We start from the raw sequence: 47,011 nt of genomic DNA on the forward strand, positions 1-47,011 counted from the left end.
TTATGGGGCTTTTTTTATGGGTGTCTCTTTGTGTCCTTTGTAATGGAAAACCTGGTATCGCCCAGCTGCGGACGATTTATTTTGTTTGAAGCAGGGCGTGAAAGGAACCTATGGTATTGGGTCACTTTAAAGCGGGAAATGATATGATATCATTTTGCCCCTGAATAGGTCTTCCAATCCTTTTCCTTGTAAATGTCATCGCCAAAATAGCGGGCAATGTTCAGGAAGGGTTCTGGTTTTTGATATCCCGGTACCGGGGACAGCATGTTCATCTCCTCGTCCAGAAAGATGGTGGTGGGGTAGCTGAGCCTGTTCTGCATCAGTGCAGCGGCCAGTTCGTGATAGCCCTTTCTTCCAGAGGGGACAAATTTAAAGGTCTGTCCTTTGAATTCAATGGGTTCCTTGCCTTCGCCATCCAACTTCACCATATAAAACTTTTCCTGCATGTATTGGGCCACCTCGGCGTTTTGAAAGGTGTCCTTGTCCATCTTCTTGCACCATCCGCACCAATCGGTATAGACATCAATAAAGACCTTTTTGGGATTCTCTTCCGTATCTGCCAGTGCCACGGCCTCTTCAAAGGAAAGCCACTGCACCTCTTGCGCGGGCAAGACTGCAACCATGAACAGCATGGTCACGGCGGCGCAAAGGGTCTTGAGGTAATTGGGATGTGTGTTCATAAGATGTCTTTCCTAAAGGGGGTACAAAGTCTGTTCCAAAGCTAACGATTTTTTTGTGCGTTTATTTTACGGTGGCGGTTTCGGCCTGCCCAAAGAGCTCCGGCACGTCCACTTGGTGCTTTATGAGATCTTCAAAAGTCTCCCTTTCCCGTATTAAAACGGCCTTGCCCTCATGCCACAGCACCTCGGCCGGCCTAAACCTGGAATTGTAGTTGCTGGCCATGGTAAAGCAGTAGGCCCCTGCGTTCTTAAAGCACAGGATGTCTCCTTCCGTGATTTCGGAGATGCGCCTGTTACTCGCAAAGGTGTCCGTTTCGCAAATGTAGCCCACCACGGAATAGTAGCGTTCGCGGCCCTTGGGGTTGGAGATGTTCACGATCTCGTGGTTGGAACCGTAGAGCATGGGGCGTATAAGGTGGTTAAACCCGGAATCTACGCTGGCAAACACCGTGGAGGTGGTCTGCTTTACCACGTTAACGCGCGCCAGGAAGAACCCGGCCTCGCTCACCAAGAATTTTCCCGGCTCAAAGGCCAGGGTAAGGTCCCTGCCGTACTCCGCACAGAATGCGTTGAACCGGCTGCCCAGTTTTTTGCCCAGTTCCTCCACATTGGTCTCTATGTCCCCTTCTTTGTAGGGCACTTTAAAGCCACTGCCAAAATCAATGAATTCCAGATGGGGGAAGTTCTTTGCGGTCTCAAAGAGGATTTCCGAAGCATATAGAAAGACATCTATGTCCAAAATATCGCTTCCGGTGTGCATGTGAATACCGTTGATGTTCATTTGAGTGAGTTCCACGATGCGCAAAAGGTGGGGGATCTGGTGGATGCTGATGCCAAATTTGGAGTCAATGTGCCCCACCGATATGTTGGAGTTTCCGCCCGCCATCACATGCGGATTGATCCGTATGCACACCGGCGTGTCCGGATGCTTGCTGCCAAACTGTTCCAATATGGACAGGTTGTCTATGTTGATGCGCACGCCCAAGGCCGCCGCCTCCTCTATTTCCTCTAAGGACACCCCGTTGGGGGTAAAGATGATGGACTCCGGGTCAAAACCGGCCATAAGTCCCAATTGCACCTCCTGGATGGACACCGTGTCCAAACCACTGCCCAAACTGTTCATGAGCCGCAATATGCTTAGGTTGGACAAGGCCTTGGCCGCATAGTTCAACTTCAATTGCTTTACCGAACCAAAGGCCTTGGTGAGGCGTTTGTACTGCGCGCTTATTTTCGCGGAATCATAAACATAAACGGGATCCCCATAGGTGGCCGCTATTTGCAAGAGGTCGGACGATTTCATAAAAACGTGATTTTCAAACAAAATTAACTTTCACGGCTGGCATGGGCAAGAAAAAGCGGCACAAAACAAATAATGAAACAAAAAGTTACAAATAAAACATTTTGTTTGCTCAACAAAGGTTGTTTCATTTTCCCGTACATTGTATTTTAGGGCCATGAAGATACCCTTGTTTCCATTGGCCAGCATTTTTTTTCCCGGCGAGACCGTGCCGCTGCACATTTTTGAGCCCCGTTACAAAGACCTGATTCGGGACTGCCGTGAAGAGGCCATCACCTTTGGCATTCCGGTGGTGATCCGGGGCACCATGGAATACGGCACCGAAGTGCAGTTGGTGGAAGTGGTGAACACCTATGAAGGTGGGGAAATGGACGTGGTCTGTGTGGCACGCCAAGTCTTTAGGTTGCGGAGTTTTGAGAACCAGATGGACGATAAGGCCTACGGTGGCGGGCTTGTGCAATTTTTGGAATACGATTTTGTGGCGGACGAAGGCCTAAAGAACGAGGTCATCCAAAGCATTGGTTCCCTGTACCGCATGATGGAGGTGCCCTTTACGGACATTGATGCGGAAGTCTTCACCAGTTTTACTTTGGCCCATAAAATGGGCCTGTCCTTTGAGCAGGAATACGAGCTGTTGCAGATGTCCAAAGAGCAGAACCGGCTGCTGTACCTTAAAAAACACCTACAGACCACCATTGCCGTACTGGCCGAAGTGGAGCGGACCAAAAAGGCCATAGAGCTCAACGGGCACTTCAAGAATTTTGATCCCTTGGATTTTAAGGATCTTTCCTTTTAGCGCGGGCACGGTCTTTTGGTTTGCCCTGGCACCGTTTTTGGCCCGCGGAGCGGCTTTCTTTGCATATACATCAGATATTTGCCCCTACTTTGTTATTTTTGCAGCACTAAAAACAAATCAGCATAACATATGAACCTTCACGAATATCAAGGAAAAGAAATATTGGCCAGCTTTGGCGTTAGGATTCAGCGCGGCATTGTGGCCCAGAATGCGGATGAGGCCGTTGCTGCGGCCAAGAAACTTACCGAAGAGACGGGCACGGGCTGGCACGTGATCAAGGCCCAAGTGCACGCCGGAGGCCGCGGAAAGGGCGGTGGCGTAAAATTGGCCAAGAACTTGAAGGAAGTGGAGGCCCTTGCCGGGCAGATCATTGGGATGGACCTGATCACCCCACAGACCTCTGCCGAGGGTAAAAGGGTACACCAGGTATTGGTGGCAGAAGACGTGTACTACCCGGGAGACAGTGAGACCAGTGAGTTTTACATGTCCGTGCTCCTGAACCGTGCCACGGGCCGCAACATGATCATGTACTCCACCGAAGGGGGCATGGACATTGAGGAAGTGGCAGAGCACACACCACATCTTATCTTTACCGAAGAAATAGACCCTGCCGTGGGCCTCATGCCCTTCCAGGCGAGAAAGGTGGCCTTTAATCTGGGCCTTTCCGGCAAGGCGTTCAAAGAAATGACCAAATTTGTCTCTGCCCTTTACAAGGCCTATGTGGAGAGCGACAGCAGCATGTTCGAGATCAATCCCGTGCTAAAGACCTCAGATGACTTGATCATGGCCGTGGATGCCAAGGTCACCATAGACGACAATGCCCTTTACCGCAGAAAACAATATGCCGAAATGCGCGACCTGCGCGAGGAGAACCCCATTGAGGTGGAAGCCCGTGAAGTGGGCCTCAACTATGTGGACCTGGATGGCAACGTGGGCTGTATGGTAAACGGCGCCGGATTGGCCATGGCCACCATGGACCTCATTAAGATGGCCGGTGGAGAGCCTGCCAACTTCTTGGACGTGGGCGGTACAGCCGATGCCAAAAGGGTGGAGGAAGCCTTCCGCATCATTCTCAAGGACGATGCCGTAAAGGCCATACTCATCAATATCTTTGGGGGTATCGTGCGCTGCGACCGTGTGGCCCAGGGTGTGGTGGATGCCTACAAGAACATGGGCGATGCCATTAAGGTGCCCATCATTGTGCGCTTGCAGGGCACCAATGCCGAACTGGCCAAGGAAATCATTGACAACTCCGGTCTGGCCGTGCATTCTGCCGTACAGTTCCAGGAAGCTGCCGATAAGGTAAAGGAGGTGCTGGCATAAGCACTTCCCATCATATGTAAGGAAAAGGGGCGTTGCAGTGGCAGCGCCCCTTTTTTTTGTATCCGTTGCCAAGCAGGTGGCCACCGGTGGGGACAACGGTCTTGAGCCCATTTTCCGTTCACTTTGGCCCTTAGTGTGTGCCTCCCTTGTTTTTGGTGAATGGGCCGTTGGGCCCCCGCCTTTCCACAAGGGCCCGTTTCCCAGGATTTTAGGGACATAATACCATTTCCCAATTGAAAATAAGCCGATAAATGGCTCCTTTTTACGCCCTACTTCAAAATAAAAATAAGCCGTAGCTCGGCTATGCCTGATTTTCCTTTTTCGCAGGCCAAAAAAATAATTCCATTTCTATGGCTGCATTTCAAACGAGAACTGGCATAAATGTTAAAATTCCACAGATTGTGTAACACTTTGCCCGGTCTGGCGTCTTTTAAGTGAATCATCATCAATCAATCATTAATCAGGTTTCGCAAAACAATGGACCATCATCCATCGAAACCACAAAACGAACATCTCATGAAAAAAATGCGTGTACTGGCCCTTGGGCTAATGTTGTTGTTCAGTGCCGGCAGCTTTGCCAATGCCAACTTTCCCTCGCCCGATGGCACCCTCTCGGAGCAAATTGCGAAACTGTTGTCCCAGAATCCCTTTTCCGAATTAAAGAAGGAGGTAACCGCCCAGGTGCGCTTTACCTTGAACAGGGAAGGTGAGATCGTGGTGCTGTCCGTGACCAGCGACCAAGAGGATATGGCTGCCTTTGTCAAGAGCCGCCTAAACTATCAGAAGGTGGTCATTGCCCAGGTGGAAGAGGGAAAACTGTACACCGTGCCGGTGCGCATTGCCCCGTAGGTATTTTTTTTGAATTGGCTGGGAAATCCTGGGCGCTAAGGTGCTCAGGATTTTTTTTTGTTCTTGTAGTTCACTTTGGGCAGTGCCGGATCAACGTTTTTCCGTTGTTGCGACCTAAAGGAGGGCTTGGCCTTGGGCTGTATGGGTTGGTGTAGGCCCAAGAGCACCTCGCCCGGGTTTTTGGGCCTTTCCTTGCTGCCCCTGAGGAAGATCACCAGCCCGTTCAGGAAATTGCGGAGCACTTGATCGCCGCATTCCATGTAATTGGGGTGGTCCTCATTTCTAAAAAAGGCGCCGAGCTCACTTTTGGACATATTGAAGTCCACCAATTTTAGGATGTCCACAATATGGTCATCCCTGAGTTTTAGGGCAACACGTAGCTTTTTAAGGATATCGTTGTTGGTCATGGGCCTTATTTTGGTGCAAGGTATCATTATTTCATAAAAACTAAGGCCTTCCCGCATACTATCAACGCCATTTTTCAGTTATCTACCCAGTCCCTCTTCTTCAAATCTTAAGTAAGGTATGAGCTCCCACAAGGAAAAACTGAGTATTCTGTCCGAAATGATCGCCTTTGCCAAGGTGGACAATACGGTGAAGCAGAGCGAGTACGACTTTCTGTTCAACGTGGCGCAGCAGCTGAAGGTGACCAAAAAGGAATTCGACGCCCTTTTCAAAGAAGCGGCAGAACATGTGGTTCCCCCATCACAAGGCGCCCGTCTGGTGCAATTTCATAGGCTGATCCTGTTGATGAACGTGGACCGTATCCAAACCCTTACGGAGATCAGGAGATTGCACGATATTGGGCTGGGAATGGGGCTGCCCCCTTCCGCCATTGGCCAAGTACTCTCCATAATGCACGAATACCCCAACAACATGGTGCCTCCGGGCGTGATCATCAATATCTTCAAGGCCCATTACAATTAGGGCCAAGCGTCACCAAGCCCAAGGCCTCCCTACACACTGACGCCTTGAACGCGCTGGGCGGCCGTGACCGGCGACCATCGCCTACAGGGATGGCGCCCAACCCAGTGCCCTGGCCCCTCGTTGGCTTGGCCTGGAATGCCCTTCCCAAGACCCATACTGGTAAAACGCAGTAGAATGAATTCCCCGAGCCTGAAGGCCTTTCCTTCAGGGTTCATGGCCTGGAGACGTCCGGCAGGACACGAATAAGCACAAATAAACGACAAAATGACAGGTATCTTGGTCAAAATAGCGTCAAAATGACATATTTATGGAAAGGGTACGGGAATTGCCTATTATGGTTTGAAACAAAGTATAACAATAAAAACATCATATTATGAACTTGATAAAAAGAAACGATTTGCTCTTCCCACAGTTGATGAACGAAATGTTTGCCCCTGATTGGTTTGGCGGCAAAGACCATTTTAATGCGCTGCCTCCCGTTAACATCAAGGAGGACGACCACGGCTTTTCCCTTTCCCTCTCCGTACCGGGCAGGGTCAAGGACGATTTTAACATAGAGGTGGACGATCATGTGCTCACCATTTCCACCGAGGTGAAAGAGGAGCATACCGAGACTGAAGGGAAATTTACCCGAAGGGAGTTTGGGGTAACCGCCTTCAAAAGGAGCTTTACGTTGCCCGAAACCGTGAACGAGGAAGGCATTGAAGCAACTTATGAAAATGGGATCTTGCACTTTAGTTTGCCCAAGAAGGAAGAGGCCCTTCCCAAGCCCAAAAGAATGATTGAACTTTCGTAAGTGAATTTAGGTTGATTGGTTGGTTTGATGCCCCGGAAAAGTCCGGGGCATTTTTTTGTGGCCATACTTTTTGGACCGCGCTCTTTTTTGGGTTGGGGTGGGTTTTTGCCCAGCATTTTTTTTTATGATTTGGGGCGATGGCCCAACAAGCTCCATCCACTCCTTTTTCAGGTGGCCATATTTTTTGTGGTGTTGGTTTTTGTGTCCGATCGGGGGAGGTGATGTTCGAACGTTTTGATGGGCATTGGATGGGCAACAATTTTGGATTTGAGATGGTTTCCAGTAAAGGTGGTCCGCCATTTTTTCACGGGGCTCTTTTTTCTTTGGTAGGGTAGGTGGGTGCACTTGGGATCCGCGCCGATCCCTTGGTCAATGCATCCAAAAAAAGTGATTGCACCTTCAGAAAAAAAGAGTAGCTTGCCCTTGCAAAACGGATGACTTTTTATCTTCCTTGCGCGTTTTTCAAGAAGGTTTGCAAAGATGACCTGGGGCGGGCGCCCTTTATGGGAGGCAGGGTTCCAAAAGTATGTTTTAGATTCTTTTTTCTTGAATAAGCATCTTTTAGACTAGTCTAAAAAAATAAAATTAAATTTTGATTTCCAGTATTTTATACTTTTTTATGTTAAAAAATGGTTTAAGTGAAGTCCGTTTGGGGGCGCTCAGGTGGTTCAGCGCGGTTTTAGCCCTCAATCCTGTTCTTGCAACCGTTTAATCTCATCCCTTAGTTGGGCTGCCTGCATAAAGTCCAGTTCCTTGGCCGCCTTTTCCATGGCCTTTCTTTTTTCTCGGATCAGCTTCTCTATCTCACCTTTGGTCATGTACTCCAATTCCGGTTCTGCCGCCCTCATTTCTTCCTTTTCAAAGTGGTAGGTAGATACTGAGTTTTTGGCCAGGGCGCTGTCCAGACTCTTGTTCAGGGCCTGGGGGACAATGTTGTTTTTGGTGTTGTACTCGATCTGTTTTTCCCTACGGTAATTGGTTTCGTCAATGGTCTTTTGCATGCTCTCCGTGACGGTGTCCGCATACATGATGGCCTTCCCGTTCAGGTGTCTTGCGGCACGGCCAACGGTCTGGGTCAGCGATCGGTTGCTGCGCAAAAAACCTTCTTTGTCTGCATCCAGAATGGCCACCAGGGACACCTCCGGCAAGTCCAATCCTTCTCGCAGTAGGTTTACCCCAATGAGCACATCAAAGATGCCCTTTCTAAGGTCTTGCATGATCTCCACCCGTTCCAACGTATCCACATCGCTATGGATGTAACGGCACCTTATGTTTATCCGATCTAGGTACTTTGCCAGTTCCTCTGCCATACGCTTGGTCAGGGTGGTCACCAAGGTGCGTTCATCCTTTTCCACCCGCTGTTGCATCTCTTCCACCAGGTCGTCTATTTGGTTCAGGCTGGGGCGCACCTCAATGATGGGGTCCAACAGCCCTGTAGGGCGTATCACTTGCTCCACGTACACGCCTTGGCTCAGTTGCAGTTCATAATCCGCCGGGGTGGCGCTCACGTAGAGCACTTGGTTCTGCAGGGCTTCAAACTCCTCAAATTTCAGGGGGCGGTTGTCCATCGCCGCGGGGAGTCTAAAGCCATATTCCACCAGGTTCTCCTTACGGGAGCGATCCCCGCCGTACATGGCGTGCACTTGGGGTACGGTCACATGGCTCTCATCGATCACCATCAAATAATCGTCCGGAAAATAATCCAACAAACAAAAGGGTCTGGTTCCCGGCTCGCGGCCATCCAGGTACCTGGAGTAGTTTTCTATACCGGAGCAATAGCCCAGTTCACGGATCATCTCCAGGTCAAAATTGGTACGTTCCTCCAAGCGCTTCGCCTCCAAGGGCTTTCCTATTTCCTTGAAATAGTCAACCTGCTTTACCAAGTCGTCCTGGATGTTGTGTATGGCGTTCTGCAAGACGTCCTGGGAGGTCACGAACATATTGGCCGGGTAAATGTTCAGGTTTTCATAGACCTCAAGGACGTTGTTGTTAAAGGGATCAAAAGCTTCTATCTCTTCTATTTCATCCCCAAAAAAATGAATGCGGAAGGCGTGATCGGCATAACTGGGAAACACATCCACCACATCTCCCTTTACCCTGAAGTTTCCGTTTCTAAAATCGGCCGTGGTGCGGGAGTAAAGGCTCTGTACCAACTGGTGCAGCAGTTTGGTCCTGGCAATGACCTGGTCCTTGTGTATGGAGATAACGTTCTTTTGGAACTCCACCGGGTTGCCAATACCGTAGAGGCAAGAAACGGAGGCCACCACCAGCACGTCCCGTCTGCCCGATAACAGGGAAGAAGTGGCGCTGAGGCGCAGTTTCTCAATGTCCTCGTTAATGGAGAGGTCCTTCTCTATGTACACCCCACTGGTGGGAATGTAGGCCTCGGGTTGGTAATAATCGTAGTAGGACACAAAATACTCCACGGCATTCTCCGGGAAGAACTGCTTAAACTCGGAATAGAGCTGTGCCGCCAAGGTCTTGTTGTGTGCCAGTACCAAGGTGGGCCGCTGCACCGTTTCAATGACATTGGCCACGGTAAAGGTCTTGCCGGAACCGGTTACCCCGAGGAGGGTCTGGTACTTTTCCTTTTGGGCAATGCCCTGGCTCAATTCCTTGATGGCATTGGGCTGGTCCCCGGTGGGCTTAAACTCGGATACTACTTTGAACTTCATACCACAAAAATAGCAAACCGGGGCCGTGTTTGGCAATGGTATGGCATCTTTGGTGGGCCCTATGGGCCAATGGGGCCAGATTTCCATATCCCCTGGCCAAAATGCGCCCCATAACAAAGGCCCTTGGTTTGTTGCCAAGGCCCTTGGTTTAACCACGGAGGAGGTTGTTCATAAAAGGGCAACAACTGGAAAAAGCGATGATTCTGATGAAATCGTGGGGTGATGCTGAGCTGTACTGCCTTGGTCGATGAGATCTCAATTTTCCAGCGGCTTCTCCAGAACTGATATAGGGTCATTTTTCGGCATCTTGCTCCTGGGCCCATTTTTTCGCCCTTTCGGTGCGTTTTGCAGAACCGGGGTGGGAAGCCGTGATGGAGCCCTTGCCGCCGTCTCCGCTGAGATCTGCCAATTTTTGGAAGGCAGTGGCCATAGCGTGGTAATCATGTCCTTTGGCCACCATGAACTTAAATCCGTATTCATCAGATTCCGTTTCGTGGGTTTGGGAGAACTGGGCGTTGGCCACCGTTTCCATAAATCCACCAATTTCGTCATCGGCGAGCACTTTTCCGGCATTGGTATTGGTCACGGCAATGTCCTTGGCGGCAGAAACGGCGTAGGCCGATCGGTACCTTTTTTTGGAGTGCCCCAGTTTTACGTGTCCTATTTCATGACCGATCACGCTGAGCAGCTCATCGTCCGTCATCAGGTCCATAAGACCAGCCATGACCCTTATGCTGCCGTCCGGCGTGGCAAATGCGTTCACGTCCACTACCTTGTACACTTTGAAGTTCAGGGTTAAACCGTCTTCGTTCTCAAGGCCGGCAACCAATTTTGCCAGGCGATCGGCGTAGGGATCACCAGGTTCGGCAATGGGGTTGTTGGCATCCATCCACTGCACGGACTGCAAGGAGAGCGCGGCCATATCGGCATCGGAAAGGGTAGCTGCCTTGCCCAATTTTTTAGCGGCATCCACATTTCCCTTTTTCAGGAGTTTGCCCAACTGGGCCTGTGTGCCAAAGCTTACGGATACCAGCAAACAAAGCAAGAGTGATTTTTTCATTTTTTTCGAATAAACGGTTTTTTTTCGTGGTCAAAAATAAGGAAACCAAAAATTGGCTCCCTCCCTGATAACCGTGAAATCATTACGCCAATTTTTTTTGGCAGCTGAAGTATCTGCACTAAAGGTCCCGCTTTTTTAGCAGGGCATGGGAGAGGTAAACGAAAATGGCCGTCCAGCCCAGGACAATGAGCAGTTCGTACCATTGTACCGCGTAATCAAGTTCAATTTTCTGGCCCACCTGATCGGCAACGGTCTGTACGGCCTCTAACCTGCTAAAGGGTTCCTTGATCAGGTTGAACATGGCCTGTAGGGGAAAGAAGGCCATCACGGCTTCGGTGGTGTCCGCATCAAACAATTTCCAGCGCATCATTCCCCTTGCCATAGCTTCAACTATTTGCCAAATGATCAGGAAGCCCAAAGCAAAGGCGCTACGTTTCACCAACATCCCCAGGAACAGGCAGAATGAAAAGAAGCCCATCAGCTTCACAAAAAAGGCAAGCAGAAATTCAAGGTCACTGAAAATAATGGCCGGTTCATTGAAATCGGAATAGACCAGGCCCAAGAGCAGGGACACCACAAACACAAAAAGGGTGGAGACAAGGGCAAAGACCACCACGGTCAGGAATTTAGAGAGCACAAACTCCCTCTTGGACAGCCCGTCTATAAGATTCTGTTTTATGGTCTTGTTGCTGTATTCATTGGCCATCATGGACACAATGACAATGGCCAGGAAGAGCTTAAAAAAGGCCGTGATAAAGGTGTTGAAGTGCCAGATGTAGGGAAAATTGAAAATGCCCATTTCCGCCAGGTGGAACTTTACCGGGCCAAGGTCGAATTTTATGGCGGCCACCAGGGCTATGCTGGTAAGGAGCAGAAAGTAGGAGACTATGAGTACCCTGCTGGCGCGGTTGCTGCCCAGTTTTATCAGTTCCAATTGGAGTAATCGCATCATTTCTTTCAGCTTTGTTTAGGGGTGTTTTGGGTGAGGGCCAAAAATTGTTCTTCCAAGCTTTCCTTGCGTTTCACCAGGTGCGAGAGCACAATGCCCTTTTCCAAGAGCGAGCGGTTCACGTCCTCGGCATTGACCTTGGCGTTCAAGAAGGCTGTGATGAGGCCGTTGTTGTTCTTTATTTTCCCGAACCATTGGTGTTCCTTTAAATATCGAAGCAGGGCGTCTTCTTGGGAAGACCGGAGCTCCAGGAAGCCGTGGGTGGCCAGAATGTCCTGAACGCGGCCCGCATACAGTTTTTTGCCCTTTTGCAGAATGACCACGTGGGAGCAGACCTTCTCCACTTCGTCCAGTAAATGGGAGGCCAACAAAATGGTGGTGCCCTGGGCCGCAATCTTTTTGATGATTTCCCTGATTTGGTGGATGCCCTGGGGGTCCAGCCCATTGGTGGGTTCGTCCAAAATCAATATTTCCGGGTCGTTGAGCAGGGCAGAGGCAATGGCCAAACGCTGTTTCATTCCCAGGGAGTAGGTCCTAAACTTGCTGTGCTTTCTCTCCAAAAGCCCCACCAATTCCAATTTTTCCTCAATTTTGGCCTCCGGAACCTCCTTGATCTTACAGACCAGTTTTAGGTTTTTTACGGCCGTCATGTACGGGTAGAAGTTGGGCCTTTCAATGATCGCCCCCACCTTTTTAAGGGCTTGGTGGGTGGTGGTGCCGCCATTGAACCATTGGAATGATCCGCTTGTCTTGTTTACCACGTTAAGGACAATGCCCAAGGTGGTGGACTTGCCGCTGCCGTTGGGCCCCAATATGCCATAAACGTCCCCCTTTTTTATGGTAAAAGAAAGGTTGTTCACGGCTACCAAAGGACCAAATTTTTTGGTGAGCCCGGTCACGGTCAAGATAGGTTCCAAAATGGGATTGTTTAAAGGGGTTCACCTATGGGACGATCGGGCTCCCATTTTGTTACACCCCCGGGAAGAACATCTTGTGGTCCGGGTCTTTTTGGAATGGTACAGGACCTAGTTTTTGTTCACCCTAATGGTAATGCGGCGGTTGGTGATCACGGTGGCCGGCCCCACGGAAAGTATGATTTCATTGGTGATCACTTGTCCGCACACGTAGCTGTCATTGTCCAGTACGGCACGGTAGCGGTGGCCGTTCTTGTCCAGGTCGGGAGACAGGATGGTAAGGGCATCGGTCTGTGTCCCGGAGTATTCACTGCCATCCGCAATGGCGGTAAAGGTGGTTCCCCCGTCCGTGCTCACCTCCCATTGGTAGGTATCGGTATCGCTGGCCGTGAGGCTCACCGCAGCGTTATTGTCCAAAAAGATACGCTGATCCGTAGGAGCCACGGAAATGGCGGGTCCCGTGCCCAATTCTTGATAATCTGCAATTGCATTGCCATCATTGTCCAATGGGGCCGTGTAGGAGGCCGCGGTCACCGTTCCGTTCCAATTGGTTGCCGGAGGGGTTCCCGTACCATAATGTCCCCCGTCGCCACCGTCCGCATTGGCGCTACCATAGGCTTCATTGGCATCGGAACAACCGTCGTTGTCGGCGTCCAGTTCGTAGCTGTCGGGGATGGTATCGGAATCACTGTCCACCGCTCGGCAGGCCGAAATGGTAAAGCTAAGATCATCGAACATACTAAAGGCCGCACTGTCATCATCTACCTGGCCATATACATAAACTCTTAGGGTATAGGTGGTATTGGAACTCAGGGGAAGGGAAGGGGCAGAAAGCATATCAAAATTTTGATAGCTGGTGCCATCATTTGTAATGTTCAAGTCTTCAATAGTAACGATTGATGAGGCAAAACCGTCTGCGGATAGTGCTGCGCTGATCGTGTAGGAATCTCCACCGGAGGGTTGGTACCACCCCCAGCTTACATTGTTCAAAACAGGATTGACAAGATTGGCCGCAGTCGTGAAGGATACTTGTATGTAATCGTCATTTTCCAATGCCTCCTCAAAAGAGTTGGAATTTACGTTTGTCAGGGATATGGCGCTAAAAGGACTAGCCCCGGTGATGCCGCTGAATGAATAGTTACTGGTAGCGGATAGGAACCAGTTGCTTATGGCACTCTCTGAGACCACGTCCATTGTCTGATTTCCCGATGGTGAGTTCAAGGTCCAACTAAACGTACCGTAATTGATGGAGCCGTCCGATTCAGTGCAGTCCAATATACCATCATTATCATCATCCACATCGTTTACATCCACAATGCCATCCCCATCAAAATCATTGTTTATGACCACCGCTGCCGTGGGCCGATCCGTTTTTATATTGTTGTCCGTCTGATCCTGGGAATTGGAGACGGTGTTTACGGCGTACGTGCTTTGAACGGGCGCACTGTTGTTATCTGCAGTGGCCACCACCGTCAGGGTTTCCAATTGGCCGCTGTTCAAGGTGCCAATGTTCCAATTGGGACTGCTCCAACTGCCCGCACTAGGCGTCGCGGACACCAATGACAGGCCCGTGGGCAGTGCCTCCGTGACCACGAGGTTGGTGGCGGGATCTACCCCAAAGTTCTGCGCGGTAATGGTAAAGGTGACATTGCTTCCTTCATCGACTTGTTCGGTGTCCGATGTTTTTATGATTTGGATATCCGGATTGCAATAATACGCTTGCAGGTTGTTGGAATCATAGGTACAAGGTCCTTTAGTTACTCGAACAAAATAATCCCCTGCTACCGTTGGGTTGTAGGTGGTACCCGTAGCGCCCGCAATGGGGTTACCGTCAAAAAACCATTGATAGGCATCAAAGGCCTCACCCACCACGACCAAATTTGAACCGGGCAGGCACTGTGTTCCGGTAATCTGTAAATCTACATTGGGAGCTACATCAAAACCGGAAAAATAACCGGCGATGCCCCGATTCCCGTTTCCACCAAAAAATCCTACGGCCACGGGACCGGTAGATTGTACGTCCACATTGCCAGTAAGATTGGGAATGTAGAATGTTTTCCAGTCCGTATTTCCTGCTACTGGCTGAGATGCGGGTTTTGTGACTACTCCGCTGCCATCGGTAACAATGATATTGACATCTGGGGTGGTGGTAGCGGCAATAATGGTAATACCCCCTGTTAAGGTGGTTCCGGCTGCGTCCGTAATGTTTGGTATGTTGTTTACTGTATCAGGTATCAAACAATTTAAAGGAGCCACAAAATTGAGCCCCACGGTTTGCCTACCTGTGGTTCCAGCCAAATTTTGGTAGGCGTATACATCCTTAGAAGTTCTAACATACATGTTTGCTCCTGGTAAACCATTAGAATAGTTGGTTCCAGGAACGATAAAGTAATCCCCATTATTAATGGTTGCAATAGGTGTAGCAGAGCCATTTACATAGATTTCTGTGTTGTTTTGGGTAGCTATGATAATAGGAAATTCGGTTTCAGTCCTTCCACCACCTCTAACAAAAATATAATCTTTTCCTAGGTTGCTTTCGGGCACCGGTTGGTCAATACCGGCATCCCTGGAGCCACCGGAACCGTTTACTACGGCATAGTTCAGCCCACCGTTACTAATGGCGACAGGTTTATCGGAAACAACCGATGCGCCTAACCACCCTTCTACGTTGGCCGTACTTTCTGCAATATGAGCTTCCAGCACAAAACTTTCACCAGCATCCAAAACGACTTGAATTGTATTTGAGGTAATACCATCCCTATCGTTTCCTAGTCTAAATTCACAGTTGGGGTCGTATCCAAAAATATCTACCGTAGTATTATTTTCGGAAGCCATGATACCTAAAGATGTTCCTTGTTCATTTGTGGTACCATAGTTAGGTGCCCCGCCCCACTTAAAGGCGGTTCCCAAGGCTTGTCTCCCTTTGGCCGTAAGTGATGTCGACTGGGCATTACTACTTCCCCGGTAGTTCACATAAAATTTTTGGCCGCCCGGGGCTTCAAATCGCAAGCCTGCCGTACTAATGATAACACCGGTATCTTGATTCCTGACCATCGTAATGCCATTATCCCGATCTCCCGGATCGTAAGTAGCAGGACTGGTATTCGAAATTATAAAAGGGATGGCCGTAGTACTAGTACCTACGTAGGCATTTACGGTAAAAGGAGTAGTTTCCGGTGTAGATAGATAAATGCGCTGTTCTCTAACTGAACCCCCGTTAGTTCCTTGTTTTAAGGGTGGTAAATAATGCAGATCGCTCAATTGGGAATACCCTTGAGCGCTTGCCACAAAAAATAAGATAACATAAAGCCAAAATTGTTTCCCCACAACATAATGCTTTTATGTAAAGAAACCGCACATTTTATATACGGGCAATTTATTGTTGTGAAATGGGCCACAACGGTGGTTATCCCGAAAAAGCGATGCTTTTTAATGGCTAAGAAGGAAAGGGGGCATATCGGTTCTATCAAGTGATTTTAGGGCAAAGGGGGCGTTTAGTTTTTGTTCACCCTAATGGTAATGCGGCGGTTGGTGATCACGGTGGCCGGCCCCACGGAAAGTATGATTTCATTGGTGATCACTTGTCCGCACACGTAGCTGTCATTGTCCAGTACGGCACGGTAGCGGTGGCCGTTCTTGTCCAGGTCGGGAGACAGGATGGTAAGGGCATCGGTCTGTGTCCCGGAGTATTCACTGCCATCCGCAATGGCGGTAAAGGTGGTTCCCCCGTCCGTGCTCACCTCCCATTGGTAGGTATCGGTATCGCTGGCCGTGAGGCCCACCGCACCGTTGTTGCCCAAAAAGACGCGCTGGTCCGTAGGAGCCACGGAAATGGTGGGTCCCGTGCCCAATTCTTGATAATCTGCAATTGCATTGCCATCGTTGTCCAATGGGGCCGTGTAGGAAGCCGTGGCCACCGTTCCGTTGGGATTTATGGGGGCCGGGGATCCCGTGCCGTACTGCCCTCCGTCGCCACCGTCTGCATTGGAGTCACCATAAGCCTCGTTGGCGTCTGAGCAGCCATCATTATCGGAATCCAGTTCATAGCTGTCCGGAATGGTGTCCGCATCAGAATCGTCGCATGGAGATGTCGTTGTCCGTGCCCAAATTTTGTGAATAGTTGATCTTGAGGCATTATTGGGATAATCATCCACTTCCCACCGGTTTCCGTTCCCTCTTATGCCCCAATGGAAAGAGGCACCTCGGTAATATGGAAAATTTGTCAATGCAAAATCCCCTTGGTTGGAATAAAGACCGTTTATAACGTCGGGTGCGTTTGCCGTATGTCCGGTAAGCTTGGTGTTAGAGGAGTTGATACCTGAAAAATTGCCGGTACCGGTTTCGGCATAGTTTAAACCAATGTCCGATCTAAAGTGAATTACTCTGTTATGGCCACTTGTTTCACCATACCATCTCAACTCCTCGGCATCTAGATCCGCGAACCCTGAATTCCCTAAATGGCCCCAGTTGGTCGTAGATGCTGATTCATCGTTCCCTAATGTTCCTGTGCTCAAGGTTGGGAGGTTGGCGCCTGCCGGCAGCACATTTAGACTGGGATTGGTTCCCCCGGCATGCACATATTGCAATATTAGCACCCAGCCACCTCCGTTGGAAGTGTCTATATCTGCTTGAAAAACTCCTGACCCAAGGTTAAAATAGTACCTTCCGGAAGTTGGTGCTAAATTGGCTCCGTTTAGATTTGTGAACGGGTCCGAAACTGTACCTGTTCCAATGCTGCTTCCACATTCCACGGTATCTAAAATACCATCGTTGTCATCGTCCAAGTCGGTGATATCCATAACTCCGTCCCGGTCAAAATCGTTCAAAATCGTGACAAAAGCGTAGGGGGTGTCTTTAGTGAAATTGTTATCCGTTTGGTCTTGGGTATTGGTTACAGTATTTGTTACTGCCTGTATGGGTGCGGTCATATCATTTGCACTCGCCACTGCCACCACGGTCAGGGTTTCCAATTGGCCGCTGTTCAAGGTGCCAATGTTCCAATTGGGACTGCTCCAACTGCCCGCACTAGGCGTCGCGGACACCAATGACAGGCCCGTGGGCAGTGCCTCCGTGACCACGAGGTTGGTGGCCGGATCTACCCCGAAATTCTGGGCCGTTATAGTGAACGTGACCGTATCGCCTTCGTTCACCTCGGAATTGTCCACGGTCTTTATCAATTGTATGTCCGGATTACAGTAATACGCCTGTAGATTGTTGGAATCATAGGTACAGGGTCCCTTGGTGACTCTTACGAAGTAATCCCCTGCTACCGTTGGGTTGTAGGTGGTACCCGTAGCGCCCGCAATGGGGTTACCGTCAAAAAACCATTGATAGGCATCAAAGGCCTCACCCACCACGACCAAATTTGAACCGGGCAGGCACTGTGTTCCGGTAATCTGTAAATCTACATTGGGAGCTACATCAAAACCGGAAAAATAACCGGCGATGCCCCGATTCCCGTTTGCGCCAAAAAAGCCAACGGCCACTGGGCCAGTGGACTGTACGTCCACATTGCCGATGAGGTTGGGAATGTAGAAGGTTTTCCAATCGGTATTGCCCGCCACGGCCAATGAAGCTGGTTTTGTGACCACCCCCGAGCCATCCGTGACCACAATGTTCGCATCGGGGGTGGTGGTGGAGGCAATGATGGTGATGCCCCCGTTCAAAACGGTGCCCGCGGCATCCGTAATGTTGGGAATGTTGTCCACGGTATCTGGAATCAAACAGTTCAGGGGGGCAACAAAATTCAACCCTACCGTTTGCACGGCAGTGCTCCCAGCGAGATTTTGATAGGCGTAGGCATCCTTGGAGGTTCTCACATACATGTTGGCCCCTGCCGAGGTTCCGGAATAATTGGTGCCCGGCACAATGAAATAATCTCCCTCGTTAATGGTTGCAATGGGTAAAGTGGCCCCGTTTACAAATATCTGTGTGTTGTTCTGTGTTCCAATGATAATGGGAAATTCTGTACTGTCTTGGCCACCACCACGAACAAAAATATAGTCCTTGCCCAAATTGTCTTCGGGTACCGGCTGGTCAATACCGGCGTCCCTACAACCTATACAACTGGTTGCCACACCATAGTTCAATCCGCCATTGCTGATCACAATGGGTCTGTCCGCATCAACCGAGGCACCTAGCCAACCTTCTCTGTTGGCGGCGGTTTGGTTTGCGTACGCCTCCAGGACAAAGCTCTGCCCACGGTTTAGGGTAACTTGTATGGTATTGCTCGTAATACCGCCTGCATTGCCTTGAAGCCGAAACTCACAATTGGGGTCATAACCCGTGATGTCCACCGTGGTGTTATCCTCCGTAGCCATAATTCCCAAAGCGGTGGAAATGTCACTTGTGTTGGCTATGTTGGGGGCGCCTCCCCATTTGAAACGCGTTCCCATGGCTTGCCGTCCTTTGGTGGTCAACGAAGTGGACTGCGCTCCGGAACTACCACGATAGTTAACGTAGAACGGTTCTCCTCCCGGGGATTCAAAGCGCAGGCCCCCCGTGGAGATGACCACGCCCGTATCATTGTCCGATACCATGGTGATCCCATTGTTCCCATTGCCAAGGGTATAGGTTGCCGGTGAGGCCTTGGAAATGGAAAATGTGGCCAAAGGGGTTGTACTGGTGCCCCGGTAAGCATTTACGGTAAAGGCGGTAGTTTCCGGCGTGGACAGATAGATGGCCTGTTCCCTTACCCCACTGTTGTTTGTTCCTTGTCTAAGGGGCGGTAAATAGTGCAGGTCGCTCAATTGCGCCTGTACCACGTTCGCCAAGGTGAACAGCAAAAGAAGTAAGAGTTGTTTCATTGTTCTGTTAGCCATAAGCCATTGAACATCAAAATAACCTTGAATTGCCAAGGGAGTCAACTCTTTGTTGTGAACTGCCCACCCGGCGTTGTATTTGGTCGATTATTGTAGTTCTGGCGGGCCCTGGCCCAAAAAAAAGCCCGGCCTTTTATGGCCGGGCTCAACATCTGTTTGGTCAAAGGTTTATCTATATAGGGTAAAGTTGCCCACGAACTCGCGTTGGTCCTGTTCCCCGTTCAGTTTAATGATGTACCAATAATCTCCGGTGGGAAGGGTGTTTTCTTCGTAGAAGCCGTCCCAGCCTTCATCATTGTCCTGTATGGTATAGACATGGCGGCCATAGCGGTCAAATATTTTGATGAAGATATCGGGGAACTGTTGAATGTTCCTGGGTATCCAGACATCATTTTGGCCATCGCCGTCCGGGGTGAAGAAATTGGGGATCTCTATGTCAATGAACTCCATAAAGATGGTAGCGGTGCTTTCACAGCCATTGGCGTCCACCACGCGTACCGTGTAGGTATCCGTCCTATCTATATGGAATACCTGGTCGCTGCCCCGTTCCTGATCGTTAAGGAAGAAGGTATAGTCTTCACTGCCTCCCGTGGCCACTGCCGTGATCTCATTGAGGTTGCGCTGCTCCAGCACCAGTTCCAATGGCTCAAAAGCTTCCACCTGGAAGGGGAAGGTTCTTATACAGCCATTTTCGTGGGCCAGGGTAAGCGTATGTTCACCTGGGGACAAATTGCCAAAGTTGGGCTCCAGTTCCAGATCGTTGGGATCCGTACTGTCCAGGGCGTACATTAAGAAAACACTCTGGGTCCTATCTTCCAAGATCACGTTAAGGCCGTTGGCCACCGTTCCGCTGCCGCATTCGTAAACCACTTCTACGGTTGCGTTGATGTTCACTCCGGCGTCCACGGTCACGATTTCCACAATTTCACAGCCATTGACGTCCCTTAGGAAGACAATGTGGTCCCCGCTGGGAAGATCGGTGAAGCTCAAGCGTCCCTCCACAAAATCGCTATCACCATTGGCGTTGAGGCTGGTGCTGAAGGGTGCGGTGCCACCGGTGGGGACAATGGTTATGCTTCCGTCCTCATCCCCGGCACAATACTCGGGGGTAACGTTCACGTCCATCGTCAGAAGCTCCGGTGCCTGGATGCTGAATTCAATGAGCTCAAAACATCCCCTTCCGTCCTGTACAATGACACTGTAGTCGCCGGCGGCCAAATCCTCAAAGGTGTTTTGGTCATCGAACAGGTTCAAGTTGGGCGATATGGCGTATTGGTAGGGTGCCGTGCCCCCTTGGACAGCAATGTCAATGCTGCCATTTTCATCTCCAGAACAAAGAATGTCCGTAATGTTGGTGGTGACCTGCAAGGGTTCCGGTTCGGCTATTGTTATGGCTTGGGAGGTCACCGAACAATCCTCGCTCAGCACGCCCACGTAGTAGGTGCCCACCCCTAGGTCGTCAAAAAATTCAGAGGTTTGGTAGGGCCTGATTTCATTGGTGAGGCCCGCATCCGAAAAGAGTCCGTACCGGTAGTTTCCGAGTCCACCATCCGCAACGGCACGTATGGATGCGGTGTTGTCCCCGTTGCAGTTAATGTTGGCTGCGGTAGTGTCAACCGACACGGTGAGCGGGGCTATGGTATTGATCAAGACCTCATTGGAAACAGTGGAGGTACAATTAAAATCGTCCCTTACAAAATACTGGTAGGTACCGGCGGCCACATTTTGGAAGGTATGGCTATTGGCACCATTGCCTCCGTTCATCGGGGAAAAGGTGACGCCGTCAGTGCTCCACATATAGGGTGCGGTTCCTCCCGTTGCCGTGAGCACCAAGTGCGCGCCCTCTTGGCAGCCCGCTGCTTGGCTGGTGGTCAATTGGGCCACCACGGCCGCGGGGTCCACGATCTCCCTAATGGGCGATTCAAAGGCACAGCCCAGATCGTCCAGCACTTCTATGCTGTAGAAGCCCGCTCCCAAATTGGAGAAGGTATCTGTGGTCTGGCTGGCAGAACTTTGCAAAAGCGCTGTTCCGGAACCGTCCATATAGGTGTTGAGGACATAGCGGTAGTTGGCAGACACGTTCCTTGGGTCCAGGGACAGGGAAAGCCCTGCCTCCGTATCTCCCTCGCACAACAAGCTGGAATCGCTCAAGACACCTGTGATGGGGTCTGGCAAGAGCAGTTCAAAGGCGTTGGCAAAGGTCTCTGTACAGCCCAGGGCGTCTGTGACCAATACGGTATATTGGCCTGCGGACAAGCCCTGGAAGTTATGGGCGTTGACCCCATTGCTATTGGCCACGTTACCGGTGCCCAAGTTTCTAAGTTCAATGTTGTAGGGGCCTTCGCCACCAAGCGGACTGATCACGGCGGTACCCTGATCGTTGGCACAACCCGCTTCCGTCAACGCAATAGTGTCAAGGGACAACGGGGCGCTAGGGGTGTTGATGTTGAAGGAACGCAGTTGCGCGCAGTTGGGCAATCCGTCTTGGGTCACTTCCACAAGGTAGTTCCCCGCCGGAACCGCAATGGGGGCCGAGGGCCCAAAGCCCGTGACCGTTCCGGTGGCCACGGCCACACCATCGTCCGTACGGTCGTTGGGCGTGCCGTTGGTATTGAAGATGCTCCAGTTGAAATCGCCTGTATAGGTGGCATCGCTCATGGTCAATCGAATACTTCCATCGTCCCCGAAACAAACAACATCTGCCAGTTTTTCAACTTGTACATCAAAGGTGTTGGGCGCTTCCACGTTGTGGTCAATGGTTGAGACACAACCTGTGGCCAAATTTCTTACCTCAAAGGTATAGCGGTTGGGCTGTAGACCCGTAAACAACGGTGATGTCTGGGCCGTGCCGGAAGGTAGCATCCTAAATTCGTAATTTGCCGGATCGGCGGTGGAATTGGATACAAGGCCCACCACGTCCAAACGGATGTCCTCGCCCAAATTGGTGCAGCTAATGGCCTCGTCCCTGTTCACCGTGATGCTGTCAATGGCATCATAGGGCAGGATGGTGGCCGTGGTACTGCCCACACATCCGTTGTCATCGTAAACATTTATGGTATATACGCCCCCCGCAAAATCAGTTTCAATATAGGTGGCATCACTGCCCGACTGTACCGTTAGGGCAGGTTCTACCGCGGCAGTGTTGGGGTCGTCCAACTTGATGAACTCATAGCGCACGTAGGTGCCGCTGCCGCCCTGTACAAATGGGGCCAGGTCGTTCACGGTGATGGACGCGTTGTTGGGCGTATTCCCAGCGGCACATTCAAACTCCACAACGGTGGCCGCCGGAACGCTAATGGCAGCGGGTTCATTGATGGGGATGGCCACACTGTTCACGGGGCACGCATTGGTGGCGGCATCACCGGTAACGGTCACCACATACCCAGCTCCGGCGGTTGGCGCCAGACCTGTGAATTCGGCCGTATTGCCAGACGTGCTGGTGGGCAGGATGCTGGTGGGCACCCCGTCCATTGCCGTGATTTCAAAAGAATATGGGGCCGCCGCGCCATTGGTGGTCCTTATGGTAATGCTGCCATCGTTGGCCCCGATACAGCTCACGTCTGTGGTGGCCATTGCGGGATCGATAATGGGTGCTACCCGTGCAGGCACCTCTATGGTAAAGGTTCTGTCACAACCAGGGTTGCTTGGGGTATTGGTGTCATAAAGGGTCACGGTGTACTCACCGGGCAAGGGGGCCAGATAATCAAAATTGGCACTTGGAACCCCGGTTTGCGTTACCGCTGGGGCACCGGCCGTATTGGTAATGCTGTATTCATAGCTGCCAGAACCATGAGTTATGTCAATATTGATGATGGCTTCCGGGGAGGTCGTGCAATCCAACAATTTGGTCAAGGAGGCCGTGGCGGAAAGCACGGGATGCACCTCCACATTGTTTTCTACGGCCGTACAGCCGTTACCATCGATCACGTAAACGTCATAGGCACCGGGAGCAAGGTTGGTGAACATCCCTGAATTGTCCGCAAATGCAGTGGGCATTGGGTTTCCGTGGGGCACCATGGCGTACCGCAGGTTACCCGCGGCCGAAGTCCCTACCGCGGTCACCGTTAGCGGGGCGGCACAATTGTCCGTGTCCACGGTAAGGGTTGGGTTGGGTGCAAGGCCCAGGTTCACCGGATTCAGCGTTACGGAACAACCGTATTGGTCGTGCAAGGTCACGGTGTAGCTTCCGGCGGGCGAGTTCACGGGGATTTCCACGGGATTGTCCGTGGTGCCGCTCAGGGCCACAAACCCGGCCGGTCCCGTAACGTCATAGGCGTAGGGTTGGCCGCCCCCGCCCGTTATTCCGGTTATGGAAATAAGCCCGGGCAGGTTACAGGAAATATCGCGCGTGGCCGTTGCCACCGCACTCAAGGGTGCCAATTCGGGAACATAGGCATTTTCTCCCGCTCCGCGACACGCATCCGCACCAAGGTTGTCCACTTGGATCACGTCTATGTAATACTCGCCTTCCGCCAGTGGCACCGTTGTGGAAATATCGGTCTGGTACGTTACGTTTGCCGCGGTGGCACCGCCACCACTCACTTCAATGGGCGTGGGGTTGCCCAATTCATAGATTTCCCATCGCATCTCCGGATGAGCAGCGGTTGGGTTTAGGTTGAAGGTAATGGCCCCATTGGCTGCACCATCGCAACTCGGTGTAATATCGGTTGTGATCTCCATTGGCAATCCAATGCCAGGGATCTCATTGACGTTAACATTGCTTTGTCTGATACAACCAGCGCCATCCCGGACATAGAATACATAGGTTCTTCCGGGTATTAGAAGCGGTACTTCTGGATACTGGGGTGTTGTGGGATCAAAATTGGCAAAGGTATGTGCCGTTCCGGCAGGTACATTCTCGATCCAAACGTTGGGATCGGCAATAAAGGTGCTGAAATTGGCCGGATCGTCCGTATAGGTATAGTCATAGCCACTGGTGCCGTCCCCTTCACTGCCTTCCACCGTTACCTGTAAATCATTACAACCAATGACAATGGCAGATAGGGTGATGTCCAGATCATCCAAGGGGAAGGGAATGATGTATCGGTCAAAATCCCGCTGGCAGAACACTCCGGGGGCCACTTCCACCCTAATGGACGGGAACACTTCCGTACCGGAGAAGGTGGGGTGGGCCGCAGAACCTCTCAGTTGCGGAGTGGTTTGCCAGGTGGCTCCGCCGTCATTGCTGTATTCCACTGTCCCGGTGGGAGCAATGACATTGTCAAATTCAAAACCAAAATCACTTTCCACCGTACTTGCACATGCTGCGGGTAAAATGGGAGTGATATCCGCGGTGATTTCCACCGCATTGTTTATGGTGCTCGTAGTGGATGTAATGGTACATCCGTTGGCGTCCGTAATGGTGACTTCGTAATCTCCCACGCCAATTCCGGCGTAATCCAGGGTGCTTGCGGAGATGGCCGCACTGCTTCTGCTGTAGTCAATGCCATCTGCCGGGGAAAGGTCCGTCAAGGTATAGCTATAGGGTGCCGTTCCTCCGGAAACCAAAATGCCCATACTGCCCAAACCATCAAAACACAGGGGATCGGTTGGGGTGGCCGTGACCGACAAGGGAGCAACCGGGTTCAATATGATGTCTTCCTGCAAGAAGTTGCATATTGCAGGGCTACCGTTGTTGTCCTCCACATACACATCAAAACCAGCAGGGTTTGCCGTGGCCAAGGCCTCGGTAACCGTGAGCGTATTGGCGGTGCTGAACACTCCCATGGGGCTACTGTTGGCCGGTACAATGGCATATAATAAGGTGCCGTTGCCACCAACTGCGTTCACGGTAATGGTGCCATCATTGCAAGAGCTAAGCTCCGTTACCACAACATCTACCACCAATTGCGGACTAATGACCACGGTTTGTGTGTTTGCCGCGGTAGGGCAACCTTGTTGGTCCCGAACCTCAATATCGTAACTTCCTTCGGAAAGGCCGTTGAAGGTATAGGTGGTGGCCGTGGCCGGGCTAGGGGCGATCCATGGTCCGGAATTGATACGGAACTCATAATTGCCGTTGCCAGCGCTCACATCCACTTGTATGGAACCATTGCTACTGCCGGCATAGCATGCCGTTGGTGTGGTGCTGAATGCCACGGCCTGTGGGGCGGTAACGGTAACCGCATCGGCCACGGGCTGGAGCACGTCGCAATTGTTGCTGTCCATGACCCGGACCACGTAGGTGCCATCGGGCACATTGGGGAATACAGGGTTGGCCTGGAACGGTGCAATGACGCTCCCAACGGTATCTTCCAATTGATATTGGTACGCGGTACTGCCGCCTGTGGCCGCAGCTTGCAAGGTGGCCCCGGTGTTGAGGCAAGTGAAGGGATCGCGCTGCGTCAGGGAGGGCACTATGGCGGTAGGTTCCGCAATGGTGGCCGTAACATTGGCGATGCAAGCATTGTCCGCTGCCCTCCTGATCTGTACGGTGTGGGTGCCGGCCGGTAAATTGGCCGCTGTGGTCACGGGAGAGGCCGTGGCCGTGGCCCAGTTGGTGCCGTCCGTGGAATATTCAAAACCGGTTGCGGCATCAAAGTTGTTCACGGCAAAGCGTATGGAGCCATCCGCGGCGCCTTGGCAAGAGGCATCATTGGTGCCCAACAAGGTGGCGCTGAATGCCTGGTCGGCTTCCACAACAACGGTCAGGTCCGTGGTGGCATCACAGGTTTGGGGAACTTGTGTGGCCTGGATATCATCCAAGATCAGTTCATTCCCGTCGTCGCTGGCCTGGTTGCTGCGCAACACCACGGAGACCGTGGTATTGGCTCCTGGATCAAAGGTCACGCTTCTTTCGTGCCAGTCGTCCGCATTGTTGTTTTTAGGTATTTCTGCGGTCACCGCACTGTTGATCACATTGCCACTGCCATCCAAAAGGACCACCTCAATGATGGGATTGTTGCCCGCAAATCCCGTTTGCCTCAGGTTGTATGCTTGGAAGGTAATGGTCATGTCCCTATTGGGCAATACGCTGAGGTTTTCCCTGGACCAGAGCACGCTGTTGCTGCCCACCAGGTTGTTACTGGGATTTATGGCGAGGAAACGGCCATCGGTAAGGCCGGAATGATCGTTGGGGTTTCGGTAGGCAGGTATGGGGTTGGTGACAAAGTTGGTGACTACATATTCGGCATCCACCAGGATGCCCGCCGGACCCAGATTGCAGGGTGTTGCCATGCCACTTTGGGGCTCATAACAGTACCCTGGCCCAATTTCACCCAATTGGGTGTTGGGGCCCGCACCAAAGTCTTCAAAGAACACGGTGCTCTGCTCCGGGGCCAAGGTGCTGGCGTAGGCCACGGTTACGGTATAGGTGCCAGGGAGTTGCCCGCCAAAGGCATTGGTGGTAGTGGGGATACCACCGTTAAGGCTGTAGGTGTAATTGAAATCGGTGGTGTTGGATGGGGTAATCCCAATATTGCCCAAACCGGCACAGTCATAGGTCACGGCAGTGCCAAAGGTGGGCGCGTTCACCGGGCTGGGAACGGTGAGTTCCGTGTTAAACGTGCAGCCAAGGGCATCCCGTACCATAAATTGGTAATTGCCCGGAAGCAAACGCTGCTCATCCACACCGGAGAAGCTGCTGCCCCCATCAAAACTAAAGGCATAGGGTGCCTGCCCTCCACTGGGGTTCAATATCTTGACCAGGGCCCCGTTGGGGTCGCAGGAAGCATCCTCAATGATGCTCGCAGATGCGGTAAGGGAAAAAGGTTGCGTTATTTCATGGGTAATGGTTTCCGTGCACTTGTCCGCATCATTGGGGCTGCTGGCATCGCGAACGGTGATCTCATAGATGCCTGCGGCCATATTGAAGAAGGTATTGTTGGTCTGGAAGGTGGTGCCCCCGTCCAAACTGTACTCGTAGGGGGCCGTACCTCCCGTAACGTTCACGGTCATGGTGGCCGTGCTGGAACCTGCACAGCCTATATCGGTGTTGGTTGCGGAGATTTGCAAGCTTCCCAAGTCTTCCATCCTGACACTGTTGGACAAGGCAAAACAACCACTGCCGTCCCGGAGGATGAACACATAGTCTCCCCCTTCATTGGGGAAATAGGTGGCCGGACTGCCCCTGTAACCAAATAAGAAGCTGAGATCCGTGGTATAATCCGTATCGGGTACGGAGGCCTGGTCTGCATGCAATGCCACGCCATCCTTGCTCCAAATGGCCATTTCATAGGTAGCACCGGTAACACCGCCCGTAGGCTCCAAATTGATGATACCTGCATTACAGGAAATATTTTGTGAGGTCACCGCCCTAAGGCCCAGTGCATCAATTTCGCCCACGGTAACAGACTGCGTATTCGTACAGCCATCTTGGGTAGTGGTGATCACATTATAGTTGCCGGGATTCACATTGTTAAACACAAAAGTGTCATTTGGGGTGCTGGGCTCAGCGGCCACGAGGCTTCCCAGGCCGCCGTTGCTTCCATCGTCCAAACGAAGTTCATAGCCATAGTTTGGAAGGGCATTCAAGGCCTGTACAGAAATGGAGCCCAAGACGTTGCAGTCTGCGGGCGTAGTATCCAGGCTTACCTGAAAATCCCGTTCCCTTATCCCAATGTCCGCCGTTTCAAAGATACAGCTGTTTGGAATGGGCGTTCCGGTAGTGGGATTCAATTGTGTTATCTGTACCTTGTACGTACCGCTGTTGGCAATGTTAAAAATCCGTCCGTTGTTTGCGGAAAAGGGAACAAGGATCGCATCATTGTTATTGGCATCCACCAACTGGTACCCGTAGCCGGATCCCAGATCGGTTAAGCGAATGGATCCATCGGTAGCACAAATGATGTCGCGCACGACCGGCTCATCAATGACCAGGTCATTCCTAAACACATTAAAATAGAAGGTACTGGGGCACCCTCCTTGGTATCTGAGCACCACCCTGTATTGGCCACTTTGGGATACGGTAAAATTATTATTGGTGGCCACTTCCTCCCAGCCGCAGCTCAGGTTTTTGGAGGCACAATCATCACTGGGCGTAAAATTCGGGTCAGAACAGCTACCTTCCAAAAGTCTTTCCCAAGTAATGCTCTGCGCATCCGTGATGCCCAGTTGAATGGTGGCCTGATCGCTGGTGCCACAGAGGAATATCTGGGGCAATAGATCTCCGTCTATGGAGCAGGTGACCACCTCGCCCTGAATGTCATTATCCGGATTGGGATCACTGTTCACTTGGTTGAAGAAGTTTGCAATGGGGTTGGTCTGTGTGGCCCCAAAGCGTTCCACGGCAATGCGCTCCACCAGATTGGGACAACTACCGTTGGCTGATTTCTCCACGATGTAATTCCCTATCTGTGTCACCAAAAGGGTACTGGGGTCATTGTCCGGATCGCCATCATTGAGCACGGTTTCCCCGGTGTCCACCTGTCCGTTTCCGTTGGCGTCCAGCACCCAATTATAGGTGGTAAAGCCGGTACCGGCGGCCAAGGTGACATTGTCGCCACAAAGTTGCACGGTCCGTGCTTGGTTGCAGTTGGTAAGGTCGTTTAGAATTGAGTTGCTTGCCACTTGCGGGGCAGTGGGGCAGGCCGATATGGAATTGGAACCGCCTTCATCGGTAAAGGTATTGGTGTTTAAGACGCCCTGATAGGTAGAGAACGCGAGATTCTCCAGGGTAGAGGAGCATGCTGCCACAAAATTGGAGCAATCCAGGGCAATGGTCACCGTGATCCTAATGGTGTATTGGGGATCACCAGCTTCCACCAAGTTATCCGGAATTTCAAAGGTAAGGGTGTTGTTGGCAAGATCATGGGTGTAACTTGCCCCAGGGGCGTCACTGAAGTCCACGGCATCCAGGGATACATTGCTGGGCAGTACATTTCTAATGGAGTAGTTTGCCGCATTGTCATCTCCTGTGTTTTGGAAACGAAGCACATAGTTCAGCGTTTGTCCCAAGCCCACGTTCTGGCCGTTTATGTCCGTGCCCCCAAGGTCCTCGGAGGTGTTCTGAAGCAAAATCTCAGGAGCAAAAACACGGTTGTAGGAGGCGGCGGTCACCGTACCGTCCGTGCTGTCCACGGCCGGGTTGCCGGCACCAAAAACTCCGTCGTCCCCGCCATCTGCATTTTCATCCTTGTAAAATTCGTTGGCATCACTACAGCCGTCCCCATCGCTGTCCAAATCCAATTGATCGGGAATGCCATCGGCATCGGTATCACAACCGGCCGTGAGCAACATGCCCCGCATGTTGGTGGGGCCCACCACACTCTGGTTAATGGCAATGGTATTGTTGCCTGTGCCGTTCCAAGACAGTACATTGGGTGCGGTGGTCAATTGCATGGGCTCCAAGGGGCCATTGGAGCTTTTTGCCCCGTACATTTTAAACTGACCGTTTTGGTCAATGACCACCCTGAGCAAGGGCGTGCTGGCCGATCCAGAGAGCAACCAAATATTGGGAATACCGTTGTTGCCGTAACCCTCACCATTAACAAACGTGGCTACATTGCCACCGGTTGGCTGGTGCAGTTGAATTTCGCCGGCAACGTCCGTTCCGTTAATGTTCAGGTTAAAGGAATTGTCCAGTCTGTAGATATCCAGCACCAAGTAGTTGTCCACAGTGATCAAGGAACTCACGTGCGGCGTTCCGCTGGCAATGTTAAACGCCAGCCCGGCACATTCCTCATCGTCATAGATGCCATCGTTATCGTCATCCAAATCCGTAATGTCCCTGATGCCGTCATTATCGTTGTCATTGTGCACCGTGAGGTGGGCAGAAGGGCTGTCTGGCGTTAGGTTGGCATCCACTTCGTTTTGTGAGTTGGTAGCAGTGTTGACCAGGCTAAGCAACGGCAGGGTGTCTATCTCATCTGCCCTCACGGTAAGCTGCAGTTCCGCTTGGTCTCCACCGTTCAGGGTGCCAATGTTCCAGGTGTTGCCGCTCCAGTTCCCCGTTAGGGTGTAGGCATTCTCTAGGGTCAATCCTGCCGGAAGGTTGTCGGTTATCTGTAGGTTGGTCACGGGACCCACGCCCAGATTGCGCACGTTTATGGTAAAGACCGCGGTCTCGCCCTCATTTATTTCGGGGACATCCACGGTTTTGTTCAGCACAATGTCAGGGTCGCAGTAGAGCGCGGTAATGGGCTGGGAATCATAGGTACAGGGTCCCTTGGTTCCCCTTACAAAATAGTCTCCCGCCCTGGTGGCGGCGTAACTGGGGCCATTGGCGCCGGGTATGGCCACCCCATCCTCAAACCATTGGTAGGCGTCAAAATTGCCGGTGGCCTCAAAAATTTCCGAGCCCACAAAACAGCCGGTGCCGCCCCTTACATCAAGGTTCACTTCTGGAACGGTGTCAAAACCGGAAAAGTACCCGGCCACACCACGAGCTCCGTTAAAGCCAAAAAACCCGACAGCCATGGGGCCGGTGGACTGGACGCTTACATCCCCGTTCAAATTGGGGACATAGAAGGTTTTCCAATCGCTGGATCCTGCCACGGGCCTTGATGCGGGCAAGGAAACGGGGCCATTGCCGTCCGTTACCTGTATGTTGGCGTCTGGGGTGTTCACTGCCGCAATAATGGTCATACCTCCCGTTACGGTCTGTCCGGCCATGTTCCTAATGTCCGGGATGTTGTCCATGACATCTGGCAAAAGGCAGTTCACGGGGGCCACAAAATTGAGTCCTTGCGTAAACACTTCGGTGGCACCCGCCAAACACTGATAGGCATAGGCATCTTTGGAGGTCTGTACAAACATATTGGCCCCCACGGTGCTGGAGGAATAGAAACTGCTGGGCACCTCGAAAAATTCGCCATTGTCAATGGTGGCAATGGGCGTGGTGCCGCCGTTCACAAAAATTTGGGTATTGTCCGCTGTGGCAATGATCAGGGGGAATTCTGTACGACCCGCAGCTTCACCGTTTCCACGAACAAAAACGTAATCCTTGCCCAGACGGTTTTCTGGCACAGGTTGATCGATACCGGCATCCCTATTGCTTTGACCAACTTGCCGTCCGAAGTTAATGGAACCGTTGCTGATCACAATGTCTTTGTCCGATTCTATGGAAGCACCCAGCCAACCCTGTTGTTGGGCCAGGGATGGCGGATTCACATTTCCAACATAGTTCTCAAAAACAAAAGATTCGTTGGCGTCCAGGGTTATGGTGTAGGTATCCGCGGTAATGCCGTTGGCATTGCCCCCCAAACGAAACGTACAATCGGGGTCATAGCCGAACAATCTAACGGTGGTATTGTCTTCCGTGGCCATGATGCCCAGGGTGTTGGATTTGGACGGATGCCGTCCTCCCAAATTGGGCACACCACCCCATTTGAAGCGCTGTCCCATTGCCACGCGCCCCTTGGAGGTCAACGAGGCCGCCTGCGCTGCCGAGTTGCCGCGGTAGTTTACATAAAACCTGTTGCCGCTCGGGGCCTCGAACCTTAGGCCACTGTTGCGAAGCACAATGCCGGTATTGGCATTGTTCACCAAGGTAATGTTGTTGTCTCCCCTGCCCAAGGTATAGACTGCCGGATTAACATTGGAGATGCTAAAATTGGCAATGGGGGTGGGATTGGTGCCCTGGTACACGTTTACCGTGAACGCCACAGGTTCTGGCGTGGAAAGATAAACGGCCTGTTGGTCTATTCCCTGTCTGTTCTGTCCCTGCTTCAAGGGGGGTAGGTAGTGCAAATCGCTCAATTGGGAAAAGGCTGAAAAACTGAGCATCAGCGCGAGTAGGAATATTAGTGCTTTTTGGTTCATTATAGGTATCTTTCGTGTAAACTCAGGATATGAATCAACCTCAAAAAAACTACAGTACGCGTCCTCGGGCAATAATTTGTTGTAAAACTGGCCCAAGCTGTGGGTAACTGCCCAAAAGGCGCTAAAAATCCTGCGGGCACCCCCCTCACGGGGGAATTTGGCGCTACCCCGAACTGTTTTTTTGGCAAGAAAAAACTGTAATAAATTATAGGGGGTAAATGGTGGTTTTCAAGTGTTTTTAAGCTATATTCACTCTATGGCAGAAGAACGATTGATGTCCAAGAAGAAGCCGGCCTACCCCGTGAGCAAAAGGTTGGACGAGTACCTTTCCCATTACAGCCGAAAAATAGAGATTCCCATCTTCTATGAGGACCTGTTGCGCTTTTCGGGCTCGGTGGTGGTCTATGACGCCAATGACCAGGACACGCTCTGGATCAGGGTCTATTATTCGGAATTTGACCGTAAGGAGATCGATGACAGCCTTAAAAAGGTTTATTCCATTCTGCACTCGGACGGCAGTAACAACATACACCAGTATTTGAACGTGGATGCGGTGGACTTCTGCACTTTTGGCAATTCCAAGCCGTTCCGCATCAAGATCCGTAACATCCTCAACGACAACTTTACCTATTTCTACATTAAAAAGACCGATGCCTCCCGCATTTACGGGTTGGAACTGGAGCACATCCTATCGCCCTATAACCTCAATTTTTTGGTGTACAAGGATACCTTGATCGAAGAGCACATTGCGGGCATTCCCGGGGACGAGTTCATCAAGAACCTGCTGCCCAAGTGCACCGAATCGGAGAAGGCCCAGTTGGCCAAGGAATTTGTAAAGTTCAACGAACGCTGTATGATCCGGCTGTTGGGAGACATGCGCTCTTACAACTATGTCATTGTGCCCATGCATGATTTTGATCACGTGGTGTACAAGATACGCGCCATAGATTTTGACCAACAGTGCTTTGAGGGCAAGCTAAAGGTGTACCGCCCACAGTTTTTCAAGGAAAACTTCCAAATGGTGGAGCTGGTGAGAAAAAAATTGCTGAGGGACTCGGTGGACCAGTACAAATTGGAGGAGCGGTCCATTGTGGCCAAGCGCATCCTGAGCTCCGGGAAGCGCATCAAAAAACTACGTTCCATAGCCAAGGCCGATCGCATCAGTACCCGCGAAAACGTAAAAATGCTGCGGGAACAGATCTACGAGCTCACCTTGGACATGGATTTTAAGAAATGCCGTAACATGGGGCAGATCCTGGACCGTGCCCTGAACTTTGTGCGCCGCAATTATGAGGATGTGAGCATGAAACAGATCATAGAGCAAAAGATCAAAATCTAGATCTTGTTATTGTTGTTGTGGATGGTTGTTGTTCCCAGTGGGGCAGGTCCCTGCCCGGGTTTGTGCATCCCGGTCCTTGGGCCACGGGGGTCCCTTGCCCACAATGGTGGTTTCAGAATCTCGCGATGTTAAGCTTTTGGAAGCAAATACGGTGTTGCATTGAACGTGTTCCCCCGGGCTGGTTGGCTTTGGCCCAAAAAAGATGAAGGAAAAAGCACTGAAAAAGTTGTTTTCTTTTTTCCCCGGCCGGGGCGGGCCCCACCCTCACGCGGTTATTATGGCGGACTTTGGGTCAGTTTTTCTCCTCTTTGTTGAAATATACGAGGTAATAGTACATTTGCCGTTCTTCGTCCCAGCCTTTTTCCACAAATTTTTCCGCTGACTCTGGATTGATGAAATCCATCTTGATTTGGATATTGGTGTCCAAATTGATCACGTTTTTAATTTTTTTGCGTGCGTCCGAAACCGCTTTGTTGGCAATGTCAAAATTGGAAACGTCCTGTATGCTGTATTTGGGGCCTTTTTCCACTTTGTAGTGCTTAAACTCCGGGATCAGCTCGGGGTTTTCCATCACCTCGTTCAGAAAATGGCTCTCCTCAAAGGCATTGTTCTTGGCAAAGTGGTTCACGGCCCTGTTCATAAAGAGCACTTCCTGTTGTTTGTCCTCTGCGGGAAGGACCACTTCCTTGGCAAAGTCCTGGCAGAATTTCAGGTAGTTCTTGGTCTTGAAGTTGTCGTCTGAAAGGGCCTCCACGGCCAGGAAGTGCTCTAGCCAGTACTTGGTGTCGTACCTGTTGCTGTCCACGGAAAGCACCTTGTAGCCGGCCTCTTTTTCCACATTGAAGATCAGGCACCCCTTGTCCAGTTTGTTAATGTTGATGCCCTGTTGCACCACAAGGTCCAGGTTGTTGCCCTTTTCCTGGAACTGGAGAAAGTCATGCTTTAGCTCACTTTTAAAAATGCCCACGGCATCCACCTTCTTATTGTCCAGTACAATGTTGGTGAGATGGGCCACATAGACTTCCCCGCTCTTAATGTGCGGGTGGTTGCTCTGCTCAAAAAGATGGGCGGCAATCTTTTTTGAATTGCTGTGGGTGGAGGAGGGGTCCAAGAAAATCTCGGAGGCAATTTTGTGCAGTTCGTTAAAGGCCACGTCCACTTCATTGGCCAAACTGAAATAGTTTTCTTCCTTTTCCCTAAAGGGCTTAAAAAAGTATTCTTTGAGCAGCCCATTGGTCTCGTCGTTCAGGGTCAGTTCGGCTTCCGAGAGAAAGATGGTCTCTCCCTTGCTCTTGTTTCCCACCCGGTGGATGGAGATGTGTTCTATTTGGGCACTGTACAGGTTCAGCATGTTGCGTGTTGGGATTAAGGGGTTGTTAAGCTGGGTTTTGCCAAGAGGGCCAAGATGGGTGGTTCAATTCCAATGCTCATCGAAATCCAGGTCGTCGTAACTGTCCAGGGTATCGTTGAAGTCCATGGGCCCTTGGTCTGCCTTAAAGTGCGGTTCCGGAGGGGCTTCCGGCAGTTCCCCAAAACTGAACAAGAGGTTGGGGTAAGACCGGCCATCTTCCTTTTTTACCATATCGGCCAGTTCCACAAAAAAGGTCCACATGTTAAAAAAGTCATAGACGTAGATCAGTTTTGGGGTGTTTTCCGTGAGGATATCTTCCAAGAAGGTCTCGTTCATGAGCCTAACATCGGTCTCGGCATCGCTCATGTCAAAAAGGGCTATTTCCTCCTTTTGGTTCCATTCCTCATCACAGGTGTAAAAAGAGGCCATTTCATCGCCCGGAAATCCAAATGCCTGGGTAATGGCATTATGGAATTCTTCCAGGGTATTGTGGGCCTCAATTTCCACATCGCGGAAAATATCTTCCTTTGCGTCCAGAATTATCCGAATCTTATAGACCATTGCTTCGTTTTTGTGGGAGCGCAAAGTTACGAAGTTTTGGGCGCACTTTGTGGTTTAAGCGCATCCAATACAATGTAGAACTGTACCCCAAAGAGTATGGCCGCAAGGATCAGGTGCAGGGTCTGGCTACCGAAGGGGAAGTGCAGGTAGTACATGGCAATGCCGGAGAGCGCCTCAATGGCCAGGAGGAACAGCACCCAGTACATCTTAAGGTGGCCCAGGTCCAGATTGCGCACGCGGGCAAAGAGATACACGTTAACCAGCACCACAATGATGGAAAAAGTGCGGTGCACATAGAACTGGAGGTTGGGGTCCTGCAGCCACAGTTCCTTGGCACCGTAGCCCAGGAGGTCCACCTGTTCGTCCACGAACTGTCTTACCTGGGTGCCCAGCACGATCTGGGCCACGGTAAGGGCAAGGGCCACACCGGAGAGGACAAGGAACTGCCTGTCGTACCTAATTTTTTTATCCTCCGTATTGGCAATGAAAATAACGTAGAGCAAGAGCGCCACAATGACCAGAGCCATGAGCATGTGCAGGGTAATTTTCAGGGGTTCCAGAACGGAGTACACCACGGTGGCGCCCAGCCATGCCTGGAAGCCCATGCCCAGCACCACCAACCAGCAAAAGAGGGGTATGCGCAGGTTCTCTTTCCTGAACCTTAGGGAGATCAGTGCCAGTACCAGGGTGGCCAGCCCGGCCAGGGCGCCCAAGAGCCTGTTAATGAACTCCACCCAGGTGTGCCAAGGGTTAAAGATGGCGTAGTCATGCTTGGTATAGGCCTCCCAGTTCTTTTCATTGAAAGCGGTGCCGGTGGTAAAGTCGGACCCGGCCACCTGCAGGGTTTCGTCCACGATGATCACCTGTCCTTTCTTGAAGGTTTTGTTGGGGTACCAGTTCAATTCCTCGGCGGTGGTGGGCGGTATGTAATAACCGAAACATTTGGGCCAGTCCGGGCACCCCATGCCACTGCCCGTCATGCGCACAAAGGCTCCCGCCACAATGACGAGATAGACCAGGGCAAGGGTTGTTTTGGCAATTTTTCTAAAGGTTACGTGCATGGCGTTATTTTGGTTCCAGTCCCAATTGTTTTCCCTTGGCGTACATTAATTCCTTGGCCGCTTGATGTTCGTTGGGAATGTCTCCCTCCAGAATGGCCTCTTTGATGGCCTCTTTGATGATGCCAATTTCCCGGGAAGGCCGTAGGCCAAAACTGGCCATGATCTCCTCTCCGCTTATAGGGGGCTGAAAATTACGAATTTGATCTCGTTCTTCCACCTCTTTTATCTTTTGCCTAACACGTTTAAAGTTGTTCTTGTATTTGCGCTGTTTCTTTGGGTTTTTGGTGGTAATGTCCGCCTCGCAGAGGGTCATGAGGTCTTCCACGTGCTCCCCGGCGTCAAAGATGAGGCGGCGCACGGCGGAGTCGGTGGCAAAATCCTCGGAGAGCACAATGGGGCGGGAGCTCATCATCACCATTTTTTGCACAAACTTCATCTTATCGTTCAGGGGCATGCGCAGCCGCTTAAAGATGGTTCTCACCATTTTGGACCCCACGTACTCGTGTCCGTGGAAGGTCCACCCCAGTTTTTTGTGGAATTTTTTTGTGGGGGCCTTTCCCACATCGTGGAGCAGGGCCGCCCACCGGAGCCAGAGGTTGTTGGTGGTGCGGGCAATATTGTCCACCACTTCCAGGGTATGCCAAAAATTGTCCTTGTGGCGCTGTCCCTCTATTTCTTCTATGCCTTGCAGGCGGGTCAGTTCGGGCAGTATGAGGTGCAAGAGCCCTGTTTTGTGCAATAGGGCCAGCCCCTTGGAGGGCGTCTTGGCCTCCAATATCTTGTTCAGTTCCACCACAATGCGCTCTTTGGACACAACGCCCATCCGGTCTTTATTTTCCGTGATGGCCGTGAGGGAATCCGGATCGATGGTAAAGTCCAGTTGGGTGGCAAAGCGTATGGCGCGCATCATCCGCAGGGGATCGTCAGAGTAGGTGGTGTTGGGGTCCAGCGGGGTTTTAAGGAGGCCTTTGTCCAAATGGTCCCTGCCGCCAAAGGGATCCAATAGCGCTCCATACCGATCCTTGTTCAAACAAAGGGCCAAGGCATTGATGGTAAAGTCCCTGCGCATCTGATCTTCTTCCAAGGTGCCATTTTCCACTATGGGCTTGCGGCTGTCGCGGTTGTAGCTTTCCTTGCGCGCACCCACAAACTCCAGTTCCAGGTCATGGTGCTTTACCATGGCCGTGCCAAAGTTTTTAAAAACCGATACCTTGGGGGCACCGGGCAATTTTTCCGCCACTTTTTTGGCCAGTGAAATACCGCTGCCCACGGCCACCACGTCTATGTCCTTGGGCAGTCCCTTTTTTAAAAAGTGGTCACGGACAAACCCACCGATCACGTAGGCCTCCAACCCCAGCTCATCGGCACTTTCACCTATGACCTTAAAAATATCCTCCTGTATTGCCTCCTTGTGGTTCATGGGTTCCTTGACTGCTTTATTCCTTGATCACGGTAACGCTGCCATCCGTGCCCAATGCAATGATGGCATAGGGTTGTGCCGCGGGGTTTTCTTTTTGCAAAGTTACCACATAGTCCACATCCGCTAAAGGGCCCCTGCCCATTTCTTCACATCTTTTTTTTGATGCCACGGTGTTCACGGGAAGGGGAAAGAAGGCCAAGGGCCTTTTAAAACGGGCCACGGCATAACGTGCAAACTTGTGGCGTGCCACCAGAATTGCCAACTCCCTTCCCTGGCAAAGTTGTGGTGCCAAGTGCAGTGGTTGGTCATAGACGATCAGGGTGGGCTTGGTGGAGAAGTCCATAAGGTCATAGGCCAGGTCCGGCACTTGGCCCAGGTGTTGTTCTAGCATGGCATCATGGGCCATGAGACAGGCCAAGGGCCCCATGCCCTGTTTCTGCCCTGTTTTAAGGAGCTTTGCCACGGCCTTTTCATTGTCCGCATCGCAGGCAAGGATTGGGCCCAGTTCTGTGGGCAGTTGTACCATGCCCCCTGCTGAGAGCACTTCCATGGTGCGTTGCAATTGTACGTTCTTCACTTCTACCTTGATAGTTAAAATCCAAATTATGTATTGCAACTTCATTATGAAGTTTTGAGATACAATGACTACTGGGGCTGCATCGATTTTAGGATGGCACCGCTACGGTGCAATCGAAAAAAGTGGCGCAGCGGGAGCATTCGCAGTAGCTCGGAGCTGTAAAGGAAATTCCAGCGCATATTTTGGGTCAATACCATTTCCCAATTGAAAATTAGCCGCTAAAATGGTCTCTTTTTACGCCTTCTTCAAGATAAAAATAAAGCGTTGCTGGGCCATGCCCGATTTTTCTTTTTGGCAGGCCAAAAAAACAATTCAACTTCCGTGGCTGCATTTCAAACGAGAACGGGTATCACCTGGCCCCATCTGTGCCCGCCAAGGATATGGTATGGTTTCTGGGGGTGCCTCACCTTTTAAACTTCCGTGACCTGTTGCTTTTGTTTTAGGGATTTGGAGAGGGGCAGCCCGATCAAAATATGACGCAATAGGGCAATGTTTTTTGGTTTTATGATACTTCCCAGTCCGTAGCGCAACACAAAAAAGCACTGAAGGGCCTTGTATTCAAAAAATCCCCTGTGTTTTTTGACCACATAGAACATGGAGGTCTTGAGCTCCATCTTTATGGCCAGTGGCATTTTGGTCTTTTTTACGGATTGCCCCTGATAATGAACATAGGAGGTTGTGGGTATAAAATGGGTGTCCTTCCCCAATTGTTTCAGTCTTTGGCAAATATCGCTTTCCTCATAATACAAAAAGATATTGGTGTCAAACCCGCCTACCCTATCAAAATCCTTGGCCCTGAAAAGCATAAAGCTCCCATTCACGTAATCTACAGCAATGGGGGCCTGGTACGCTTTTCTCCTATTGGGTTTTCCGTGCACCCACTCTACCCATTTTTTTCCAAAGGCCTCCCGCCCAAACGAGGTAAAGTAGTCAAAACCCAGTTGTTTTTCACCAAACTCATTGTAAATGGTGGGGCCGCAGACCGCGGTTTGGGGATGGGACTCCATGAAGTGCAAGCACTGGGAAATGGCATCTTCCTTTAGCTCGGTATCATTGTTCAAGAAGAGATAATACTGGGCCTTTGCAAATTGTACCCCGAACATGTTGCCACCGCCAAAGCCCGTGTTGATCCTACTTCTGTAAAGTGATAAATGGGGGTGCTGCAATTTGTCCAATGCCGTTTTCAGGAAAAGATAATCTTCTTTTTCAGAGGCATTGTCCACCACAATGATTTCATGGTTCAGTGTTGGATCGGTGTGTTGCAGCAGGCTGTTGATGCATTTTAGGGTAAACCCGGAGGAATTGTAGTTAATGATTATGATGGCCAGGGTGTGTTTTTTGGTGGTCATGGGGCGGGGCGCTTAAGCAAGTCGTTTTTTCAAAAATTGAAGAAGCCCCTCTTGGAAAAGATCGGGGGAGTAGGCATCGTACAAGCGTGCACTGTTCTTTTTGATCTCGTTTTTGTCCATTTCCCCAAAGAGTGCGGGCCGGTAGTCCCTGAGGTGTACACACCTATCTTTTTGGTACACCTCCCCGTGCCATCCCTGTTTGTTTATGTAGGGACTGAAAATGGCAAATGTGGGTATGTCCAGTGCCTTGGCCATGTTCACGGCACCCCCTTCGTTGCCGATCAGCATTTGGCATTGGGAGAGCAGGGCCATAAATCCCCGGAGGGATTCCGCATAGAAGTCTATGGCAATGCGCTGCTGGGTCCGTGGGGAACAACGATCGTAAATGTCCATGGCCTCCTTTTTCTGATTTGGGATATAGTTGAACAAGAGGGTCACCTCTTCTTGGGCACAAATGGCATCCAATAGTTGGGCCATATATTTGGCCGGGTAGGTCTTATAGGGTGCGCTGCCCAAAATACTCACCATGACCAAGGGGGCGCCCGTTCCCAGTCCCTGTTCTTTCAAGGATTTCCGCGCCTGTTCCATTTCAGTTGCGCTGAGGTGAATTTTGGGATAGCTAACGTGTTTGTTCTCCGTTACCAGGGGGTCCAAGAGCATGAGCCTGTTGGAGATGGATAGGGGCAGTGGACCGTCCGATACCCTCTTTTGGCGCACGCAATGGGAATAGACCCAAGCGGTGTACCATTTATAGTTGCCAATTTTTTTGTCCGCTTGGGCAAACAGGGTCATTAGATTGCTCTCCAACTTGCCGTAGGCATCCAAAACAGCGGTGTACTCTGTCTTTTTCAATGATCTTAGAAAGCCAAAGAGCGCTATTTTGCTTTGTCTATATTCGTTCTTAAAGATGACCACCTTGTCTATATGGGGGTTGCCCTCCAAGACGGGTAGGGTGTTTTGGTTGGCCACCAAATGAACCGTTGCCATGGGAAAATGGTGTTTTAAACATTGGCAGATCACCGTACTGGTAAGCACATCACCAATCATTTTCTGTTGTATGACCAAAAACTTCATAGGTCTGGTATTATTTGTCTCATTGTTGGTTGTGGGGCCGCTCCCAAAAGGGGCTGGCATCTAATGGAACGGCGGGCTGTCTTATGGCACCCTGGCCAGAGGGCCCTGTATGTTTATTCACTTTTGGTCCAAGTTTTATGGTTTGTCCTCTTGCCTCCACAGCCGGTCCAGTTCTTGGTACCGGGCATGGACCCCGAGGGCATTGAGATAGCTTATGGTGCATCCTTTCTTTCCATCCAAAAAACCAAGACGCAAGATAAAGTGGTTAAAGAATTTAAAGGCCGGTCTTACGAAAAAATGATAGGCGTTGGCCCTTTCTCCCCGCTTAAAGGCCTCTTGGGCCTTCATCTGACCATATTTAACCATTTTGCCCTTGTAATCTTCGTAATCCTTATAGGAATAATGGATGAGCTTGTTCTTGAGGATGCCAATGGGGCCATCCACGATCAAGGTCTCGTGCACAATGCGTTCTTGGGTAAAGGCCACCTTGCTCTTTCGGAACAATCTAAAATTTTTGTCGCTCTGCCATCCGCTGTACCTCAAGACTTTTTGTTTGAACATAAAGGTCCTGTAAAAGAAATAGGCCGCTGCCATGGGCTCACTGTTAATGGTCTGTGCCACTTCATTTTTAAGGGCATCCGTGAGGCGTTCATCGGCATCCATGAAAAGGACCCAGTCGTGCGAGGCTTGGGCCAGGGCAAATGATTTTTGATCGGTGTAATTTTCAAATGGGCGCTGTATGAGCTTTACGCGTGCATGGGCCTTGATGCGCTCCACGGTGCCATCAGTGCTAAAGGAGTCCACCACAATGATTTCATCCGCGAACTGCACATTTTCCAAAACTTCGTCTATGTGCAGTATTTCGTTGTAGGTGATAAAGACGGCCGAGAGCTTTTGTTGTTTGGCACCCTTCCAGGGCTTGGTCACCGGTTTGCCGAACTTTTTGTTCATTTTAATTTTCCTGCTCAGGGGGAGCACTCTCTCTTCCGGGACCCCATGGGTGTCCATGTACAACTTTACGGCATTGACCATGCGTTGGGCCGATTTTCCATCCCTGTACGGGTGGTAGCGTTGGTTCAGTTCCGAGCGTTGGTCTTCATAAGGATCCCCGTCCAGGTTTTTTTGCACGTGCTCCAGCAATAGACCGGTATGGGTAAGATTGTCCCATCCAATGTTTTTGGAGATGTTCTTGTAGGACACTACCGGCTTGTTCAGCAAGAGGAACTCGTAGATCACGGAAGAGGTGTCGCTTATCAGTAAATCGGCCAGCAATAGGTGCTTTACTATGTTTTTTTCTTTTGCCAAGAGTACATTTTCCCTCTCTTCCGCCAAGTTTTGGTAGCGCTGAATGCCCTCCTTGGACATGAGGTCATGAAACTTTACAATGATGAGGTGGTTGGTGCTCCGGGCCAGTTTTTCCAGATCCCCGTAAAGTTCAAAGGCAGAGGTAAGGCTGGGGGAGAAGGTGGGGGCGTACAGCAGTATTTTTTGGGCTTGGTGCTTGGCCAAAAGCTGTTTTTTTTCATCGGCGTACCTACTGCGGTCAGTGGCAAAGACATCCAATTTTGGCCACCCGGTCTCCATAACCTCAAAATCCCGATATTTTGCCTTTAGTTTGTTGAAGCGTTCCGTAAAATAGGGCCCTTGGGTAAGGTAAAGATCAAAATAATGCCTGATCCGGAAATGTCCTTTCTTTTCTCCGGCCAGTCCATGGAAAACTTGGGTCTTTACGCCCCTTAGGTAGTGGGGCACTTCATTTCCGGGAACAAAGACAACATCACTTTCGTACCACTGAAGATCAAGCATGCTCGTGGTCACCGGGTCCTGGCCAAAAGGAAACTTCTTGAACAACGACTTGCCCACATACCACAGAAAATCATCATTTTGCGCCTTGAGTGCCTCTCTAATGGGCCAAAGGATACCAAAGGCGTACGGATTCTGGCAAAAGAGAATACACTTCATTTTTTAAAGATAAGGTTGGCATGTTCCAAGTCTTCCCTGAAATCCACCTCCATGCAGTCATGCTGCGAGATATCAAGGGCCTGTACCAAAAGTCCGTCCTTCTCAATGGCCATTTCAATGCCTTTTTCAAAATAATCGTCCTTGTCACATTCCTCCAGCCTGTTTATTAAAAGGGCCATATCCTTTTTTGCTATGAAATTGATGCCCACGGCTTCTCCCAGTCCGTTTTTTACATTTTTGGACAATTGGTGCACCCGACCGTTCTTTAGGGTATATTTCACCTCTTCATCCCCAACTTTACTGGTGTTTACCCCTACAAAGGAAATGTCGTTTTCCATTTGTGCGCGGAGGGTGTGCAACAACTTATCGTCAAAAACCACATCTCCATTGAGCCAAAGTACCGAGGTATGCCTGTTTTTTTTGAGGGCCAGGAGCAAACTTTTGGAGGTATTGGTCCGATCAAAAAAAGGATTGTAGATATACATCAGTTCGGGGAAACGCTCCATGATGAGCTCTTTTTTAAAGCCTACCACCACCTGTATGTCGTCCAAATCAAAGGTTGCGGAAAGGTTTTGGACTTGCATTTGCATAATGCTCTTCCCGTTGTTCAAGGGGGTCAATGGCTTTGGAAAGGGGTTGCCCAAGCGAGAACCAATACCGGCGGCGAGGATGACTATTTTCACGAAATCTATTTTACGGGAACGTTCTTATCATTTCCGGTCTGCGCAAAACGTACAGCACCATTTTGGTTTGCAAATGGTTGGGCGCTTGGGCACGGATATGTTCCTTGAACCAAAAGTAACCCAATTTAAGGATTACCCAAATAATTTGATGTTTGAAAACAGTGGCCCGGTAGCAAATGGCAAAAGGGGATTCTAGCGGATGCCAAAATGAAACAATGGGGATGTGCAAAGGCCTCGGGGCGGGGGTGTAGCTTGCCTAGGGTATGGTCTTCCAATCGGGCACCAGGGACTGCGCCTCTTGCAACCGCCTAAGTTCCAGATACCGTTCGCGGTCTCCGAGCGCGTTCAGGTAGCAGACGATCACCCCCTTTTTGCCATCCAAAATCCCCAACCTGATCAGGTAATTGAACAAAAAACGGTAGGCGGGCTTTAGGAGCAGCAGTGAAAACTTGAACTTCTTTTGGTTTTTTAGATCCTCCCTTGCCTTCATTCTGCCGTAGCAGAGCATTTTGTCCTTGTAATTTTGGTAATTTCGGTAACAGTAGTGAACCAATTTTTCTTTGAGCGTGTCGCTCTTCCCATTCACCTCCAGGGTTTCGTGCACAATGCGTTTTTGTGAAAAGTGGACTTTACTTTTTCTGAACAACCGATAGTTCTTGTCTGTCTGCCATCCGCTGAACCTAAGGCGCTCTTGTTGAAACATAAAGGTTCTGTAAAACCAATAGGCCACCGCTTTGGAAGCCCCGTTCACGGTATTCAGGATTTCATATTGCAGTGCAGAGCTCACCACCTCGTCCGCATCCAGAAACAGGACCCAATCATTGTTGGCCTGCTGCAGGGCAAAAGATTTTTGCGCGGTGTAATTTTTAAAAGGGTGCTGAATGACCTTTACGTTGGCTTGTTGCAAGAGATACTCATAGGTGCCGTCCGTACTGTAGGAATCCACCACAATGATCTCATCCGCAAAGGAGAGGGAGGCCAGGCAGTTTTCAATATAGCCTATTTCATTGAAGGTAATGACAAGGGCACTTATTTTTTCATTTTTCTCAAGCATCGGGACAATTCTGCACTGGGGTTACCACCCCTAATGGAACTATAACTTAAAAAAAAGCAAAAAAGTATATCCTTGTCCTATTTTCCTACAAAATGGAACAACCTTTTACACGGCCACGTCATAGGTTCTCAGGACGTCGTTCAGGGAGGTCTTTTTGTTGGTGCTCTCCTTGCGTTTGCCAATGATCAGGGCACAGGGTACCTGGAATTCCCCGGCGGGGAAGGTCTTTGTATAGCTGCCCGGAATCACTACGGACCGTGCCGGCACCACGCCTTTTCTTTCCACGGGGGCCGTGCCGGTAACATCAATGATCTTGGTGCTGGCGGTGAGCACCACATTGGCCCCCAGCACGGCTTCGGTCTCCACGCGTACCCCTTCCACCACAATGCAACGGGAGCCCACAAAGACATTGTCCTCTATGATCACGGGTGCTGCCTGTAGGGGCTCCAGCACCCCGCCAATGCCCACGCCACCGCTCAGGTGTACGTTCTTTCCGATCTGCGCGCAACTGCCCACGGTGGCCCAGGTGTCCACCATGGTGCCCTCATCCACATAGGCGCCAATGTTCACGTAACTGGGCATCAATATGGTTCCGGAAGCGATATGGGCCCCGTGGCGGGCCACCGCATTGGGCACCACCCGTATTCCCTTCTCCTTGTAGCCCCGTTTTAAGGGCATCTTGTCATGGTACTCAAAAATACCGGCCTCCAGGGTCTCCATTTGCTGTATGGGGAAATAGAGCACCACCCCTTTTTTTACCCACTCATTGATCTGCCAGCCCCGGGCCGTGGGCTCGGCACAACGGAGTTGGCCATTGTCCAAGAGGGAGATGACCTCCCTAATGGCCTCTTGGGTGTTCTTTTCCTTGAGCAGTTCCCTGTTTTCCCAGGCGTTTTCCATGGTTTGTTGCAATGCTGTGATGTCCATCGTTCTATTTTCCGCAAATATAGGGTCTGGCCCACGAATTGCAGGCGCAAGGCACATCTTATAACAAATTATCCTTTATTTTTGCCAAAAATTGTTTTGGGGAGGATACTTGCTTTGGATTATGGTGCCAAAAGAACCGGGATTGCGGTCACGGACGAGCTTCGCATCATTGCCTCCGGGCTCACCACGGTGCCCACGGAAGCGCTCTTTGCCTTTTTGGAAGCCTATGTCCGGAAGGAAAAAGTGGACCGCATTGTGGTGGGGGAGCCCAAGCAAATGGACAATACGCCCTCTGCCTCCGAAGCCTTGATCGTGCCGTTCCTAAAAGAGTTGCAACGGCGCTTGCCCCATATTCCCATAGACAGGCATGATGAGCGCTTTACCTCTAAAATGGCCGTCCGGGCCATGGTGGATTCGGGAATGAAAAAGAAGAAGCGAAGAAACAAGGCCTTGGTGGACGAAATCAGTGCCACCATCATCTTGCAGGACTATTTAAAAAGTATTTGAATGATTTTACCCATTGTAGCCTACGGCGACCCTGTTTTGAGAAAAGTGGGAAGCGACATTGATAAGGATTATCCCGGGCTGGCCACCTTGATAGACAACATGTGGGAGACCATGTACAACGCCAGTGGGGTGGGGCTTGCCGCACCACAGATTGGCCTGCCCATTCGGTTGTTTGTCATAGACACCACCCCTTTCTCCGAGGATGCCGAGCTGAGCAAGGAAGAACAGAAGGCCTTGAAGGGCTTTAAAAAGGTCTTCATAAACGCCCACATTACGGAAGAAAGTGGCAAGAACTGGGCCTTTAACGAAGGCTGCCTGAGCATACCGGACGTGCGTGAGGACGTAAACCGAAAAGACACCATTGCCATTACCTACCAAGACGAAAATTTCAAGGAGCGCACCGAGGTCTATGATGGCCTACTGGCCCGCGTGATACAGCACGAGTACGATCACATAGAGGGCGTCTTGTTCACGGACAAGCTGTCTTCCCTTAAAAAGCGCATTCTCAAGGGCCGGCTGGCCAATATTTCCAAGGGCAAGGTCAATGTGGAGTACCGCATGCGTTTCCCGGCCATGAAAAAAGGGCGCTAACATGGTGCATTTACGCATGAAATATGGCATATTTGCGCTTTAAAATTGCACAAGGGCTATGGCTTTAGACAAGATTTTATCCATTTCCGGAAAACCGGGACTCTACAAGTTGATCACCCAGACCAGGTCTGGTTTTGTGGCCGAATCTTTTTTGGACGGAAAGAAAATAAGCGTGGGGCTCCGAAACAACGTGAGCGTCCTTTCCGAGATCGCCATTTATACCCTGGAGGAGGAAGTGCCGCTGCGCCAGGTGTTTCTCAACATCCAGGTCAAGGAAAAAGGACAGAAGACCCCTGTGAGCCACAAGGACGACAAGTTGAAGCTCGAGGAATATTTCTTTGAGGTACTGCCCAATTATGATGAGGACCGGGTGTATCCCAGCGATATAAAAAAGGTCATTCAGTGGTACAACCTGTTGGTGGACAAAGGCATCACGGATTTCTCCGAAGATAAGGACGGGGAAGAATAACCCCTGTTCCGGTTGGTCCCAACTAACGCCCTGAGCCCTCTTTGGCCAAGCGTGTTTTGGGGCGGCCGCCCACCCATCATCGGTACTGACCAAGGTCCGGTTGGTAGGTTCACCCAAACCGATTTCTTGCGTACGCGCCCCAGCAGGGCCTTGGGCGTTTTGTGCGTTCCCTTTATTTAGGGCTTGCTGATTTTCGCAAGGATTATAAACTTTAGGCCGCTACGATTCGGGGCGCATTTCGGCCACCATTTCCGATCGGTGCAAAAACCTTGCTTAAGAGCCCCTTTATGACGCCAGGGT

General features: G+C 50.9%; 30 protein-coding genes. 9 read left to right on the top strand and 21 right to left on the bottom strand.

Annotated features, from left to right (window positions below):
* Positions 1-149 precede the first annotated feature (149 nt).
* Entirely contained in the window at positions 150-632 is a 483-nt protein-coding gene (locus tag ACKWCC_RS08660) for a thioredoxin family protein (RefSeq protein WP_413995555.1), read from the bottom strand.
* Positions 633-741: 109 nt separating this feature from the next.
* On the bottom strand, positions 742-2,001 hold the full coding sequence (gene lysA, locus ACKWCC_RS08665) for a diaminopimelate decarboxylase (protein WP_413995520.1): 1,260 nt from the start codon (positions 1,999-2,001) through the stop codon (positions 742-744).
* Positions 2,002-2,134: 133 nt separating this feature from the next.
* Here lysA and ACKWCC_RS08670 point away from each other — a divergent pair, with 133 nt between their 5' ends.
* The 3 genes from ACKWCC_RS08670 to ACKWCC_RS08680 all read left to right on the top strand — a co-directional run bounded on the left by ACKWCC_RS08670 (position 2,135) and on the right by ACKWCC_RS08680 (position 4,945).
* A complete protein-coding gene (locus ACKWCC_RS08670; protein ID WP_413995521.1) occupies positions 2,135-2,773 on the top strand; it encodes an LON peptidase substrate-binding domain-containing protein in 639 nt (212 codons plus the stop codon).
* Between the two features lie 129 nt (positions 2,774-2,902).
* Complete coding sequence (gene sucC / locus ACKWCC_RS08675; RefSeq protein ID WP_413995522.1) at positions 2,903-4,096, top strand: ADP-forming succinate--CoA ligase subunit beta; 1,194 nt, start codon at positions 2,903-2,905, stop codon at positions 4,094-4,096.
* A 516-nt stretch (positions 4,097-4,612) separates the two neighbouring features.
* On the top strand, positions 4,613-4,945 hold the full coding sequence (locus ACKWCC_RS08680; RefSeq protein WP_413995523.1) for a hypothetical protein: 333 nt from the start codon (positions 4,613-4,615) through the stop codon (positions 4,943-4,945).
* Positions 4,946-4,989: 44 nt separating this feature from the next.
* Here ACKWCC_RS08680 and ACKWCC_RS08685 read toward each other — a convergent pair whose 3' ends face one another.
* Complete coding sequence (locus tag ACKWCC_RS08685) at positions 4,990-5,352, bottom strand: DUF1456 family protein (protein ID WP_413995524.1); 363 nt, start codon at positions 5,350-5,352, stop codon at positions 4,990-4,992.
* A 118-nt stretch (positions 5,353-5,470) separates the two neighbouring features.
* Here ACKWCC_RS08685 and ACKWCC_RS08690 point away from each other — a divergent pair, with 118 nt between their 5' ends.
* Both ACKWCC_RS08690 and ACKWCC_RS08695 read left to right on the top strand, forming a co-directional pair.
* Positions 5,471-5,872 (top strand): TerB family tellurite resistance protein, encoded by a 402-nt coding sequence (locus ACKWCC_RS08690; RefSeq protein ID WP_413995525.1) that lies wholly within the window; start codon positions 5,471-5,473, stop codon positions 5,870-5,872.
* A gap of 373 nt (positions 5,873-6,245) precedes the next feature.
* Positions 6,246-6,668 (top strand): Hsp20/alpha crystallin family protein, encoded by a 423-nt coding sequence (locus tag ACKWCC_RS08695; protein WP_413995526.1) that lies wholly within the window; start codon positions 6,246-6,248, stop codon positions 6,666-6,668.
* A 686-nt stretch (positions 6,669-7,354) separates the two neighbouring features.
* Here ACKWCC_RS08695 and uvrB read toward each other — a convergent pair.
* From uvrB to ACKWCC_RS08730, 7 genes are all read right to left on the bottom strand, one after another.
* Positions 7,355-9,343, bottom strand: coding sequence for an excinuclease ABC subunit UvrB (gene uvrB, locus ACKWCC_RS08700; RefSeq protein WP_413995527.1), 1,989 nt, complete (start codon positions 9,341-9,343; stop codon positions 7,355-7,357).
* Positions 9,344-9,635: 292 nt separating this feature from the next.
* Positions 9,636-10,403: a M48 family metallopeptidase gene (locus tag ACKWCC_RS08705; RefSeq protein WP_413995528.1), complete on the bottom strand. Its 768-nt coding sequence runs from the start codon at positions 10,401-10,403 to the stop codon at positions 9,636-9,638.
* Between the two features lie 118 nt (positions 10,404-10,521).
* Positions 10,522-11,355: an ABC transporter permease gene (locus ACKWCC_RS08710; protein WP_413995529.1), complete on the bottom strand. Its 834-nt coding sequence runs from the start codon at positions 11,353-11,355 to the stop codon at positions 10,522-10,524.
* 5 nt (positions 11,356-11,360) lie between these two features.
* On the bottom strand, positions 11,361-12,269 hold the full coding sequence (locus tag ACKWCC_RS08715; protein WP_413995530.1) for an ABC transporter ATP-binding protein: 909 nt from the start codon (positions 12,267-12,269) through the stop codon (positions 11,361-11,363).
* Positions 12,270-12,377: 108 nt separating this feature from the next.
* A complete protein-coding gene (locus ACKWCC_RS08720) occupies positions 12,378-15,320 on the bottom strand; it encodes a DUF11 domain-containing protein (protein WP_413995531.1) in 2,943 nt (980 codons plus the stop codon).
* A gap of 440 nt (positions 15,321-15,760) precedes the next feature.
* A complete protein-coding gene (locus ACKWCC_RS08725) occupies positions 15,761-19,072 on the bottom strand; it encodes a DUF11 domain-containing protein (RefSeq protein WP_413995532.1) in 3,312 nt (1,103 codons plus the stop codon).
* Positions 19,073-19,255: 183 nt separating this feature from the next.
* On the bottom strand, positions 19,256-31,786 hold the full coding sequence (locus ACKWCC_RS08730) for a T9SS type B sorting domain-containing protein (RefSeq protein ID WP_413995533.1): 12,531 nt from the start codon (positions 31,784-31,786) through the stop codon (positions 19,256-19,258).
* A gap of 256 nt (positions 31,787-32,042) precedes the next feature.
* Between ACKWCC_RS08730 and ACKWCC_RS08735 the strand changes: the two genes are divergently transcribed.
* On the top strand, positions 32,043-33,125 hold the full coding sequence (locus tag ACKWCC_RS08735; RefSeq protein WP_413995534.1) for a hypothetical protein: 1,083 nt from the start codon (positions 32,043-32,045) through the stop codon (positions 33,123-33,125).
* 292 nt (positions 33,126-33,417) lie between these two features.
* Here the strand turns inward: ACKWCC_RS08735 and ACKWCC_RS08740 are convergent, their stop codons facing one another.
* The 11 genes from ACKWCC_RS08740 to ACKWCC_RS08790 all read right to left on the bottom strand — a co-directional run bounded on the left by ACKWCC_RS08740 (position 33,418) and on the right by ACKWCC_RS08790 (position 45,144).
* Complete coding sequence (locus ACKWCC_RS08740; protein WP_413995535.1) at positions 33,418-34,476, bottom strand: nucleoid-associated protein; 1,059 nt, start codon at positions 34,474-34,476, stop codon at positions 33,418-33,420.
* 63 nt (positions 34,477-34,539) lie between these two features.
* Positions 34,540-35,037 carry an IS1096 element passenger TnpR family protein gene (locus ACKWCC_RS08745; RefSeq protein WP_413995536.1) on the bottom strand — a complete coding sequence of 166 codons (498 nt, stop codon included), beginning with the start codon at positions 35,035-35,037 and terminating at the stop codon, positions 34,540-34,542.
* A 26-nt stretch (positions 35,038-35,063) separates the two neighbouring features.
* Entirely contained in the window at positions 35,064-36,098 is a 1,035-nt protein-coding gene (locus tag ACKWCC_RS08750; RefSeq protein WP_413995537.1) for a COX15/CtaA family protein, read from the bottom strand.
* A 4-nt stretch (positions 36,099-36,102) separates the two neighbouring features.
* Entirely contained in the window at positions 36,103-37,518 is a 1,416-nt protein-coding gene (locus ACKWCC_RS08755) for a CCA tRNA nucleotidyltransferase (protein WP_413995538.1), read from the bottom strand.
* A 16-nt stretch (positions 37,519-37,534) separates the two neighbouring features.
* Positions 37,535-38,134 (bottom strand): L-threonylcarbamoyladenylate synthase, encoded by a 600-nt coding sequence (locus ACKWCC_RS08760; protein WP_413995539.1) that lies wholly within the window; start codon positions 38,132-38,134, stop codon positions 37,535-37,537.
* 371 nt (positions 38,135-38,505) lie between these two features.
* Entirely contained in the window at positions 38,506-39,444 is a 939-nt protein-coding gene (locus tag ACKWCC_RS08765) for a glycosyltransferase family 2 protein (RefSeq protein WP_413995540.1), read from the bottom strand.
* A 12-nt stretch (positions 39,445-39,456) separates the two neighbouring features.
* Positions 39,457-40,518 (bottom strand): glycosyltransferase family 9 protein, encoded by a 1,062-nt coding sequence (locus tag ACKWCC_RS08770; protein WP_413995541.1) that lies wholly within the window; start codon positions 40,516-40,518, stop codon positions 39,457-39,459.
* Between the two features lie 135 nt (positions 40,519-40,653).
* Entirely contained in the window at positions 40,654-42,480 is a 1,827-nt protein-coding gene (locus ACKWCC_RS08775) for a CDP-glycerol glycerophosphotransferase family protein (RefSeq protein ID WP_413995542.1), read from the bottom strand.
* A complete protein-coding gene (locus ACKWCC_RS08780) occupies positions 42,477-43,163 on the bottom strand; it encodes a phosphocholine cytidylyltransferase family protein (protein ID WP_413995543.1) in 687 nt (228 codons plus the stop codon). The genes ACKWCC_RS08775 and ACKWCC_RS08780 overlap by 4 nt, the downstream gene beginning before the upstream one ends.
* Before the next feature lie 256 nt (positions 43,164-43,419).
* A complete protein-coding gene (locus ACKWCC_RS08785) occupies positions 43,420-44,217 on the bottom strand; it encodes a glycosyltransferase family 2 protein (RefSeq protein WP_413995544.1) in 798 nt (265 codons plus the stop codon).
* Positions 44,218-44,322: 105 nt separating this feature from the next.
* Positions 44,323-45,144: a 2,3,4,5-tetrahydropyridine-2,6-dicarboxylate N-succinyltransferase gene (locus ACKWCC_RS08790; protein WP_413995545.1), complete on the bottom strand. Its 822-nt coding sequence runs from the start codon at positions 45,142-45,144 to the stop codon at positions 44,323-44,325.
* A 96-nt stretch (positions 45,145-45,240) separates the two neighbouring features.
* On the opposite strand from ACKWCC_RS08790, the gene ruvX reads away from it, so the two are divergent.
* The 3 genes from ruvX to ACKWCC_RS08805 are packed head-to-tail and all read left to right on the top strand — an operon-like array spanning position 45,241 to position 46,711.
* Positions 45,241-45,651 carry a Holliday junction resolvase RuvX gene (gene ruvX, locus ACKWCC_RS08795; protein WP_413995546.1) on the top strand — a complete coding sequence of 137 codons (411 nt, stop codon included), beginning with the start codon at positions 45,241-45,243 and terminating at the stop codon, positions 45,649-45,651.
* Positions 45,652-46,242: a peptide deformylase gene (gene def / locus ACKWCC_RS08800; RefSeq protein ID WP_413995547.1), complete on the top strand. Its 591-nt coding sequence runs from the start codon at positions 45,652-45,654 to the stop codon at positions 46,240-46,242.
* A 58-nt stretch (positions 46,243-46,300) separates the two neighbouring features.
* A complete protein-coding gene (locus tag ACKWCC_RS08805; protein ID WP_413995548.1) occupies positions 46,301-46,711 on the top strand; it encodes a DUF5606 family protein in 411 nt (136 codons plus the stop codon).
* The last annotated feature ends 300 nt before the right edge of the window (positions 46,712-47,011 follow it).

Origin of the sequence: Maribacter aquimarinus (assembly GCF_047345505.1) — a bacterium.
In the GTDB taxonomy this organism is placed as follows: Bacteria; Bacteroidota; Bacteroidia; order Flavobacteriales; family Flavobacteriaceae; genus Maribacter.

Coding starts and splice junctions, on each gene's coding strand:
- ACKWCC_RS08660 (WP_413995555.1), bottom strand. CDS start 632: ATGCTGTTCATGGTTGCAGTCTTGCCCGCGCAAGAGGTGCAGTGGCTT.
- ACKWCC_RS08670 (WP_413995521.1), top strand. CDS start 2,135: ATGAAGATACCCTTGTTTCCATTGGCCAGCATTTTTTTTCCCGGCGAG.
- sucC (WP_413995522.1), top strand. CDS start 2,903: ATGAACCTTCACGAATATCAAGGAAAAGAAATATTGGCCAGCTTTGGC.
- ACKWCC_RS08680 (WP_413995523.1), top strand. CDS start 4,613: ATGAAAAAAATGCGTGTACTGGCCCTTGGGCTAATGTTGTTGTTCAGT.
- ACKWCC_RS08685 (WP_413995524.1), bottom strand. CDS start 5,352: ATGACCAACAACGATATCCTTAAAAAGCTACGTGTTGCCCTAAAACTC.
- ACKWCC_RS08690 (WP_413995525.1), top strand. CDS start 5,471: ATGAGCTCCCACAAGGAAAAACTGAGTATTCTGTCCGAAATGATCGCC.
- ACKWCC_RS08695 (WP_413995526.1), top strand. CDS start 6,246: ATGAACTTGATAAAAAGAAACGATTTGCTCTTCCCACAGTTGATGAAC.
- uvrB (WP_413995527.1), bottom strand. CDS start 9,343: ATGAAGTTCAAAGTAGTATCCGAGTTTAAGCCCACCGGGGACCAGCCC.
- ACKWCC_RS08705 (WP_413995528.1), bottom strand. CDS start 10,403: ATGAAAAAATCACTCTTGCTTTGTTTGCTGGTATCCGTAAGCTTTGGC.
- ACKWCC_RS08710 (WP_413995529.1), bottom strand. CDS start 11,355: ATGATGCGATTACTCCAATTGGAACTGATAAAACTGGGCAGCAACCGC.
- ACKWCC_RS08720 (WP_413995531.1), bottom strand. CDS start 15,320: ATGGTCAGGAATCAAGATACCGGTGTTATCATTAGTACGGCAGGCTTG.
- ACKWCC_RS08725 (WP_413995532.1), bottom strand. CDS start 19,072: ATGAAACAACTCTTACTTCTTTTGCTGTTCACCTTGGCGAACGTGGTA.
- ACKWCC_RS08730 (WP_413995533.1), bottom strand. CDS start 31,786: ATGAACCAAAAAGCACTAATATTCCTACTCGCGCTGATGCTCAGTTTT.
- ACKWCC_RS08735 (WP_413995534.1), top strand. CDS start 32,043: ATGGCAGAAGAACGATTGATGTCCAAGAAGAAGCCGGCCTACCCCGTG.
- ACKWCC_RS08740 (WP_413995535.1), bottom strand. CDS start 34,476: ATGCTGAACCTGTACAGTGCCCAAATAGAACACATCTCCATCCACCGG.
- ACKWCC_RS08745 (WP_413995536.1), bottom strand. CDS start 35,037: ATGGTCTATAAGATTCGGATAATTCTGGACGCAAAGGAAGATATTTTC.
- ACKWCC_RS08750 (WP_413995537.1), bottom strand. CDS start 36,098: ATGCACGTAACCTTTAGAAAAATTGCCAAAACAACCCTTGCCCTGGTC.
- ACKWCC_RS08755 (WP_413995538.1), bottom strand. CDS start 37,518: ATGAACCACAAGGAGGCAATACAGGAGGATATTTTTAAGGTCATAGGT.
- ACKWCC_RS08765 (WP_413995540.1), bottom strand. CDS start 39,444: ATGACCACCAAAAAACACACCCTGGCCATCATAATCATTAACTACAAT.
- ACKWCC_RS08770 (WP_413995541.1), bottom strand. CDS start 40,518: ATGAAGTTTTTGGTCATACAACAGAAAATGATTGGTGATGTGCTTACC.
- ACKWCC_RS08775 (WP_413995542.1), bottom strand. CDS start 42,480: ATGAAGTGTATTCTCTTTTGCCAGAATCCGTACGCCTTTGGTATCCTT.
- ACKWCC_RS08785 (WP_413995544.1), bottom strand. CDS start 44,217: ATGCTTGAGAAAAATGAAAAAATAAGTGCCCTTGTCATTACCTTCAAT.
- ACKWCC_RS08790 (WP_413995545.1), bottom strand. CDS start 45,144: ATGGACATCACAGCATTGCAACAAACCATGGAAAACGCCTGGGAAAAC.
- def (WP_413995547.1), top strand. CDS start 45,652: ATGATTTTACCCATTGTAGCCTACGGCGACCCTGTTTTGAGAAAAGTG.
- ACKWCC_RS08805 (WP_413995548.1), top strand. CDS start 46,301: ATGGCTTTAGACAAGATTTTATCCATTTCCGGAAAACCGGGACTCTAC.